Origin of the sequence: Agromyces bauzanensis (genome assembly GCF_014645655.1) — a bacterium.
In the GTDB taxonomy this organism is placed as follows: Bacteria; Actinomycetota; Actinomycetes; order Actinomycetales; family Microbacteriaceae; genus Agromyces; species Agromyces bauzanensis.
The window spans coordinates 229,242-284,919 of sequence record NZ_BMMD01000002.1; the positions used below are offsets into that span (position 1 = coordinate 229,242).

Genomic DNA, 55,678 nt, shown 5'->3' on the forward strand with positions numbered 1-55,678 from the left:
GCCAGTAGTCCGGAGATCGATCGAGGCCGTCGTGCGACGGCGTGAGGAAGCAGAGTGACGACCACCCTCCGCGTCATCCTCGACCAGATCGTCGCCCCCGTGCCGGGCGCGCTCGGCCGTTACGCGCGTGACCTCGGGCGCGCGATCGTGGCTGCGGCACCCCGCGGCTGCGAGGTCGAGGCCATCGTGTCGTCGTCGCTCCCCGAGGACTACGACCGGGTCATGGCCGAGGTGCCGGGGCTCTCGGGCCTGTACAAGACCACGCTCGCGAGGCGCGAGCTCGCCGCGGCGTGGCAGTTCGGCATCACGACGTCCCCGGGCGGCGGCATGATCCACGGCATGAGCCTGTTCGCTCCGCTGCGCAAGCACAAGCGCGACGGCCGCAACCAGGTCGTCGTCACCGTGCACGACGTGCTCGCGTGGACGCACCCCGAAGCCCTCAGCGCGGCATCCGTCGCCTGGCAGAAGGGCATGCTGAAGCGCGCGGTGAAGCATGCCGACGCGGTCGTCGTGCCGACCCATGCCCTGGCCGAACGGCTCGGCCAGATCGCGGACTTCGGCGAGCGCCTGCGCGTGATCGGCACCGCGCCACGGTCGGGGCTCGTCGTCGGACCAGACGCCGACCTCCGCATGGCGCGTCTCGGGATCCCGCGCGAGTACATCGTGGTGCCCGGCACCCTCGAGCCGCGCACGGGACTCATCGACGTGTTCGCGGCACTCGCCCGGCGCGGCGTGCCGGAGGTTCCCGTAGTGGTCCTCGGGCCCGAGACGTGGGGCGACCAGCACGTCGCCGCGGTGGCCGACGAGATCGGCGTGGCCGCCCCGCGCATCAGCCATCTCGACGACCTCGACGCGGCCGACCTCGCCGTCGTCGTCTCGCGCGCACTCGCGTTCGTCGCGCCGAGCCATGACGAGAGCTCGGGCACGGCCCTCATCGAGGCGTTCAGCCTCGGCGTTCCGGTCATCCACTCGGATGTCCCGGCCCACCTCGAGGTGTCTGCTGGTGCCGGCCTCGCGGTGCCGGTGGGGATGGCCGACCACGGCTACGCCGACCGTCTCGCCGCCGCGATCACGTCGGTCGTGAGCGATCGCCCGCTCGCCGACCGCCTCTCGGTCGCGGGCAGCGATCGCAGCCGGGCATTCGACTGGCGCGACGCGGGCGAACGGGTCTGGCAGCTGCACGCCGACCTCTGACCGAGTCGCGCCGGCACCCCGGGCTCCGAAGCGCACTGGATGCCGCGCCCGCGCGCCTACCCCTCGGCCGGCTCCTCCGGCTCGGGCGGGAACACCGCCTGCTGCACGAGTTGGCGGATGTACTCGTAGTCGGGGTCCTCAGGGTCCACGCCGTTGTCGGGCACGAGCGGCACGTCGACGATCGGCAGCTCCTTCGTCTTCGACGCGAGGTCGACGAAGTAGCCGAGCATGCCCTGTGGCACATCGGTCTTCACGACCTGCGAACCGGCCGCGGCGATCTCCTGGAACTTCGACAGCACGTTCGCGGGATTGAACTGCGCCAGCACGGCCTCCTGGATCTGCAGCTGCCTGGCCATGCGGTCGTAGTCGCTCGTGCCATGGCGGGACCTGGCGTACCAGAGCGCGTGATACCCGTCGAGGTGTTGCTCGCCCGCGGGAATCCACTCGGCCACCGTCGTGAACGTCTCGTCGGCGTGGATCGGGATGTCCTCGGGGACGTTCACGGTCACGCCGCCGAGCGCGTCGATGAGCTGCTGGAAGCCCGCCATGTCGATGAGCACGTAGTACTGGATCGGGAGGCCGGTGATGCCCTCCGCGGCATCCCGCATGGCCTCGATGCCGGGCTCGGAGCCCTCGGCGACCGCATTCGGGTACATCTCGGGACTCTTCAGCTCGACCTCGGTGTAGATCGAGTTGAGCTGGCAGACGTCGACCTCGCACCCGTCGATCGACCCGTAGCCCTCGGGGTACACCGCGGCGAGCGGCGAGTCGGCGTCGAAGGGCACGTCGACCATGTTGCGCGGCAGGCCGATCGTGACCGCCCGGCCGGTCTCCGCGTCGACGCTCACGACGCGGATGCTGTCGGGTCGCAGCCCTTCGCGGTCGGGCCCCGCGTCGCCGCCCAGCAGCAGGATGTTGTACTTGCCGTCGATCGGCGGTTCGCTCGGGCCCGCGACGAACACCGACGAGAGGAACCCGCTCGCGGCGGTCGCGAGGTAGGCGCCGTAGGCCGCGGTGCCCGATACCGTCGCCATCACGACGACCGCGAACGCGGCGACCCAGGCCCGCGCCGTCGGCGTGGTCTTCACGAGGCGCACCAGGCGCAACGTGTCGAGGGTCAGCACGAGCCAGAGCACGGCGTAGAACGCGAGCACGGCCGCGGCGATCCACAGCGTGACGGTCGTCGAGATCACCGTGTAGATCACCGCGGGCCAGAGCATCCACACGACGAGCCCGACGACCGCGAGGGTCCAGAGCGTGAGGGTCGCGCCCAGGCCGAAGCGACCGAGCTTGCGGTCGCCCGCGAGCACCTGCGCGGAGCCCGGGATGAGGAGGTTGAGCACGACGAGCCACCAGGCGCGACGCGTCATGAGCGCGCGCGAGGCGACGTCGGGGTAGCGGATCGGGCTGGCGGCGAGGCTCATCGGTTCGACTTGAGGTGTTCGTTCTTCTGCTCGACCAGGTCGGCGAGCGCGGTGGCGTAGTCGACGAGCGCGGAGCTCAGCGCGGCATCCGACGTCGCGAGGATCCTGACGGCGATGAGCCCGGCGTTCTTCGCGCCGCCGATCGAGACGGTGGCGACCGGCACGCCCGCGGGCATCTGCACGATCGAGAGCAGCGAGTCGAGTCCGTCGAGGCGCGACAGCGGCACGGGCACCCCGACGACCGGCAGCGTCGTGACCGAGGCGAGCATGCCCGGCAGGTGCGCCGCTCCGCCTGCGCCGGCGATGATCACCTTGAGGCCGCGAGCCGACGCCTCCTTGCCGTACGCGATCATCTTCTCGGGCGTCCGGTGCGCCGAGACGACCTCGACCTCGTGCGCGACGCCGAACTCATCGAGGAGTTCGGATGCCTCGCGCATGATGTTCCAGTCGGAATCGGAGCCCATGACGACGCCGACGAGCGGGGTGGTTGCAGCGATCACCCGACGATCTTAGAGCCGGGCGCTGTGAGAACCCGGACGGCGCGCAGCGCGTGCCGCGAGAGCGTCAGTCCTGGAACACCGCCGCGGCCGCGCGCGCCTCGTACACCACGTCGTCGAGGTTGTCGCCGATCGCGGTGACGTGGCCGACCTTCCGCCCGGGGCGCGGCTCCTTGCCGTAGTTGTGCAGCTTCACGGTCGGATGTCCCTCGAGGGCCTCGTCGTAGCGCTCGACGAGCGTGCCCTCCTCGGGCCCGCCGAGGATGTTCACCATCACGGCCCAGTCGGCGTGGCATCCGGTGCCGCCGAGCGGCAGGTCGAGCACGGCGCGCAGGTGCTGCTCGAACTGGCTGGTCGTCGACCCGTCCATCGACCAGTGGCCGCTGTTGTGCGGCCGCATGGCGAGCTCGTTCACGAGGATGCGGTCGTCGGTCGTCTCGAACAGCTCGACGGCGAGCACGCCCGTGACGCCGAGCCCCTCGGCGATCGAGATGGCGACGTCGGCCGCGACATCCGCGAGCCGACCGGCCGACCTCGGAGCCGGCGCGATGACCTCGCTGCACACGCCGCCCACCTGCACGGTCTCGACGACGGGCCACGCGGCCACCTCGCCCGACGGGCGGCGCGCCACGACCTGGGCGAGCTCGCGGCGGAAGTCGACGAGCTCCTCGACGAGCAGCGCCCCGCCGCGGCCGTCCTCTGCGATGGTCGTGAACCACTCGCCGACCTCGGCGGCGGAGCGCACCATGCGCACGCCCTTGCCGTCGTACCCGCCGCGCGGGGTCTTCACGACCGCGGCGCCACCGTGCACGGCGATGAAGTCGTCGAGCTCGGCGGCCGACTCGATGCGCGCCCAGTCGGGCACGGGCAGGCCGAGCTCCGAAAGGCGGCGGCGCATGAGCAGCTTGTCCTGCGCGACCTTGAGGGCGTCGGGACCCGGATGCACCGCCACGCCCGCATCGACCATGGCGTGCAGCACGTCCTGCGGCACGTGCTCGTGGTCGAACGTCACGACGTCGACCTGGCGTGCGAACGCGAGCACGGTCTCGGTGTCGGTGTAATCGCCGACCTGCCGAGCGGCGAGCGCCGCCGCCATGCCGTCGGCCTCCGCGAGCACCCGGAGGTCGACTCCGAGCTCGATCGCCGCGGGGATCATCATCCGTGCGAGCTGCCCGCCGCCGATCACTCCGACCCGCACCCGTGCCCTCCGTTCGCCTCAGCCGTGACGCCCCGACGGACGCCTCGTTCAGTCTAGGCGTGACCCCGCGGCATAGGATGTGCCGGTGACCACCGCCGCCGGCAGCGTGCTCGCCCGACTCTGGCACGGGCTCCTCGCCTACGCCGTGAAGTTCGGCATCGTGGGTCTCATCGGCCTCGTCATCGACGTGACGCTGTTCAACCTGCTGCGGCTGGGGGTCTTCGGCGACGACCACTGGGCCCAGTCGGCGATCGGCGCGAAGACGATCTCCACGAGCGTCGCGATCGTCTTCAACTGGCTCGGCAACCGCTTCTGGACCTTCCGGCGGCATCGTCGCCGCAACTACGTGCGCGAGTTCGCGGAGTACGTCGTGGTGTCGCTCGGCGGCATGGCGATCGCCCTGCTCTGCCTCTGGGTGAGCCACCACCTCCTGGGCTACACGAGCCTCCTCGCCGACAACATCGCCACGAACGTCGTGGGGCTCGCGCTCGGCACGGCGTTCCGGTTCCTGCTGTACCGCTACTGGGTCTACGGCCACCACCGCGCCGACGGGCTCTCGAACCTCGACCGCGTCGAGGAGGCGCAGCGCTCCCTCTTCGAGGAGCCGGAGTCTGTCGATGAACCGGGGCCGGGCGAGAATGCGGAGCGCCCGGCGGATGCCTCGGCCGCTACTCCGCGGCCGGATCCTGGGTCGGCTGGAACCATGGCGGGTACACCGCCACACGGGTCCTGAGGCCCACCGCGTCGAGCGCCGCGCGCACGCGGTCGCGCACCCGGTCGTTGCCCACGGCGATGAGCAGCACCCGCTCGAGCGGCAGCGACTCCCGGACGAGCACCTCGGCGGAGAGCAGTCGCGACCCCTCGTCTTCGCGGTGCAGGCGCTGCAGCATGCGGAGCACCTCGGGCCACGCGGATGCGGCCCGAACGCTGCCGGCCGCGGCATCCGCGTCGGTGACGACGACTGTGCCCTCGACCTCGGTGCGCGCACCGACGGCGCCGGCCACCGAGCTCACGAGGATGACGTGGTCGGCGGGCTGGCGTTCGACCGCGTCGGCGGCGAGCCTCGGGTCGGGCGTGCCGGTGCGGACGGCGTTCCACACGTGCGCGTCGGTCGAGAGCAGGAACGGCACGTAGTCGGCCACCACCGCATCACCGCCCGGCGCGGGAGCCGAGCGGCGGAACTCACGCGCCGAGGGCGCCGAGACGTCCACGGCCGGCGCCGCGCCCGCGCGATCCGCGAGCAGCGCGCCCTCGCCGAGGATCGACGCCAGGTTGTCCACGTGCGTGACGTGGTAGATGCGCACGGTCTTGGGGTCGATCGGCGCCTCGTGGAGCGTTCGCGCGCTCGCCGCTCCCGCGACGCGTGCCGTCTGGCGCGCTGGGCGTGACGACCGCGGCCCGGTGGAGCGGCTCGTGCGCGGCGGGGCGATCACCCGCTTCGGCTCGGGCTCCGGGGGTGGGAAGCAGATGGCGCAGAGGCCGTCATCGAAACCGTGGATGCATTCGTCGGCCACGTGGAACCCTTCATCGCTCGGCTCACGCTGGGGGCGCACGAGACCGAACTTCAAGGTTACGCGCTCCGAGCGGATGCCGCGGCACCCCCGGGACGGTCAGCGCCCGCCCCACACCACGGTGTCCCCGTCGGTGACGGACGGCTCGGCCGCAAGCCGGCCGCTGATCCGGGTGTGCTCGTGCTCCATGAGCTCGTGCAGGGCCGCCTGCACGAGGTTCGGGTTCGGCACGTCGTGCAGCACGACCGTGTGCTCGTGGCCCGTGTCGATGCGCACGTCACCCGACCCGAACGCGCGCTGCGCCCACGTGCGCCGAACCATCACGTCGTAGCCGCGGCCGTGCAGCAGCTCCTGGCGGACGCGCGTGAACACGCCGCGGCGCAGGATGATGCGACGCGTCGTGATGGTGGTGCGATGCGTGAGCCACGCGAGGAACGGCACGAGGCACCCGGCGACCACCACGAGCAGGGCGATGCCGACCACGGCGAGCCGCTGCCACCACTCGGTGACCACGGCGAGCGAGTAGGCGGTGGCGCCGGCCACGGCGACGAGCAGCACGGCCGGCAGGATGAGCACGCGGGCATGTCGCCGCAGGCGGGCGACGACCCGCTCCACGGGTGCCGTGGCCCGCGCGCCACCCTGGCTCACAGCTGGGCTCATACGCCCATTAATACCGCAGGTGCGTGACGTCTCCGGCGGCGACAGACTGAGTCACGCCGTTACGCTCGCGCACGACGAGGCGTCCGTCGCGGTCGATGCGCTCGGCCACGCCGAGGAGCTCTCGGCCGCCCGGCAACTCGACGCGCACCTCGTCGCCCAGCGTGCCGCACAGCGATGCCACGCGACCCGCGACTCCGCTCGCCTCGGCGTCGCCGCGGTGCTCCGTGAACGCGCGCACGAGTCCGAGGAAGCCCGCAAGGTAATCCGCGAGCACCGCGTCGGCGTCGGGCCGCACCCCCGTGGCGAGCAGGAGCGAGGTCGACGTCAGGGTCGGCAGGTCGTGCTCGTCGAGTGTCAGGTTGAGGCCGGCGCCCACGACGACGGCGGCCGCGGTCCCTGAGCCCGTCGAAGGAGGCAGCAGCTCCGAGAGGATGCCGCAGATCTTGAACCCCGAGACGAGCACGTCGTTCGGCCACTTCAGCACGACCTCGACGCCGCCGGTGTCGTCGCCCTCATCGAGATCGGCACTCCCGGATGCCGCGGCGTCGACCGCGCGACGCACGGCCTCGGTCATGGCGGCCCCGGCCATCAGCGGGATCCATCCGTACGCCTCGGGCGGGAGCGCTCGTGCGCCCGGCAGCTCCGGTCGCACGAGCACCGAGATCGCGAGGGTCTTGCCCGTCGGGGCGAGCCAGGTGCGCCCCATGCGCCCGCGACCGCGGGTCTGGTCGTCGGTGACGACGACGGATCCGTGCGGCCAGGCCGACGCCTCGGGCCCGGTGGCCGCCTCGCGCAGGTCGTCGTTGGTCGAACCCGTGGTCGCGACGAACTCGAGTCGCGGCACCACGGCACGGCTCAGCGGAAGGTCCATGCCGACAGTCTCCCAGTTCCGCGCGTCACGGGAAGGCACCACGTCCGCGACCGGATTTGTAGGAACCGTCAACGAAGTGGGCACAACGCTCGCCGGTAGAGTGAACGGCGTGACCGAAGCCACTGACGGCCCCGACCTCTCCACGACCGCCGGCAAGCTCGCCGACCTCAAGCAGCGTTATCACGAAGCCGTGACCGCGTCCGGCGAGGCGGCCATCGAGAAGCAGCACGCCAAGGGCAAGATGACCGCACGCGAGCGCATCGCCGAGCTCCTCGACCCGGGCTCGTTCGTCGAGCTCGACGAGTTCGTGCGCCACCGCACGCATGCCTTCGGCATGGACGCCAAGCGTCCGTACGGCGACGCCGTGGTCACCGGCACCGGCACCATCCACGGGCGGCAGGTCGCGGTGTACTCGCAGGATTTCACGATCTTCGGCGGCTCGCTCGGCGAGGTCGCGGGCGAGAAGATCATCAAGGTCATGGAGCTCGCCCTGAAGACGGGCGTGCCCATCATCGGCATCCTCGACTCCGGCGGTGCGCGCATCCAGGAGGGCGTCGTCGCGCTCGGCAAGTACGGAGAGATCTTCCGCCGCAACACTCAGGCCTCGGGGGTCATCCCGCAGATCTCGATCGTGTGCGGCCCGGCCGCCGGCGGTGCGGTCTACTCCCCCGCCCTCACCGACTTCGTGATCATGGTCGACAAGACGAGCCAGATGTTCGTCACCGGCCCCGACGTCATCAAGACCGTCACGGGTGAGGACGTCGGCATGGAGGAGCTGGGCGGCGCACTCACGCACAACACGGTGTCGGGCGTCGCGCACTACCTCGCGAGCGACGAGTCCGACGCCCTCGACTACGCTCGCACGCTCGTGGCCTTCCTTCCCGACAACAACATGTCGGATGCCCCGGTCTACGGCGCCGAGGTCGAGCTCGAGATCACCGACGACGACCGCCGGCTCAACGCGATCATCCCCGACTCGCCGAACCAGCCGTACGACATGCACACCGTGATCGAGGGCATCGTCGACCACGGTGACTTCCTCGAGGTGCAGCCGCTGTTCGCGCCGAACATCGTGATCGGCTTCGCGCGCGTCGAGGGCCGCTCCGTCGGGATCATCGCGAACCAGCCCAGCCAGATGGCGGGCACCCTGAACATCGCGGCGGGCGAGAAGGCATCGCGGTTCGTGCGGTTCTGCGACGCGTTCTCGATCCCGATCCTCACGCTCGTCGACGTGCCGGGCTACCTTCCCGGCACCGACCAGGAGTGGACGGGCGTCATCCGCCGTGGCGCGAAGCTCCTCTACGCGTATGCCGAGGCGACCGTGCCGCTCGTCACCGTGATCACGCGGAAGGCCTACGGGGGTGCCTACATCGTGATGGGCTCGAAGCAGCTCGGCGCCGACATCAACCTCGCCTGGCCGACCGCCGAGATCGCGGTGATGGGTGGCCAGGGCGCGGTGAACATCCTCTACCGCGCCGAGATCAAGCGCGCCGAGGAGGCCGGCGAGGATGTCGCGGCCGTGCGCACCAAGCTCGCCAACGAGTACACCTACAACGTCGCGTCGCCGTTCCTCGCCGCAGAGCGGGGCGAGCTCGACGGCGTCATCGAGCCGGCAGCCACCCGCGTCGCCGTGACCAAGGCACTGCGCGCACTCCGCACCAAGCGCGCGAGCCTGCCGCCGAAGAAGCACGGGAACATCCCCCTGTAGGGCGACCATGGACACGCACGCATCAGAGAACCACGGGGCCCGGCCCGAGCCCGGGGCCGACGCCCGCGCCGCCGATCTCCGGTTCGTCACCCGCGACGTCACGCACGAGGAGGCCGCCGCAGTGACCGCGGTGATCCTCGCGGCGATCGACGAGCAGTCCGTCGAGGCATCCGTCGCCGAACCCGCCCGGGACGCGTGGGTGCAGAGCGCCCACGCGCTGCGCTCGCCCATCGCCGTTGGTCCGGGAAGCTGGGCCCGCTCCGTGCGCTGAGCGAGGGGACCTGTCCCCCGATTCGCGCCATGTGCCTCCCGGAGCCCGAGACGGTCGCTCGACGTCCCGGGAGGGCCGGCGCGAGGGGGACCGGAGGTGTCCCCCGAAATGACGACTGCGCACCGGTCGACGTGTGCGTCAGGATGGGTATGCAGACTCCTCAGGAGTCGCCACCGTCACCGGTCGGGTAACCGGTGACCGTTGGGGGCGAGTCAGGGCGATATTCGGGTTGTCGCCGTGGCTCGGGCTTGTTGGGGGGCCGATCATCGATCGGCCCCCCACCTTCATGTCCGGGGGATCTCCAGCCAGAACTCGAACTCGAGGTTGTCGGTGTCGTTGGACGGCGTGCCGCCGGCCTCGGGCTCCCGAAGGCCCACGACCGTCACCGCGACGGGCGAGCCCTCGGCGGCCGTGCGGGCGATGATGCGATCCGCCCCTGAGCCGGCGATCGCCTCGGCCAGGCGTGACAGCACACGGTCCCGCGCGGGCTCGTCGAGGTCGTCGATGCCGCCCTCGTCGAGGAGCATGACGATGGTCCCGCGCTCGCGGGCGCGCTGCACCTCGGCGCGCACGGCGTCGGTGAGCAGCATCCGTCCCCTGATCTCGTCGCGGATGGCCGCCTCGAGCATGCGGCACTCATGGCGCTGCGCCTCGGTGAGCGCGCCGCCCCGGTCGGCGATGCGACGGAGCATCGGCGCCGCGATGCGATTGGTCTGGGCCAGGCGCATGCGCCCCTCGAACAGGTGCGCGTCCTGCGCGGCCTGCCACGCCGCCGCCTCACGCTCTGCCTGCGCGTATCGGCGCGTCTCACGCGCCGCGGCGGTGAGAGCCGACGTCAGCATGTGCGCGATGGCGACCCACACGATGCTGCCGATGACGCCGAGCGCTCCGAGCGAGAGCGGCCCCGCCCACGCCACGCTCTGCACGGCGAGCGCCACGACGCCGAGCCAGGCGACGACGAGTTGACGCCGGGCCGCGGCGATCGTCATCAGCGTGCCGACGGCCGCGACGTACCAGGTCGCGTACCCGTTGTCGGCGTCGGCGTCGAGCTGGCTCGTCACGAGCAGGGGCAGCACGATGCAGACGGCCAGGTCGAAGGCGGCGAGCCAGTCGGGCATGCGCAGTCGCTCGACCGGCCACAGGCTCGCGACGGTCGCGATGGAGTAGAGCGCGAGCGCCACCACCGTCGGCCATGGCGATCGTGGCACGTCGAGCGAGTAGATGCCCAGCACCACGTGGTAGGTCGAGAAGAGCGCGCCCAGCACGAGCAGGAGCCACCGGGGCACGCCGATCATGCGTCGCCGCCCATCGCGCCCACGGGCCAGGCGATCGTCACGGTCGTGCCGTGCCCGGGGGTCGACTCGATCTCGGCACCACCGCCCGCGTTGGCCATGCGCTCCTCGATCGAGACCCGCAGGCCGAGCCGCTCGACCGGCACGTCGTGGCGCGCGAAGCCGACCCCGTTGTCGGCGATCTCGATGACGCACCCGCCCGCGCGCACGCCGCGGATACGCAGCTCCCGACGCGTGCCGCGCCCGGGCTCGTCGGCGTGCTGCATGCTGTTCACCATCGCCTGCACCGCCGCCGAGTAGAGGGCGTCGACCGCCTCCACCGGGAGTTCCACGCCGCCTGCGTTCACGACCCGCACGGTGAAGGGCGCCGCGAAGGTCGTGAGGGCCGCCCGCAGGCGCCGCACGAGCACGGGCAGCCCGACCCGTTCCAGCGCGCGCGGACCCGAGGCGCCGGCCTCGTCGAGCCGCTTGACGGCGTCGCGCGCCATCCTCGCCGCGAGCGCCCGCTCGTCGGGCGATTCCGCGGCCGCCGCCGAGAGGAGGGTGGTGAGCACGCTGTCGTGCACGAGCGCGTCCACCTTCACGCGCTCGCTCTCGGTGGCATGCTGGCGTGCGGCGACGTCGTAGCGCTGCAGCGCGGCATCCTGGGCACCGTCGACGGCCTCAGCGGCCTGACGCAGCATCGTGACGATGATGAGCACCGCGACGCCCAGGATGACGGCGTACATGGCGTCGAGCACCGCGAGGAGCGGCACCGCGCCGCCGCCGGCGGGCAGCAGCCGGATGACGCCGTACATCGCCGGCACGACGACCGTGTACCCCGTCGCCACCGAGGCGGGCACGGCCACCACGGCGGCGGCCGTCGCGACGGTGCAGATGTAGTACAGCCACGGCGTCCCGCCGTCGAGTGCCGCCGGATCCTCGATGAGGAACGGCCATGCGGCGAGCGCGACCGCGTAGAGCGCGGCGAACGTGAGCGCCGCGCGGCGCACGGCGACCTTCGCGACGCTCGCGACCGCGAGCACGACGAGCGCGCCGTACAGGATCGCCATCATCGCGACGCCGGCGCCGTCGACGAGCGCGGACGACTGCTCCAACGCGACCGGCAGCGTCTGCGCGCCGAACACGAGGCCGAACAACCCGAGTGCGCGACCCGAGACCGTCTCGACCTGCGCGCGGGTGACGGCGGCTCGCCTCGTGCTGAGCCGCGGAACCCGCCACTCAGCGGCGGGCATCCCCGCCTTCACCGTCGAGCCCCGGCAGGATGCCGTCCTCGACCGCCCTGCGCAGCAGGTCGACCTTCGTGGGCGCCGGGCGCCCGACCTCGATGTACTTCGCCCTGACGCGGTCGAGGTACTCGCGTGCGGTGGAGTGCGCGATTCCCAGCTGCATGGCCACCAGCTTGAGCGGGAGTCCTGACGCGTAGAGGTGCAGCACGTCGCGTTCGCGACGGCCGAGCTGGGCCTTTGCGAACTCGCGGTCGGCCTCGATCGCGCTCGCCCACTCGACGTTGTTCAGCACCTCGCCCTTCGCGACGGTCGCGATCGCGGCGATCACGGTCGACATGGGCGAGGCCTTGGGGACGACCCCCGCGGCACCGGCCGCGAGCGCCTCGCGCACGGCGGCGACGCGGTCGGCGATGCTGTGCACGAGCACGGCACTGCCGGTGTCGAGCACCGCCCGTACGTTCTCGGTGACGCTCGACCCGTCACCGAGCGACAGGTCGAGCACGACGACGTCGCATGACGATCCGCCGAGCGCCCCGAGCAGCTCGGGGACGTTGGCCGTCTCGGCCACCACCTCGTAGCCGGCGTCACGGCAGGCGGCGCGCAATCCGAGTCGCACGGCCTCGTGATCGTCGACGATCGCCACGGTCGCGGCGGCATCCGTCCCGTCAGCTTCCGACACGTGTCCCCCTTCCCGTCAGTCACACGATAGCGGTGAGTCTCGCCACGGCCTCGACGTGGTGCGTGTTCGGGAAGAGATCGAACGCCCGCACCTCCACGAGCTCGTAGCCGCGTTCCCGCAGGAGCCCGACGTCGCGCGCGAGCGCCACCGGGTCGCACGCCACGTAGACCAGCTGCCGCGGCGCCAGCTCGGCGAGCCGCTCGATGACGTGGCGGCCCGCTCCCGACCGCGGCGGGTCGAGCACGACCGTCGCGTCGCGGAACCGCGCCCGGTCCGCGGCCAGCGCCCCGTTCCCCGCTTCCGCGGCGAGGTCGTCGAGGAAGCGGTCGACCCTGACGGTGACCGCCCGCGCGCCGACCCAGTCCGCGAGGTTCGCCCCCGCGTGCTCGGTCGCGCGCGCGTCGGACTCGACCGAGGTGATGCGCACCGTCTCGCCGAAGCGGTCGCCGATCGCGGCCGCGAGCAGGCCGACGCCTCCGTACAGGTCGAGGTTGGCGGCGCGCGGGTCGAACAGGTCGGCGTCCACGAGTTCCTGCACGGCCCGCGTCAGCGTCGCAGCCGCGCCGCGATGCACCTGCCAGAACCCGTCGCGGTCGAGGCGGAACCGGCGGTCGCCGACCCGCTCCTCGATCGTCGGACGGGCGGCTCGCGGCATCCGCTCGCCCGTGACGACCACGACCTCGGGATCCCCGACGCTCGGCGCCACCAGGTCAACGGCGCGCGCGCCCGGGAAACGCTCGGCGATCGGAGCGATGCGCGCGAGCTCGGGCACGGCGAGCGGCACGGATGCCACGGGCACGACCGTGTGGCTGCGGGCCGCGTAGGGTCCGACCGTGCCGTCACCGGCCACGTGCAGCCGCATCCGCGTGCGGTAGCCCGTGCCGAGGTCGAGCGACGCGCCGAGGGCGAGTGCCGGATCGACGGGGCGCACGGGCGTGTCGAGCTCGACCCCGCCCATGCGCGCGAGCGCGTCGCGGAGCACCTCGGCCTTGAGGTCGCGCTGGCGATCCACCCGGATGTGCCCGAACTCGGCGCCGCCCGCCCTCTGCTCAGGCGCCCGCTCGACGGATGCCTCGGGCCACACGTGCGGCCGCCGGTCGGCCGACGCGCGCAGCACCTCGAGCGTCTCGGCGCGCCAGTACCGGTCGTGCTGCACGTCGGTGACGCGGGCGACGACCCGCTCGCCGGGGATCGCGTCGGCGACGAACACGACGCGTCCCTCGTGGTGGGCGACGAAGACGCCGCCGTGGGCGACCCGCTCGACCTCGAGCTCGATGACGGGTCCGTCGACGGCGGGTTGCGGGTGGTGAGCCTGCGCCGGCCGCGCTGGGCCGCGCGGCGCGCTGCGCCTCCTGGCGGCGGGGCGGCGGGGTCGACGGGGCTCTGCCATGCTTCGAGCATTCCACAGCCCGCGCGGCAGGCGGCAGGATGGGAGGGTGCGCCTCTACCTCGCCTCGACCTCCCCCGCCCGCCTGCAGACGCTCCGGGCGTCCGGGATCGAGCCGGTCGCGGTCGCGCCGGGCGTCGACGAGGAGGCGGTCGTCGCGGCGCGGGAGGCGGCATCCGGTCCGCTCGAACCCGCCGACCTGGTGCAGGTGCTCGCACGGGCGAAGGCCGAGGCGATCGTCGGCACCGCCGTCGACGGGGAGCCCATCGACGGGCTCATCCTCGGCGGCGACTCGGCGTTCCTCACCGGCGGCGCGCTGCACGGCAAGCCGTACCGTCCCGACGTCGCGAAGGCGCGCTGGCTCGCGCAGAACGGCGGGCACGGCGACCTCTGGTCGGGTCACTGGCTCATCGACCACCGCGACGGCTCGGCGCGCGCCGCCGTCGGGCGTCCGGATGTCGCGACCGTGCGCTTCGCGGCGCTCGACGAGTCCGAGATCGACGCCTACATCGCGACCGAGGAACCGCTGCTCGTCGCGGGCGCGTTCACCATCGACAGCCTGGGCGGCCCGTTCATCCGCCGTGTCGAGGGCGACCCGTCGACCGTCGTGGGCCTCTCGCTGTCCACGCTCCGCGACCTCGTCCGGGAGCTCGGCGTCGAGTGGCCGTCGCTCTGGAACCGGCGCTGACGCCACGGCCACCCAGGCGAGCCGGTTTCGAGACGGCGCAGACGCGCCTCTTCAAAGGCGACGCCATTGTCGACGACCGCAAGGGTCGCAGGTCTTTTTTGTGGAAGCATCCCAAAGGGCCGTCGCGGCCGCCCAATAGGCTTGAGCATCATGCCGCGCATCACCAAGGTCCTCATCGCCAACCGTGGAGAGATCGCCGTACGCGTCATCCGCGCCGCCCGCGACGCCGGGATCGGGTCGGTCGCAGTGTACGCCGACCAGGATCGGGATGCCCGGCACGCGAAGCTCGCCGACGAGGCCTACGCGCTCGACGGCTCCACGAGCGGCGAGACCTACCTCGTCGTCGACAAGCTGCTCTCGGTCGCCCGCCGCTCCGGTGCCGATGCCGTGCACCCCGGTTACGGCTTCCTCGCCGAGAACCCCGACTTCGCCCGCGCCGTCATCGACGCCGGCCTCATCTGGATCGGCCCGTCGCCCGAGGCCATCGAGCGGCTCGGCGACAAGGTCTCCGCGCGTCACGTCGCCGAGAAGGTCGGCGCACCGCTGGCGCCGGGAACCCTCAACCCGGTGGCGGATGCCTCGGAGGTGCTCGACTTCGTCGACGTGCACGGGCTTCCCGTGGCGATCAAGGCCGCCTTCGGCGGCGGCGGCCGCGGCCTCAAGGTCGCCCGCACTCGCGAGGAGGTGCCCGAGCTCTTCGACTCGGCCACCCGCGAGGCCGTCGCGGCATTCGGACGCGGCGAGTGCTTCGTCGAGAAGTACCTCGACAGGCCGCGCCACGTCGAGACCCAGTGCCTCGCCGACGAGCACGGCAACGTCGTCGTCGTGTCCACTCGCGACTGCTCGCTGCAGCGCCGGCACCAGAAGCTCGTCGAGGAGGCGCCCGCGCCGTTCCTCACCGAGGAGCAGAACCGCCTCCTCTACGACGCGTCGAAGGCGATCCTCCGCGAGGCGGGCTACGTCGGCGCCGGCACGTGCGAGTTCCTCATCGGCCAGGACGGCACCGTCTCGTTCCTCGAGGTGAACACTCGCCTGCAGGTCGAGCACCCGGTCTCCGAGGAGGTCACCGGCCTCGACCTCGTGCGCGAGCAGTTCCGCCTCGCCGAGGGCGGCGCGCTCGACTACCCCGACCCCGTCACCACGGGGCACTCGATCGAGTTCCGCATCAACGGCGAGGACCCGGGCCATGGCTTCCTGCCCGCGCCCGGTCCGGTGCACCAGCTCCGGTTCCCGGGCGGCCCCGGCATCCGCATCGACTCCGGCGTGACCACCGGCGACGAGATCTCGGGCGCGTTCGACTCGCTGCTCGCGAAACTCATCGTCACCGGGGCGACCCGTACGCACGCGCTCGAGCGCGCCCGCCGCGCCCTCGACGAGTTCGAGATCGCCGGGCTGCCGACCGTGCTGCCGTTCCACCGCGACATCGTGCGGAACCCCGCGTTCGCGCCCCAGGGCGACGAGCCCTTCTCGGTGTACACGCGCTGGATCGAGACCGAGTACGACAACGGGCTCGAGCCGTGGTCGGGTGAGATCGCCGAGACCTCCGATCCGGCCGCCCGCACGGGCGTCGTCGTCGAGGTCGGCGGTCGCCGCATCGAGGTGAGCCTGCCGAAGCGGCTCGTGGGTGGGGCATCCGGCACCGGGACGGCCACGGCAGGTCCCGCCCCACGCCGCCGCACCGCCTCGCACGTGGTCGACACCGCCACCGGCGACGCCGTGAAGGCGCCGATGCAAGCGACCGTCGTGAAGGTCGCGGTCGCCGAGGGCGACAAGGTCGTCAAGGGCGACCTCGTGCTCGTGCTCGAGGCGATGAAGATGGAACAGCCCATCGTCGCCCACAAGGACGGCGTCATCGGCCTCGTCAACGCAGAGGCGGGTTCGACCGTGTCGAGCGGCCACCTGCTCCTCGCGATCAACGACGCCTGAGCCGAGTTCCCACGTGGGCGGTGCCCGGCGTCTCGGAGACGTTGGACCTCCGGGCTCGCGTCGACTTGCCGCCCGCCCGCGGACCAATTAGTGTCGCCACATGGCGGGCAAGCGCGAACAGCAATCGGCGTACTCGGAGATTCAAGCCGCGATGCTCGACGAACAGTCGCGGCGTCGGAAGGCTGCGAAGATCCTGGCGGTGATCGGGCACGCCCTCGGACGGGATGACCTGTCGGGTCTGAGGGCGCTCGACGTCGGGTGCTCCACTGGGTTCATCGCCGACGAGCTGGCGTTGACCGGGGCCGACACCGTCGGCGTCGACATCGACGAGCCCGGGCTTGCGAAGGCGCGCGAGCGGTTCGGCGATCGCGTGGAGTTCCGTCTCGCGGACGGCCAGGACCTGCCGATCGAAACCGAGAGCATGGATGTGATCGTGCTGAACCACGTCTACGAGCACGTGGTCGATCCCGTGTCGCTCGTCGCCGAGATGCGCCGCGTGCTGAAGCCCGGCGGCGTGCTCTACCTCGGACTCGGCAACCGGCTCGGGATCATGGAGCCGCATTATCGCCTGCCGTTCCTCTCGTGGCTGCCGCAGAGCGCCGCGGATCGCTACATGCGTGCAACCGGCAAGGGCACCGAGTACTACGAGACCTTCCGGACCAGACCCGGTCTTCGAAGGTTGTTCGCCGACTTCGACCTCTGGGACTACACTCTGCCCGTCCTCGCAGACGCGAAGTCGTTCGCCGGCGAAGACGTCGTGCCCGACTGGGTGCGTCGAGTCCCCGAACCGGTGCTCGCTGCCGGCCTCCCCCTCGTCCCGACCTATATCTGGGTTGCCTACAAGCGGCCGGCCCGCCCCCTCGGCTCGACACTCCGCGTCCCGCCGCGGCACCTCGGACGCAACGGCGCGACCGACCCGAACAGTGCGTCGTAGTCTCTCGAGCCGTTCACGTCGATACCGGCGAGGACACAGTCGGCGATCGCGACAGCGAGTGCGACGGCCTCAGCGCACGATGTGCATGGCGCGCGCGGCATCCGTCAGCGAACCCGTCAGCGACGGGTACACAGGGAACGCCTCGGCGAACTGGTCGACGGTGAGACGGTGCTCCACTGCGAGCGCGAGCGGGAAGATGAGCTCCGACGCCTTCGGCGCCACGATGACGCCACCGATGATCGCGCCCGAGCCGTTCGACGCGAAGAGCTTCACGAAGCCGTCGCGGATCTCCATCATCTTCGCGCGCGGGTTCGAGGCGAGCGGCAGCTTGTAGATCACGCCGGGCACCACGCCCTCCTCGATGTCCTTCTGCGTCCAGCCGACGGTCGCGATCTCGGGCTGCGTGAAGATGTTCGAGGTGATGTTGCGCTCCTCGGGCGGGCTCACGAGGTCGCCCATCGCGTGGAACACCGCGGTGCGTCCCTGCATCGACGCGACCGATGCGAGGGGCACGTACGTCGTGCAGTCGCCGGCCGCGTAGATGTTCGGCATCGACGTTCGCGCAACGCGATTCACGCGAATGTGCCCGCTCTCCGAGAGCTGCACGCCGGCGTCCTCGAGACCGATGTCGCGCGTGTTCGGCACCGACCCGACCGCCATCAGGCAGTGGCTGCCGCGAACCTCCCGACCGTCCGAGAGCGTCGCCACGACCGAGTCGCCGTCGCGCACGACCGATGCGGCGCGCGACTTGTTCAGCACCGTCATGCCGTTGCGCTTGAAGACCTTCTCGATGACGGATGCCGCGTCCGCATCCTCACCGGGCAGCACCTGGTCGCGGCTCGAGATGAGCGTGACCTTCGCGCCGAGGGCCCGATACGCCGACGCGAACTCCGCGCCCGTGACGCCGGACCCCACGACGATGAGGTGCTCGGGGATCTCGGGCAGGTCGTAGACCTGCGTCCACGTGAGGATCCGCTCGCCGTCGGGCACCGCGGTGGGCAGCACGCGCGGCGTCGCGCCCACCGAGAGCACGAGCGTGTCCGCCTCGATGCGATCGAAGTCGGTGCCGCCCCTCGCGGTCGCCACGATGATGGCGTTCGAGCCGTCGAGTCGGCCCTCGCCCTGCACGAGGCGCACGCCCGCGTCGAGCAGGTTCGAGCGCATGTCCTCCGACTGCTGGGCGGCGAGGCCGAGGAGCCGCTTGTTCACGGCGGCGAGGTTGATCGCGACGTCGGGCTTCACGGCCTTGTCGTGGGCGCCCCTCGCATAGAACTGCACGCCGAGGTCGGCGGCCTCCTTGACCGCGTTCGACGCCTCGGCGGTGGCGATGAGCGACTTCGAGGGCACCACGTCGGTGAGCACGGCCGAGCCGCCGACGCCCGCCCGCTCGACGAGGGTGACCTCGGCGCCGAGCTGCGCGCCCGCGAGGGCCGCCTCGTAGCCGCCGGGCCCCCCGCCGAGGACCGCGATCCGTTGCGTGCGCTCGAACTCGTAGGCCATGCTCACATTCTGTCGCATCACCGCGTCAGGCCCGCGCTCGCGCATCGCGCTGCAGCGGCATCCGACCGCTCATTAGAGTGGTGGGATGCACGCTGCCAACCCCCTCGACGACCCCAACGCCGATCCCTTCGCCGTCGCCGCCGAAGCCGCCGCGAAGATCGCCGAGATCACCGGCGTCGCCCGTCACGACGTCGCGCTCACCCTCGGCAGCGGCTGGGGCAGCGCCGCCGAGCTGATCGGCGAGACCACCCAAACGTTCCCGGCCACCGAGGTGCCGGGCTTCTCGGCCCCGGCGCTCGAGGGCCACGGCGGCACGCTCAGGTCGGTGGCCCTGCCGAGCGGCAGGCGCGCGCTCGTGATCGGCGCACGCACGCACTTCTATGAGGGACACGGCGTGCGGCGCGTGGTGCACTCGGTGCGCACCGCGGCGGCTGCCGGGGCGACGACGATGATCCTCACCAACGGCGCCGGCGGCATCAAGGAGCACTGGACGCCCGGCACGCCCGTGCTCATCAGCGACCACATCAACCTGACCGCCGCTTCGCCGCTCGAGGGCGCCACGTTCGTCGACCTCACCGACCTGTACTCGCGGCGCCTGCGCGACCTCGCCCACTCGATCGACCCGAGCTTCGACGAGGGTGTGTACGTGCAGTTCCGCGGCCCGCAGTACGAGACGCCGGCCGAGGTGCAGATGGCGAAGACCATCGGCGGCCACCTCGTGGGCATGTCGACCGCGCTCGAGGCCATCGCGGCGCGCCAGGCCGGCATGGAGGTGCTCGGCATGTCGCTCGTGACCAACCTCGCCGCGGGTATCCAGCAGATGCCGCTCAGCCACGAGGAGGTGCTCGAGGCCGGCCGCGCCGCCGAGCCGGTGATCTCGGCCCTGCTCGCGAAGATCGTCGGCGAACTCTAGGAGGCACCGGATGCCGCAGCCGAACCCCGCCGACGCCGAGCGTGTCGCCCTCGCCGAGGCGTGGATCGCGCAGGATCCCGACCCCGAGACCCGCGCGGAGCTCGCGGCGCTCGTGGAGGCCGCCCGCACGGGCGACCCCGAGGCATCCGCCGACCTCGCCGACCGCTTCGACACGCGCCTCGCGTTCGGCACCGCGGGCCTTCGCGGCGAGATCGCCGCGGGCCCGAACCGGATGAACCGGGTGCTCGTTTCGCAGGCCGCCGCCGGCCTGGCCGGCTACCTGCTCGAGCACGCCGAGCCCGGCGCGACGCCGTCGGTCGTGGTCGGCTACGACGGCCGCAAGAACTCGGCCGTGTTCGCCCGCGACTCGGCGGCGATCATGGCGGGCGCCGGCGTGCGCGCCGTGCTCCTGCCCCAGATGCTGCCGACGCCCGTGCTCGCGTTCGCGGTGCGGCACCTCGGCACCTCGGCGGGCGTCATGGTCACCGCGTCGCACAACCCGCCGAACGACAACGGGTACAAGGTCTATCTCGGCGGCGGCGACCAGGGCTCGCAGATCGTGGCGCCCGCCGACGCCGAGATCGCCGCGCACATCCTGCGCGTCGCCGAGTCGACGACGGTGCCGCAGCTGCCCCGCGGCGACTTCGAGACCGCACCCGAGGCGGTCATCGACGAGTACGTGCGGCAGACGGCGCTCGTCGCCGACACCCCGTCGGCGCAGCCCCGCGTGGTGTACACGGCCATGCACGGCGTCGGGTGGGAGACGACCGCACGCGTGCTCGCGGTCGCCGGGTTCGACGCGCCCGCCGTCGTCGACGACCAGATCTCACCCGATCCCGCCTTCCCGACCGTCGCGTTCCCGAACCCCGAGGAGCCCGGGGCGATGGACCTCAGCTTCGCCCGCGCCCGTCAGTCGGGCGCGGAGCTGGTCATCGCGAACGATCCCGACGCCGACCGGCTCGCCGTCGCGATCCCCGACGCGGATTCGACCGAGGGGTACCGCCGCCTCACCGGCAACGAGGTCGGTCTCCTCCTCGGCTGGCGGGCGGCCCGCCGTACCGCTGCCGGCGCAGCACGGGGATTCCACGGCGCGCTCGCCTGCTCGATCGTCTCGTCGCCCGGACTGGAAGCCGTCGCGCGCGCGTACGACCTGGACTTCCAGGCCACCCTCACGGGCTTCAAGTGGATCTCACGCGCGCCCGACCTCGTGTTCGGATTCGAGGAGGCGCTCGGCTATCTCGTGAACCCCGAGACCGTGCGCGACAAGGACGGCATCTCGGCGGCGGTCGCGTTCCTCTCGCTCGCCGCCGAGCTGAAGGCGGCCGGGAAGACCGTCGCCGATCATCTCGATGAGTTCATCGAGCGGTTCGGATGCCACGCCTCCGCGCAGATCTCACTGCGCGTCACCGACCTCTCCCGCATCGGCGAGATCATGGCGCGCCTGCGCGCCGAGCCGCCCGCCGTCGTCGACGGCATCCGCGTGCAGCGGATCGAGGATCTCGCCGACGGCTTCGGCACGCTCCCGCCGTCGGACGTGCTGCGCATCGTGCTCGATGGAGGCGGCCGGGTGATGGTTCGCCCGAGCGGCACGGAGCCGAAGCTCAAGGTCTACATCGACGCGGTCGGCACCGATGGCTCGGTCGCGGAGCGTCGCGCGGCGGCATCCGACGCGGTGGCCCGCATCGAGGCCGGCATGCGGGAGCTCATCGGGGATTGAGGAGGCCGCCGCACGCGCTCCCGCAGCCCGCGGCGCGGACGGCGTCAGCCCAGCGAGGCCTCGAGCCTGCCTGCGATCTCCTCGACGTCGAAGTAGTTGACGACCTCGATGATCTCGGCATGGCTTCGTCCGATCGCCGCGCGCACCGCGTCGGCGAGCTCGGTCGACGTGAGGATCACCTGGGCGTCGGCTGCGGCATCCGCCACCCTCGCGAGGTCGCTCGCGCTCACGTCGGCCGAGAGGCCGAGCCGCGACAGGGCGCGCTCGGCGTTGACCTGCAGGATCGCGGAGGTGCCGGTGCCGGCACCGCAGACGGCGACGATCCTCATGCGCCCACCGCTCCGTCGACGGCGGTGGCCTCGAGGCCCAGCAGTTCGCGCACCTCGGCGGGCGATGCCGCGCGGGCGATGCGGCCGACGATGCGCTGGTCGTTGAACGCGTTCGCGAGCCGAGCGACGGATGCCACGTGCTCCTCCGCGCTGGAGACGGCGAGACCGACGACGACCCGCACGGGGTCGTTGTGCGGATGGCCGAACGCCACCGGGTCGGCGAGGGTGACGACCGCGAGTCCCTCATGCCGGACGTCGGGACCGGGTCGTGCGTGCGCGAGGGCGAGTCCCGGGGCGATCACCACGTAGGCCCCGAACTCCTCGATCACGGCGACCATGCGGTCGGCGTACTCGGCCCGGGTGGCACCCGAGCGGGCGAGCGCCCGGCCCGCCGCGCGCACCGCGGCGCGCCAGTCGGCGACCTGGACGCCGAGCACCACGGCGTTGTCGGGAAGCGGCGGCAGCGGGGACATGCGGATCCGATCAGGCGGCGGAGAGGGGAGGCCCGGTGAGCGGGTTCAGGCTCGGTCGAAGCCGTCCTGGATGAGCTCGACGAGCTCCTCGCGGTCATCGAGGGGCAGGAAGGACGCGGCGGCGGCGTTGAGCTGGAAGGTCTCGAAGTCCTCGAGGTCGTAGCCGAAGGCGTCGCTCAGGAGCGCGAGCTCGCGCGTGAGGCTGGTGCCGCTCTGCAGGCGGTTGTCGGCGTTCACCGTCACTCGGAAGCCGAGTTGGTAGAGGAGGTCGAACGGGTGGTCGACGAGCTCATCGCCCCACGCCGCGATGGCGCCGGTCTGCAGATTCGACGAGGGGCTGGTCTCGAGGGCGATCTCACGGTCGCGGACCCACTGCGCGACCGGACCGAGTGACACGTAGGTGTTCTCGTCGTCCTGCCGCTCGATCATGAGGTCCTCGGCGATGCGCACGCCGTGGCCGAGCCGAAGCGCCCGGCCGTCGAAGAGTGCGCTGCGGATGGAGTCGAGTCCGTCGGCCTCCCCCGCGTGCACGGTGACCGGGACGAACTGGGCGGCGAGGAAGTCGAACGCGGTGCGATGCCGGCTGGGCAGGAAGCCCGCCTCGGGACCGGCGATGTCGAAGCCGACGACCCCGCGGTCGCGGTGACGCACCGCGAGTTCGGCGATCTCGAGACTGCGGTCGTTGTGACGCATGGCCGTGACGAGCTGACCGGCCCGGATGCCGCGGCCCTGGTGCCGTGCGTCGTCGATGCCCTGCTCGATGCCCGCCTGCACGGCCTCGACGACCTCGTCGAGGAGGAGGCCGCGTGCGAGGTGCTGCTCGGGCGCCCACCGGATCTCACCGTAGATCACGCCGTCGACGGCGAGGTCCTGCACGAACTCGCGCGCCACGCGAGTGAGGCCCGCGCGCGTCTGCATGACGGCCGTCGTGAGGTCGAACGTCTTCAGGTACTCCACGAGCGAACCGGAGTTGGACTGCTCCGCGAACCACGTCTCGAGGCCCTCGGCGTCGGACGCGGGCACCTCGAGCCCGAGCTCATCGGCGAGCTCGAGCAGGGTCTGCGGGCGCAGCCCGCCGTCGAGGTGGTCGTGCAGCGAGATCTTCGGCAGGTCCTGGATGTTCGTGCCGTCGCCCTCGAGGCGATACTCCGTCGGAATCGTGTTCACGACTCAACGATAGCGGCGCGTCCGTCGCGAAGTCTCGGCATTCTCGAAGCTCGCCGCACCCCCCTTCGCGGGCGGTGACGCCGGATCTCGGGAATGGCGGACCGCAGCCCGGCGACGATCACCGGCCGATGCGGTCGGCGATCAACGGACCGCCGTCGTGGATCGGGTCGCCGTCGTCGCCGATGCGGTACGCACCCTCGACGGCCTCCAGCGCACGGGCGAAACGCTCGGGCTCGTCGGCGTGCAGGGTGAAGAGCGGCTCGCCCGTTCGCACCGCCTCGCCGGGCTTGGCGTGCAGGTCGATGCCCGCGGCGTGCTGCACGGGGTCCTGCTTGCGAGCGCGACCGGCGCCCAGACGCCATGCCGCGATGCCGAACGGCAGCGCCTCCTGGGCCACGAGCACTCCGTCGCGGTCGGCGGTCACGACGTGCTGCTCCCGGGCGACCGGCAGGGCGGCGTCGGGGTCTCCGCCCTGGGCGCGGATGGCCCGGCGCCACGTGTCCATGGCGCGGCCGTCGTCGAGCGCGGACTCCACGTCGGCGTCGCGCACTCCGGCGAGGGCGAGCATCTCCCGGGCGAGCGCCAGCGTGAGCTCGCGGACATCGGCGGGCCCGCCGCCGGCGAGCACCTCCACCGACTCGCGCACCTCGTTCGCGTTGCCGATCGTGCGGCCGAGCGGCACGTTCATGTTCGTGATGAGCGCGCTGGTCGCGACTCCGGCGTCCTCGCCGAGCTCGACCATGGTTCGGGCGAGCTCGCGCGAGCGCTCGATGTCCTGCAGGAATGCTCCCGAGCCGAACTTCACGTCGAGCACGAGCGCGCCGGTGCCCTCGGCGATCTTCTTCGACATGATCGACGACGCGATCAGCGGGATCGCCTCGACGGTGCCGGTGATGTCGCGGAGCGCGTACAGCTTCTTGTCGGCCGGCGCGAGCCCCGAGCCGGCGGCGCAGATGACGCCGCCGACGTCGCGCAGCTGCGCGAACATCTCGTCGTTGGTGAGGTCGGCACGCCATCCCGGGATCGACTCCAGCTTGTCGAGCGTGCCGCCGGTGTGGCCGAGACCACGGCCCGAGAGCTGGGGCACTGCGACCCCGAAGCTCGCGACGAGCGGCATGAGCGGGAGCGTGATCTTGTCGCCGACACCGCCCGTGGAGTGCTTGTCGCTCGTCGGCTTGCCGAGCTTCGAGAAGTCCATGCGCTCGCCCGATGCGATCATCGCCATGGTGAGGTCGCGGATCTCGCGGCGCGACATGCCGTTCAGGAAGATCGCCATCGTCATGGCCGACATCTGCTCGTCGGCGACGTACCCGCGCGTGTAGGCGTCGATGAGCCAGTCGATCTCGAGGGTCTCGAGTTCGTGGCCGTCGCGCTTGGCGCGGATCAGGTCGACGGCGTCGTACGACTCGACCGCGGTCACGAGCGTGCCCCGTGGAACTCGGCGAGCTGGCGCGGGCCGAACGCGTCGGGAAGGACCTCGTCGATGGTCCTCACGCCCGAGACCGTCTCGAGGAGCATGTCCTCGGCTGAGTGCTCGTAGAGCAGCTGCCGGCAGCGGCCGCAGGGCATCAGCGTGGCCCCGTGGCCGTCGACGCACGTGAAGGCGACGAGCTTGCCGCCGCCCGACATGATGAGCGCCGAGACGAGCGAGCACTCGGCGCAGAGCGTCACCCCGTATGACGCGTTCTCCACGTTGCAGCCGCTGACGACGCGGCCGTCGTCGACGATCGCGGCGGCGCCGACGGGGAACTCGGAGTACGGCACGTATGCCTTCGCCATCGCCTCGCGCGCACGTTCGCGCAGTGACTCCCAGTCGATCGCATCCGTTTCGGTCATGGTGCTCCCCCGTTCAGGATGAGTCGGTTCGTGGTCGATCGGAACGTCTCGTCGCCGATCAGGACTTGATGTACGGTTTGCCGTCGGCCGCCGGTGCGCGCGACTTCCCGACGAAGCCGGCGACGGCGAAGATCGTCACGACGTACGGCAGCATGAGCATGAACTCGCTCGGCACTGGCGAGCCGATGACCGAGAGCGTGTTCTGCAGGTTCGAGGCGAAGCCGAACAGCAGCGCGGCGAGCGTCGCCTTGATCGGATCCCACTGGCCGAAGATCACCGCGGCCAGCGCGATGAAGCCCGCGCCCGCGGTCATCTCACGGTTGAACGCGATGCCCGATCCGATGGTGAAGAAGGTGCCGCCGAGACCGGCGATCGAGCCTGCGAGCGCGACGTTCCAGAACCGGGTGCGGTTGACGTTGATGCCGACGGTGTCGGCGGCCTGCGGATGCTCGCCGACCGCGCGGACGCGCAGGCCCCACCTGGTCTTGAAGAGACCGAACCAGACGAGCGCGACCGCGATGTACATGAGGTACACGACGAGCGTCTGGCGGAACAGGACCGGTCCGATGATCGGGATCTCGCTGAGGACGGGGATCGGCAGGCGATCGAATCGCGGCGGGGTGTTCAGGGTGGCCGCGTTCGGGGCGAGCACCTGCGAGTAGAAGAAGCTCGTGAGGCCCACGACGAGCACGTTCAGCACCACACCGACGATGACCTGGTCGACGAAGTACTTGATCGAGAACGCGGCGAGCACCATGCCCACGAGCATGCCCGCGACCATCGCGGCCACGAGTCCGAGCAACGGCTGGTCGGTGACGGATGCCACGACCGCCGCGGTGAAGGCGCCGGCGAGCAGCTGGCCCTCGATCGCGATGTTCACGACGCCCGCCCGCTCGCCGATCACGCCGGCGAGGGAGCCGAAGATGAGCGGCACGGCCAGGCTCAGCGACCCGAACAGGAGGCCGATCATCGGCAGCGACGCTCCGGCGCCGGCCCAGGTGAGGAAGCCGAACATGAACAGGATCGCGTAGACCACGACGAGCCACAGCGGCACACGTCGCTTCGAGCGCACGAGGAACGCCGAGTACGCGGTCGCGCCGGCGAGCAGCACCACGACCGTCCACAGTGCGGGCATCGCGGGGACCGTGAGCTCGGGCAGCTGGATGACGTCGTTCGGCAACGAGAGCCGGTACGTGGTGTCACCGGGCTGTGGCGCGAACGCCGCGAGGGCGAGGAGGAGGAGCGTGAAGATGCCGAACGCGATCGGCGCCTTCCAGCTCGTCACGACCGTCGTGTCCAGCGCGACGGGCTGCGGCGCGATGGGCCGCTGGTCGGCGGTGGTGCTCACTGGGCCTTCGCCTCCTTCGTGACGTTCTTGCGAGTTCGCTTCTTCCGGCCTTCGGGGTCGGGCAGGCCGAAGATCGTGCGCACGAGCGGCGGGGCCGCGATGAACAGCACGATGAGCGACTGCACGACGAGCACGATCTCGATCGGGACGCCCTCGGCCGCCTGCATCGAGAATCCGCCGGCCTTGAAGGCGCCGAACAGGATGCCGGCTGCGAAGGTCCCCCATGGCGTCGAGCGCCCGAGCAGCGCCACCGTGATCGCGTCGAACCCGATGCCGGCGTCGATGCCCGCCGTGAACCCGCTGGTGACGGTGCCGAGCACCTGGCTCACGCCGGCGAGGCCCAGGAGCGCGCCGCTGATGAGGAACGCGTAGACGTACATCCCCTTCACATTGATGCCGGCCACGCGCGCGGCGTTCGGGTTGATGCCGACCGCGCGGAACTTGAAGCCGAGGCTCGATCGGCTGAGGATCCACCAGACCAGGACGGTCGCGAGCACGGCGAGGACGAATCCGAAGTGCAGGTTGTACTGGGGGCCGAGGAGGTACGGGAAGACCGCCGTCTCCTTCATGGCCGGGGTCTTCGGGTTCGACGACCCGGGCGCCTGGAGCAGGCCCGGCGTGCGCAGCATCCACGACACCAGGTAGAACGCGACGTAGTTCAGCATGATCGTGAGGATCACCTCGTGCGCACCGGTGCGCGCCTTCAGCACGCCCGCGATGCCGGCCCAGAGCGCTCCGCCGACGATGCCGCCGAGGAGCGCGACGAGCATGTGCACGCCCCACGGCAGGTCGAAGCCGAAGGCGATCCAGCCCGCCACGGATGCCGCGATGAGCATCTGGCCGCGGCCGCCGATGTTGAACATGCCGACGCGGAACGTGAGCGCGACGCCGAGGCCGCCCGCGATGAGCGGCGTCGCGAAGGTGAGCGTCTCGGTCAGCGGCCGGATGCCGGCGAGGAACGTGTCGCGCCGGAAGTTGTAGATCGAACCCTGGAACAACGCCGAGTACGCCCCAGCCACCGAATCCCAGATGGCCGCGAAGGTGTCGCCCGGGCGCGCGAAGAAGTACCCGATCGTCTCCTGCACGCCCTCGTCGGTGAACGCGATCATGATCGCGCCGACGATGAGTGCCAGCAGCACCGCGAGCACCGAGATGATCGCGTTGCCGGTCGCGATCTGGTTGAGCATCGTGAGCCACTTCGACGGCGGCGGCACCTCGCCGCCTCCGCCGGGACCGGATGCCGTCGCGACCGCATCCTCGGCGGCGGCGCCCTGTTCGGGCGACGCCGCGGCGGGCTCCTCGATCGCGACGTCGGCGTCGGGCTGGTTCGCGCCGGGCGCATCGCCCCGCGACATCGTCGGGTCGCTCATGCGGCGGCTCCTTCTGCGGGGACTTCTCCGGCCATCATGAGGCCGAGCACGTCGCGCGGCGTTCCGCCCGGCACGATGCCCACGATGCGTCCGCGATACATGACCATGATCCGGTCGGCGAGCGCCTCGACCTCGTCGAGCTCGGTCGAGACCACGACGACGGGCACGCCCTGGTCGCGAGCCGAGACGATGCGCTTGTGGATGAACTCGATCGAGCCGACGTCGACGCCGCGCGTCGGCTGGGCCGCGACGAGGAGCCGCAGCTCCCGGCTGAGCTCCCGGGCGAGCACGACCTTCTGCTGGTTGCCACCCGACAGCTGCTCCACGAGTTCCTCGGGCTCCTGCGCGCGGATGTCGAACTCCTCGATCGTGCGCCGGGCGAACTCGGCCAGGACGCCGCGCTGGAGGTTGCCGGCCCGCACGAACGGCGGGCTCTCACTGCGGTCGAGCATGAGGTTCTCGGCGATCGTGAACCCACCGACGAGGCCGTCCTCGTTGCGGTCCTCGGGCACGAACCCGACGCCGGACTCGAGGATCTTGCGGACCCCCGCCCCCGTGAGCTCGACGCCGTCGAGCTTGATCGAGCCGTGCACGCGCGGCTGCAACCCGAGGAGGGCCTCGGTGAGCTCGGTCTGGCCGTTGCCCTGCACGCCCGCGACGGCGAGGATCTCGCCCCGCCGCACCGTGAAGCTCACGTCGTTGACGACGAGCTGGCCGATGTGGTCGACGGCGGTGAGGCCCTCGACGACGAGCGCCGGCTCGCCGAGCTTCGGCTCCTCCTTGTGCACGGTGAGCTCGACCGCGCGGCCGACCATCATCGACGCGAGTTCGGCGTTCGTCGCGGTGGGAGCGGCCTCGCCGACCACCTTGCCGAGCCGGATGACCGTGATGCGGTCGGCGACCTCGCGTACCTCGCGGAGCTTGTGGGTGATGAAGACGATGGACGTGCCGGCCTCCTTGAGCCGGCGCATCATGCCCATGAGCTCGTCGGTCTCCTGCGGGGTGAGCACCGCGGTCGGCTCGTCGAAGACGAGGACGTGCGCGTCGCGGGACAGGGCCTTGATGATCTCGACGCGCTGCTGGATGCCGACAGGGAGGTTCTCGATGAGCGCGTCGGGGTCGACGTGGAACCCGAACCTCGCGGAGATCTCGTTGACCTTCGCACGTGCGGCGTCGAGGTCGAGCACCCCGACCGCCTTGGTGGACTCGTTGCCGAGCATGACGTTCTCGGCGACCGTGAAGACGGGGATGAGCATGAAGTGCTGGTGCACCATGCCGATGCCTGCGGCCATGGCGTCGCCCGGGCCCTCGAAGTGCTGCACCACGCCGTCGAGGAGCACCTCGCCGCCGTCGGCCTGGTAGAGGCCGTAGAGCACGTTCATGAGCGTCGACTTGCCCGCGCCGTTCTCGCCGAGGAGGGCATGGATCTCGCCCGGCTCCACAGTGAGGTCGATGCGGTCGTTGGCGACCAAGCTGCCGAATCGCTTCGTGATCCCGCGAAGTTCGAGCTTCATGTCACCGATCCTAGTGAGGGTGCCGCATCCGTCGGCGATGCTGCGCGAATGTCGAAGTGGTCGGATGCCGCGTGCTCAGATGTTGGCTGTGGCGCGCCGTTGTGCATCCGAACGCCGATCGGGGAGGCCGGCTGCAGCCGGCCTCCCCGATGGGTGTGCCGTCGTCCTTACTCGGCGAGGTAGGACTTGACCTCGATGTCGCCCGCGATGATCGCGGCCCCGAGGTCGTCGAGCTCGCCCTGCAGCGTGTCGGAGACCAGCGACTCGTAGTCGTGGAACGGTGCGACGCCGACGCCCTCGTTCTCGAGCGTGCCGATGAACGGCGTCGGGTCGAAGTTGCCCTCGCCCGCGGCGACGACCGCCTCGTAGGTACCTACGTCGATGCCCTTGAGGATCGAGGTCAGCATCAGGTCGGCGACCGACGGGTCGGTCACGGTGAAGTCGGCGTCCACGCCGATCATGGCGATGTCACGGCCGGCCTCGCGGATGGCGGCTGCGGCCGACTGGTAGATCGGGCCGCCGACGGGCAGGAGCACGTCGACGTTCTGGTCGATCAGGCTCTGCGCGACCTGACGGGCGGTGTCGTTCGCCTCGAACCCGCCGGTGAAGAGGCCGTCGGTGCCGTCCCAGCCGAGGACCGTGACGCCCTTGCCCTTCTGCTCGTTGTAGTAGTCGACGCCCTGCTTGAAGCCGTCCATGAAGATCGACACCGTCGGGAAGTTCATGCCGCCGAACGTGCCCACGGTCTTGGTGGTCGTGAAGTCGGCCGCCGCGTAGCCGGCGAGGAACGCCGCCTGCGCCGTATCGAAGAGGATCGGCTTGATGTTCTCGGAGTCGACCGTGCCGTCGAAGTCGTTGTCGGCCGCGTCGTCGATGATGACGTACTCGATGTCGGGGTTCGCGAGCGCCGACTCGACGGTCGCCGCCGAGAGCGCGAAGCCGACGGTGACGATCAGGTCGCAGCCCTGGTCGACGAGGCTCGTGAGGTTCGGCGCGTAGTCGGTCTCGGACTGGGACTCGACGGTGATCGCCTCGACGCCGAGTTCGTCGGCGGCCTTGGTGATGCCCTCGAAGCCCAGCTGGTTGAAGGACTTGTCGTCGAAGCCGCCCGCGTCGGACACCATGCAGGGCAGGAAGTCGAGGGCCTCGCCCCCGTCGCCGTCCGATTCCTCGGGAGCGGATGCGCAGCCGGCGAGCAGCACGGCTGCGCCGAAGATGGCAAGACCGCTGAGGGCGGCCTTCCGTGTCGTGAACTTCACTGTGTCCTCCAAAGACTTCGCCCCAACCTCCGTGGGACTCGTGCAGTCACGTTACCGAATGTTGCCCCGGGCGCTCAGGCCCCCGGGGCAGCGGACACGCAATGGTTATGAAGACGCGACATTCTGCTCATATGAGCAGGAATGCGGCCGCCCGCTGAGTCCTTCGAAGCGAGTCCCGCCGGAGCGCCTCCTTCGCCGAGCCCACTCGGCAACCCTCAGGGTGCGCTCGGCGAATCCACGACGAGGTCGCCGGAGATGATCCGTTCGCGCAGCTCGTCGATCTCGGCGTCGAGCTCGGCGCTCACGAGCGGCGCAAGGTCGTGGTACGGCGCGATCTCGACGCCGCCGTTCTCGAGCGTGCCGACGTAGGGCTCGCTCGAGAATGCGTCGTCGAGCACGGCGCCGACGATCTCGACCATGGCGTCCTGCGTGTTCTTCAGCACGCTCGTCAGCAGCACGGGCCGGAACTCCTCCGCGAGCGATTCGTAGCCGTCGCTGTCGACCCAGACGACCGAGACGCCGCCGCGTTCGACGGCGGCGGCGGTCGCTCCCTCGCCGACCTGGCCCGCCACGGGCAGGATCACGTCCGCGCCCTGGTCGATGAGGCTCTCGGAGAGCGCCTTGCCCTTGTTGATGTCCTCGAAGTCGCCCGTGAACGCGCCGTCCTGCGCGGCCTTGTCCCACCCGAGCACGCGCACCGCGGTGCCGTGCGCGCGGTTGAACTCCGCGACGCCGTCGACGAAGCCGTCCATGAAGAGGGTCACGGGCGGCTGGTTGCCCCCGCCGAAGGTCGCCACGACCCCGGTCTTCGAGACGCCCGCCGCGAGGTAACCGGCCAGGAACGACGCCTGTGCGGTGTCGAAGACGACGGGCTTGACGTTGTCGGCCTCGACGACCTCGTCGACGATGGCGAACGCGACCTCGGGGTTGGCCTCCGACTGCGTGAGCGTCGCGTCGGCGAGCTCCCAGCCGACCGTCACGATGAGCTCGCAGCCCGAGTCGACCGCCTGCTGCACGTTGGGGGCCAGGTCGGTCTCTCCCGTCGAGACGATCGCCTCGGCGTCGATGCCGTACTCGTCCTCGGCGTCCTGCAGACCCTCCCAGCTCGCCTGGTTGAACGAGCGGTCCTCGAGGCCCCCCGAGTTCGTGACCATCCGCACGCACGACTCGCTCGCGTCGTCGCTCCCGCCGGCTTCGGGCGCGGGCGCGCATCCTGCGAGGGCCACGGATGCCGCGACCAATGCCGCCCCGTACCCGAACCACCGACGCCCGACCATGTGCCGCCCCGTCCTCTCGCGTGCCTAGAGCACGTCGTTCGATCCGCCGAGCCGGAGGGCGTCGACGACCGCCTTGACCCGCTGGGCGTGCTCGCTCGTGGTCACGAGGAGCGCGTCGGGCGTGTCCACCACAACGATATCGTGCACGCCGATCAGGCTGATCACCCGATTCGACCGGCTCACCACGATGCCGCTCGAGGTGTCGGCGAGCACGCGGGCATGCTCGCCGAGGATCGCGAGCTCGCCGGACCTGCCCGCCGTGTTGAGCTTGGCGAGGGACGCGAAGTCGCCCACGTCGTCCCACTGGAAATGCCCGCGGATCACTGCGAGCCGGCCCGCGGCGGCGGCGGGCTCCGCGATCGAGTAGTCGATGGCGATCTTCTCGAGCTTGGGCCAGATCCGATCGACTGCCGGCCCGCGGGTCGCCGGGTCGTCCCATGCCGCAGCGAGTTCGACGAGGCCCGCATGCAGGTCGGGCTTCGTGCGCGCGAGCTCGTCGAGCAGGGTCGAGGCCCTCGCGATGAACATGCCCGCGTTCCAGAGGTGGCGGCCGCCCTCGAGGTAGCCCCTCGCCGCGTCGAGGTCGGGCTTCTCGACGAAGTTCGCCACCTTCTCGACGAGCTTCGCGCCCGGCACCGCGACCGGCCCGCCGCACTCGATGTAACCGAAGCCGACGGCGGGCTCGGTCGGCGTGATGCCGATGGTCACGATGTAGCCCGCGCGCGCCGCGGCGACCGCGTCGAGGACCGCCGAGCGGAACAACGCCTCGCCCGAGATCACGTGGTCGGCGGCGAACGAGCCGATCACGACGCCGGGCTCGCGCCGCTCGAGGATCGCAGCGGCGAGGCCGATGGCGGCGGTGGAGTCGCGCGGCTCGGACTCGAGCACGATGTTCGCGTCGGCGAGCGCGGGCAGCTGCATCTCGACGGCGGCGCGGTGCGCTCGCCCGGTCACCACCAAGATGCGCTGCTCGCCCGCGATGGGCACGAGGCGATCCCAGGTGTCCTTGAGGAGGGTCTGCCCGGACCCGGTGAGGTCGTGCAGGAACTTGGGTGCGTCGGCGCGGGAGAGCGGCCAGAGCCGGGAGCCGACGCCGCCGGCCGGGATGACGGCGTAGAAGCCGTCGAGCGGAAGGGGTACGTCAGACATGCGTTCGAGGATAGCGGCCCCGACCGGGCCCGGCGTCGGCGGGGTGCGCGCGGGTGGGGCATCCGTGTCGGGGATATCTCGACGTCGAGAGAACCGGACGCGCCGACGCAACGCGGTTCCCGGCGCGGGACTAGACTCTGAACCGGGCTTTCGGCCCGTCACGCCCGCCTGTCACGGGCCATCTCACACAGCCAGGGAGGGTTGTTCATGCCAGAGACCTCGGCAGGAACCCTGACCGCACCCGCCAAGCCGGCGAAGCAGAAGCCGGGCGGCACGCTGTATCGCGGCCGCGAGGGGATGTGGTCGTGGGTGCTCCATCGCATCACGGGTGTCGCGATCTTCTTCTTCCTCCTGGTGCACGTGCTGGACACGGCGCTCGTGCGGGTGAGCCCCGAGGCGTACAACGCGGTCATCGGCACCTACCAGACGCCCATCATGGGCCTCGGCGAGGTCGCGCTCGTCGGTGCGATCGTGTTCCATGCCTTCAACGGCCTGCGGATCATCCTCGTCGACTTCTGGGCCTGGGCGACGCGCCACCAGCGCGTGCTGTTCTACATCGTCATCGCCCTCTGGGTCGTCACGATGCTCGCGTTCGTGCCCCGTCACCTGATCAACGTCTTCAGCCACTGAGGAGGCCTGCGACATGACTGCCATCGAAGCGCCTCGCAGCCCGGTGCGCCCCGCTCGCAAGCGCGGCGTGAACTGGGAGAAGTGGGGCTGGATCTACATGCGCGCCTCCGGCGTCGTGCTCATCGTGCTGATCTTCGGCCACCTGTTCGTGAACCTCATGGTCGGCGAGGGCGTGAAGGCCATCGACTTCGGCTTCGTGGGCGGCAAGTGGGCGGACCCGTTCTGGCAGTGGTGGGACGTGCTGATGCTCTGGCTCGCCCTCATCCACGGCGCCAACGGCATGCGAACGCTCGTCAACGACTACACGAGCCCCGGCGCGGTGCAGAAGGTGCTGAAGGGTGCGCTCGCCGCCGCCGCGGTGGTGCTCATCGTGCTCGGCACCCTCGTGGTCTTCACGTTCGACCCGTGCCCCGCGGGCTCCCCCGCCGACCTGCTCCCCTCGTTCTGCCCCGCCGTCTAGGAGACCTGTGAATCCCGAGAGCGCCCACGTCGAGACGAAGATCGTCGACGGCGTCCACTACCACCAGTACGACATCGTCATCGTCGGCGCCGGCGGCGCCGGCATGCGCGCGGCGATCGAGGCCGGACCGGGCGCTCGGACCGCGGTGATCTCGAAGCTCTACCCGACCCGCTCCCACACGGGCGCGGCGCAGGGCGGCATGGCCGCGGCGCTCGCGAACGTCGAGGAGGACAGCTGGGAGTGGCACACCTTCGACACCATCAAGGGCGGCGACTACCTCGTCGACCAGGACGCCGCCGAGATCCTCGCGAAGGAGGCCATCGACGCGGTCATCGACCTCGAGAACATGGGCCTGCCCTTCAACCGCACGCCCGAGGGCAAGATCGACCAGCGCCGCTTCGGCGGCCACACGCGCGACCACGGCAAGGCGCCCGTCCGCCGCGCATGCTACGCAGCCGACCGCACCGGTCACATGATCCTGCAGACGCTCTTCCAGAACTGCGTGAAGCTCGGCATCGAGTTCTACAACGAGTACTACGCCCTCGACCTCGTGATGACCGACGTCGACGGCGTCGAGCAGCCGTCGGGCATCGTCGCCCACGACCTCGCCACGGGCGAGCTGCACGTCTTCCGGGCGAAGGCCATCATCTTCGCCACCGGCGGCTACGGCAAGATCTTCAAGACCACCTCGAACGCGCACACCCTCACGGGCGACGGCGTCGGCATCATCTGGCGCAAGGGCCTGCCGCTCGAGGACATGGAGTTCTTCCAGTTCCACCCGACCGGCCTCGCGGGCCTCGGCATCCTGCTCACCGAGGGCGCCCGCGGCGAGGGCGCGATCCTTCGCAATGCGAGCGGCGAGCGCTTCATGGAGCGATACGCGCCGACCATCAAGGACCTCGCCCCGCGCGACATCGTGAGCCGCTGCATGCAGCAGGAGGTCGCCGAGGGGCGCGGCGCCGGCCCCCACAAGGACTACGTGCTGCTCGACTGCACCCACCTCGGCGCCGAGGTGCTCGAGACGAAGCTGCCCGACATCACGGAGTTCGCGCGCACCTACCTCGGTGTCGATCCGGTGTACGAACCGGTGCCCGTCATGCCGACGGCGCACTACGCCATGGGCGGCATCCCCACGAACGTCGCCGCCGAGGTGCTCCGCGACAACACGGCCGTCGTGCCAGGGCTCTACGCCGCCGGCGAGTGCGCCTGCGTCTCGGTGCACGGCTCCAACCGCCTCGGCACCAACTCGCTGCTCGACATCAACGTGTTCGGCAAGCGCGCGGGCCGCAACGCGGTCGAGTACGCCAAGGGCGTCGAGTTCACGCCCCTGCCCGACGACCCGGCCGGCCCAGTACGGCGCATGCTCGACCAGCTCCGCGACTCGAACGGCACCGAGCGGATCGGCGCGATCCGCAAGGAGCTGCAGGAGGAGATGGACAAGAACGCCCAGGTGTTCCGCACCGACGAGTCCCTCGCCCACGTCACCGAGGTCATCGCGCGCCTTCGCGAGCGATACCGCAACGTCGCCGTCCAAGACAAGGGCAAGCGCTTCAACACCGACCTGCTCGAGGCCGTCGAGCTCGGATTCCTCCTCGACCTCGCCGAGGTCGTCGTGTTCTCGGCCCGCAACCGCAGGGAGAGCCGGGGCGGACACATGCGCGACGACTTCCCGAACCGCGACGACGAGCAGTACATGCAGCACACGATGGCCTACCTCTCGGGCGACCCGCAGTCCTCGCTCGCCGACGACCACATCCGGCTGGACTGGAAACCCGTGACCGTCACCCGCTACCAGCCGATGGAAAGGAAGTACTGACGTGTCCACCGCCATGCTCGAGACCCAGTCGACCGATACCGCGGATGCCGCGATCCAGGCGTTCACCGTCACCTTCCTGATCCGCCGGTTCGACCCCGACGTCGACGCCGAGCCGCGCTGGCAGGACTTCGACGTCGAGATGTACGCGACCGACCGCGTGCTCGACGCCCTGCACAAGATCAAGTGGGAGCAGGACGGCTCGCTGACGTTCCGGCGCTCGTGCGCGCACGGCATCTGCGGCTCCGACGCCATGCGCATCAACGGACGCAACCGCCTGGCCTGCAAGACGCTCATCAAGGACCTCGACATCTCGAAGCCCATCTACGTCGAGGCGATCAAGGGCCTGCCCCTCGAGAAGGACCTCGTCGTCGACATGGAGCCGTTCTTCGCGAGCTATCGCGAGGTGCAGCCGTTCCTCATCGCGAACTCGCAGCCGGAGGCCGGCAAGGAGCGCATCCAGTCGATCGCCAAGCGCGAGATCTTCGACGACACCACGAAGTGCATCCTGTGCGCCGCGTGCACTTCGTCGTGCCCCGTGTTCTGGACCGACGGCCAGTACTTCGGCCCCGCGGCCATCGTGAACGCGCACCGGTTCATCTTCGACTCGCGCGACGACGCGGCATCCGTACGGCTCGACATCCTGAACGACAAGGAGGGCGTGTGGCGCTGCCGCACGACCTTCAACTGCACCGACGCGTGCCCCCGTGGCATCGAGGTGACGAAGGCGATCGCCGAGGTCAAGCAGGCGATCATCCGCGGCAAGCCCTGACCCGTCGACGACTCGGCGCGCGCGAGGCCGCGGGCAGTGCCCGCGGCCTCGCTAGTCTGAAGGCGTGAGCGACCGCCATCGGATCCGTGACCGGCTCGAGGAGCCGATCGGCAGGGTCACCATGCTCACGAACAAGACGCTGGCGCTGTTCCCCGTGCGGGTGTGGCGTCACTTCCTCGCGCGCAACGGGTTCCTCCTCTCCGCGGGCATGAGCTATCAGGCCCTGTTCGCGATCTTCGCGGCCGTCTACGTGGTGTTCGCCGTCGCCGGCATCTGGCTCACCGGCAACGAGAAGACCCTCGAGGCGTTCGTCCTGCTCCTCAACACCTATGCGCCCGGCCTCATCGGCGAGAACGGCGTGATCTCGACCGACGAGCTCATCGCGATCACCTCCACGAGTACGAGCCTGTTCGGCTGGACGGGCGCGGTCGCGCTCGCCGGCTTGATCTGGACCGCGATCGCGTGGATCACGCTCTCCCGGATGGCGGTGCGCAGCATCTTCGGACTCCCGAAGGACACCCGAGCGTACCTTTACCTCAAGGCCCGCGACTTCCTCGCCGGACTCGCGTTCGGCACGATCCTCCTCGTCGCCACCGTGCTGTCCGTCGTGGCGACGTCGTTCTTCGGCTGGCTGCTCAGCCTGTTCGGCCTCGCGGGCGACCGGGGTTGGCAGGCCGGCCTCCTGCAGTCGGGCGCGGTCCTCGTCGTCTTCGTCATCGACACGCTCGCGCTCGCGGTGCTGTTCCGGTTCCTGTCGGGCGCGGCGATGCCCTGGCGCCGCATGTGGGTCGGCTCCCTGCTCGGATCCGCGGCGATCTCCGTGCTGCAGTTCCTCAGTGGATTCCTCGTGTCGGGGACGAGCAGCAATCCCCTGCTCGCCACCTTCGTGGTCTTCATCGCGCTGCTCCTCTGGTTCCGGCTCACGAGCATCGTGATGCTCGTGGCCGCGAGCTGGATCGCGGTGGAGGCGGCCGACAACCACGAGACGCTCCGGTACGTCACCGCCGAACAGCTCGTCGCCGAGCAACTGGCACAGGAGCAACGTGCACTGGTCACCGCCGCACGCGTGCGCGTCCGCGAGGCGCAACGGGAGCTCGCCGGAGCGAACTGGCTCGAGCGTTACCCGGCCCGCCGGCGCCTGGCGCGAGCCGAGGCCGAACTCGGCCGCGCCGAGGCATCCGCGGCCGAACGGACGGAAGGCGACGTCGGAGGCCTCCCGTAGGATCGAGGGCATGCCCCCCGCGAAACCCCTCCGTGTCGCCAGTGTCAACGTGAACGGAGTGCGCGCCGCATTCCGGCGGGGCATGGGCGAGTGGCTCGCCGGGCGCGACATCGACATCCTCGCCATGCAGGAGGTGCGTGCCACCACCGAAGACCTGCAGGCGCTCCTCGGCGAGGAGTGGGACATCCTGCACGACCCGGCCACGGCGAAGGGTCGTGCGGGCGTCGCGATCGCGAGCCGCAACCGCGCGAGCATCCATCGCGTCGAATTCGGCGCTGCCGACTTCGACACCGCGGGCCGGTGGCTCGAGGCCGACTACGAGGTCGGCGACCGCGTGGTGACGGTCGTGAGCGCCTACGTGCATTCGGGCGAGGCCGAGACGCCGAAGCAGGCGGAGAAGTACCGGTTCCTCGACGCGATGGAGGCACGGCTTCCCGAGCTCGCTGCGCACTCCGAGCTCGCCCTGGTGGTGGGCGACCTCAACGTCGGCCACCGCACCCTCGACATCCGCAACTGGAAGGGCAACGTGAAGCGCGCCGGCTTCCTGCCGGACGAGCGCGCCTACTTCGACCGCTTCCTCGGCGCCGAGGGCGATGAGCGCTACAACCGCGGCGGCGGCCTCGGGTGGATCGACGTCGGCCGCCGGTTCGCGGGCGAGGTCGACGGGCCGTACTCGTGGTGGTCGTGGCGGGGCAAGGCGTTCGACAACGACACCGGATGGCGCATCGACTACCAACTCGCGACGCCGGCGCTCGCCGACGCCGCCGACGCGTATGCGATCGACCGTGCCGCCACCTACGACACGCGATGGTCCGACCACGCCCCCGTGATCGTCGACTACGCCATCTGACTCCCCGCTGAAAAGGAATTCCCACCGAATGGACACCCCCAACCGCCCCGTCGTCTTCTCGGGCATGCAGCCCTCGAGCGACTCGCTGCACCTTGGCAACTACCTCGGCGCGCTCGTCAACTGGGTCGCCCTGCAGGACGAGGCCGATCCCATCTACTGCGTCGTCGACCTGCACGCCATCACGGTGCCGCAAGACCCGAAGGCCCTGCACGAGAGCACCAGGCGCACGGCCGCGCAGTACCTCGCCGCCGGGGTCGACGTCGAGCGGGCGACCCTCTTCGTGCAGTCCCACGTGCCCGCGCACACGGAACTCGCCTGGGTGCTCGGCTCGATCACCGGCTTCGGCGAGGCGAGCCGCATGACCCAGTTCAAGGACAAGTCGGCGAAGCAGGGCACCGAGGGCACCACGGTCGGCCTGTTCGCCTATCCCGTGCTCATGGCCGCCGACATCCTGCTCTACGGCACGCAGCTCGTGCCGGTCGGCGACGACCAGCGCCAGCACCTCGAGCTCACACGCGACCTCGCGCACCGCTTCAACACGCGGTTCGGCGACACGTTCATCGTGCCCGAGGCGCTCATCCCGAAGGAGTCGGCCCGCATCCACGACCTGCAGGAGCCCACCGCGAAGATGTCGAAGTCGGCGGCCTCCGAGGCCGGCCTCGTGAAACTCCTCGACGACCCCGCGGTCACCGCGAAGAAGTTCCGCAGCGCGGTCACCGACACGGGGCGCGAGGTGCGCTACGACCCGGCCGGGAAGCCGGGCGTCTCGAACCTCCTCGACATCCTCGCCGCCGTCACCGGGCGCACCATCCCCGAGCTCGAGACCGAGTACCAGGGCCGCGGCTACGGCGACTTCAAGACGGACGTGGCCGACGCCGTCGTCGAGCGGGTCGCGCCCATCCGCGCACGCACGCTCGAGCTCATGGATGACCCGGCCGAGCTCGATCGCCTGCTCGCGATCGGTGCCGCGCGGGCATCGGAGCGAGCCGAGCGGATGCTCCGCACGGTGTACGACCGCGTCGGCTTCGTCAGACGGGGCTGACGTGCGACCCGTCGGCATCCGCACGGCGCGACTCGTGCTCGACCTGCCCGTGCCGGCCGACGCCGACCTGGTGACCCGGTACTGCCAGGACCCGCTCTTCGAGCAGTACCTCACGACCCCGTGGCCGTACAGCCGGGCCGACGCCCATGCGTTCCTCGGCGAGCATGTGCCCGAGTCGTGGGCGAGCGGCAGGGAGCTCACCTGGGCGCTCCGTCGGGTCGAGGGGGGTCCGCTCCTCGGGGTGATCAGCGTGCGCGACCCGAAGCGCGAGCTCGGCTTCTGGATGGGCGCCGAGAACCGCGGTCTCGGCCTCATGAGCGAGGCCGCGACGGCGGTGGTCGAATGGACGCTCGGGGGCGGCATCCGTGGGGCCACGACGGTGTTCTGGCGCGCCGTCGAAGGGAACGTCGCCTCGGCGAGCGTCGCCAGGGCCGCGGGGTTCCGGCGGATCGAGCCTGCGGATGCCACGGTGCCCACGCGCGACGGCACGGGCACGCTGCCGGCCTGGCATGCGGTGCGGGAGGCATCCGTCGATCCGAGAGCCCGCGCGAGCTGGGACGCCGTGCTCGCGACCCGTCGCGCTGTTCGACCTCGATGACACCCTCATGGCACACCGCGAAGCGATCGCCGCGGGCATCGTGCTGCACATGCGCGCCCGCGCCTACCGCGGCGACGAGACCGACGCGACGGCACGACGGCGTCGTCCCGGCGCTCGACGCGCTCTCCGCCCGCCTCCCGGGCGTGCGTTTCGGCATCATCACCAACGGCGAGCTCGAGTACCAGTCGGCGAAGGTCGCCCGGCTGGCGCCCGGCCGGCCACGGGAACGGGCCGGAACGCACCCCCATGCGCCCGGCCCGTCGTTCCGCCGCGGGACCCGCCTCCGCGACGAGATCGTGATCCACCGGGTGGGCGCCGGCCGGTAGCGTGATTCCGCGGTCGCCCGAACGGCCGCTGGAGAGGATCCCATGCGCCCGTCCGACGCCTCCGTACCGCCCGCGGCCCGACGCCGCACGGGCAACATCCTCGCGGCCACGGCGCTCGCCGGAATGCTCGCGTTCGGCCTGGGCGCCCACCAGTTCGTCGCCACCACAGCCCATGCGGCCGCCTGGCCCGCGTGGACGGCCGCGGACGGGCGGTTCGACGAGGCGCGCGCCGCATACGAGGAGACGACCGACCGTGGCGACTCGGCCATCGCACGCGCCGAGTACCTGCTGGGCATCGCCACCGGCGACCTGGTCCGCCCGGAGGACCGGGAGGCCCTCGCGGAGCGCATCGAATCGGCCCGGGGCATCCTCGCCGAATCGCCGACCGGTCCGACGGGCATCGTGGAACTCGGCGACCCGGCAACACCTGCGCCCGCGTGGGAGCGGTACGCCGACCTGTGGCGCCTCGTCGACCTCGTCCCGTCACGCGACGCGGCCGCCGAGCGATTCGAGGCGGCGGCCGATCGGGTCGAAGTCGGCACCAGGACGATCGCCGAGGCATCCGATGCGCTGCTCTCGGGCACCGAGGAACTCGCGACCGCGGCCCTCGACGCCAGCCCCTCGGCGGCCTACCGCTACCGGCACGCGGCAGAGGAGGCCCTCGACGGGCTCCGCCATTCTCCGGGCATCTCCTCGGGCGACGCCGACCGGTTCACCGCGCTCGCCACCGCGCTCGCGGACGTCCGCGCGTCGCACGCCGCGGAGGAGGAGCGGCGGAGCGCATACCCCGTGCGAGCCGAGATCGAGGCGTTCGCGCGATCGATCGCGGCCGGCGTCGAACTCGAGTTCGCGTGGGCGTACGAGGTCGCCGGGCTTCCCAGCGACGGCTGGTATTCGGGCACCGCCGAGTTCAAGCCCGACGGCGTCGGCTGGGGACTCATCTCGCTGACCGAGAGCATCGAGTGGGAGTGGTACGCCGACGAGAACGCGAGGGCCGTCGTGGTGCACGAGGTCGGCCACACGCAGGTGCTCCGAGACGCGTGCTACGCCATCTTCGCGGCCGAGCCCTTCCACGGCGACCACGAGACGTGGGCGACGGCGTGGGCGATCGGCATGGGCCACGACCTGCCGGGAGCGGGCATCGAGGCATACGGGCGGCCGTCCGACGCGCAGATCGCCGCCGCGTCGGGGTGCCGCTGACCCGTTCGCGTCGCACCGCGGGCCCGGAAGTGCCCGAATGACGGGGCGCGATCCGGGGAATACCTCCGCGGTCGTCGCGTTGACATAGAATCGACACGACAAACGTGCTCCGGGGTCGGTGTGAGTCCGAACCGGCGGTAACAGTCCGCGAGCCGCGAGCGCGAGGCCGACAGGTCTCGGGCGAACGGTTGAACCGGTGGAACTCCGGTACCGACGGTGAAAGTCCGGATGGGAGGCGGCACGTGTCGACGGCGCAATGCGTCGACGACGTCATCGGTCTTTGCCGAGCATCCCCGGAGCCAGAGAGAACGGCACCAGGATGATCACGGGCGAGCACACCATGGCGGATGGCGCTGCCATGCGCCGCGCCCTCGAGCTCGCCACCCGCGGTCCGGCAAGCGGCGTCAACCCGCGCGTCGGCTGCGTCATCCTCTCTCCGCACGGCGACGTCCTCGCCGAGGGCTGGCATCGCGGCGCCGGCACCGCGCACGCCGAGGTCGACGCGCTGTCGAAGCTCGCCCCGGGCGCCGCGCAGGGCGCCACCGCCGTCGTGACGCTCGAGCCCTGCAACCACACCGGCCGCACGGGCCCGTGCGCGGTCGCCCTCATCGACGCCGGCATCGCGCGGGTCGTCTACGCCGTCGCCGACCCCGGCGACCACTCGGCCGGCGGAGCCGATCGGCTCCGATCGGCCGGGATCGAGGTCACCGCGGGCGTGCTCGCGGACGAGGCGGAGGCGTTCCTCGACGACTGGCTTTTCGCCGCCCGCCATCGCCGTCCCCGCGTGACGATGAAGTGGGCGGCGAGCCTCGACGGCCGCGCCGCGGCATCCGACGGGTCGAGCCGGTGGATCACCGGACAGCAAGCACGCGCCGACGCGCACCGCCGTCGCGCCGCAGCCGACGCGATCGCGGTCGGCACCGGCACCGTGCTCGCCGACGACCCGTCGCTCACGGCCCGTACGTCGGCCGGCGAACTCCTCGACGCGCAGCCCGTTCCCGTCGTCTTCGGCCGGCGCCCGATCCCGGCCGACGCCGCGGTCACCCGCCACCCGCACGCGCCGATCACCCTCCGGGGCGCCGACCTCACGGGCGACCTGCGGGAACTGCAGCGCCGGGGCATCCGCTCGCTCTTCGTCGAGGGCGGCCCCACGCTCGCGAGCGCGTTCCTCGCGGCGGGGCTCGTCGACGAGCTCCTCGTGTACGTGGCGCCGATGCTGCTCGGCGGTCCGCGCGTGGCCGTGGGCGACCTCGGCGTCGCCAGCATCGCCGAGGCCCGGCACTTCGACTTCGCCGCCTTCGAGCGGCTCGGCGACGACCTCCTCGTCGTCGCCCGCCCGATCGCGATCCGGCCTCCGGCCCGCTCGACCACCGACACCGACGACGCCGCGAGCTCGTCGACCAGCGTCAAGGAAGGGAACTGACACATGTTCACCGGAATCATCGAGGAGCTCGGCACGATCACGCGCGTCGAGCGGAGCGCCGATGCGGCGCGCCTCACCGTTCGCGGACCGAGGGCGGTGGAGGGCGTACGGCACGGCGACTCCATCTCCGTGTCGGGCGTGTGCCTCACCGTCGTGGACTCCGATGACGAGTCGTTCACGGCCGACGTGATGGCCCAGACGCTCGCGATGTCGACCCTCGACGACGCCCGCGAGGAACTCCCCGTGAACCTCGAGCGGGCCGCGCTCGTGGGCGACCGCCTCGGGGGGCACATCGTGCAGGGCCACATCGACGGCACCGCCGTCGTGCTCGAGGTCCGCCGCGGCGAGGCGTGGCGCGTCATCCGCTTCTCCCTCGACGAGGCGCACGCGCCGCTCGTCGTCGACAAGGGCTCGGTCGCGGTCGACGGCGTCTCGCTCACCGTGAGCGCGCTCGGCGACGAATCGCACGGCTCGTGGTTCGAGGTGTCGCTCATCCCCGAGACCCTCACCGCCACCACGCTCGGGAAGCTCGAGGTCGGCGACCGTGTGAACCTCGAGACCGACATCGTCGCCCGTCACGTCGAGCGGATGCTCCGACTCGACGTGCATCGCTCGCTGTCGTCGTCGCTCGCCGGACCGACCGCCGCCCCGACCGGGAGCCTCGCATGACCCTCGCCAGCATCCGCGACGTGCTCGACGCGCTGCGTGCGGGCAAGCCCGTGATCGTCGCCGACGACGAAGCACGCGAGAACGAGGGCGACGCCATCATGGCCGCGGAGTTCGCCACCCAGGAGTGGCTCGCCTGGATGATCCGCCACACCAGCGGGTACCTGTGCGCGCCGATGCCGAACGCGGTCGCCGACCGCCTCGAGCTGCCGCTCATGACCGAGCGCAACGAGGACATCCGGGGCACGGCGTACACGATCTCGGTCGACGCCGCCGAACGCGTGTCCACCGGCATCAGCGCCGCCGACCGCGCGCACACGCTGCGCGTGCTGGCCGACCCCGCCGCGACCCCCGAGATGCTCATCCGGCCGGGACACGTGCTGCCCCTCCGCGCCGTCGACGGCGGCGTGCGCCAGCGCGCGGGACACACCGAGGCGGCCGTCGACCTCATGCGACTCGCCGGGCTCGAACCCGTTGCCGTGATCGGCGAGATCGTGCAGGACGACGGCGAGATGATGCGCCTGCCCGGCCTCATCGAGCTCGGTGCGCGCGACGGCCTGCCGGTGACCACGGTCGCGGCGCTCATCGCCTGGATGAACGAGTGGCACGTCGGCCTCGACCTCGAGACCGGTGAGCGCCTCCAGGTGCCGGAGTCGTCGCGCGTCGCGTTCGAGGTCGAGACCTCCCTGCCCACCGAGCACGGCGTGTTCCGCGTGCGCGCCTACCGCGACCGCGGCACCGGGGCCGACCACGTCGCGATCGTCTCGGGCGACCCGTCACACGACCCCGAGGGCGCGATCGTGCGCGTGCACTCCGAGTGCCTGACGGGTGAGGCGTTCGGCTCGCTGAAGTGCGAGTGCGGCCCGCAGCTCGATGCCGCCCTCGAGGCGATAGAGGAGCGCGGCGGCGTCGTGGTGTACCTGCGCGGCCACGAGGGCCGGGGCATCGGCCTCATCAACAAGCTCCGCGCCTACCGCCTGCAGGAGGACGGCCTCGACACGCTCGACGCGAACCTCGCGCTCGGCCTTCCGATCGACGCCCGCGACTACGGCGCGGCGACGGCGATCCTCGCCGACCTCGGCATCGACCGGGTGCGCCTGCTCACGAACAACCCCGAGAAGGTCCGCCAGCTCGAGGCGCGGGGCATCCGCGTGACCGAGCGCCTGCCGCTCGTCGTCGGCGTGGGGGCGGGCAACGCGGCCTACCTCGACACGAAGCGACACCGCATGGGACACACGATCGACGACCAGCAGCTGACGGATGCCGCAACTGAGGCCCTTCTGGAAGGACACGCATCATGAGTGGGCAGGGATCCCCCGAACTCGACGTCGACGGCCGAGGCCTCAGGGTCGTGCTCGTGGCCGGCAGCTGGCACGAGGAGATCACGAACGGGCTCATCGCCGGTGCGACGCGCACGCTCGCGGCATCCGGCGCCGACTTCGACCTCGTGCGCGTGCCCGGCAGCTTCGAACTGCCCGTGGTCGCCAAGGCCGCGCTCGACCTCGGCGCCGACGCGGTGGTGGCCCTCGGGGTCATCATCCGCGGCGGTACCCCGCACTTCGAGTACATCTCGTCCGCCGCGACCGACGGCCTCACGCGCGTGGCGCTCGACACGGGCAAGCCCGTGGGCTTCGGCGTGCTCACCCTCGAGAACGAGCAGCAGGGCCTCGACCGGGCCGGGCTCCCCGGCTCGAAGGAGGACAAGGGCCGCGAGGCGGCGGAAGCCGTGATCACGACGGTGCGCGCCATCCGGGCCCTCGCGCGCTGAACTGCGGCATCCGACTTTCGGCTGGTTTCCGCCCGAACGGGCGTGCTCCGGTGGCGGCGGGCGTCGCCGGACTCCTAGGCTCGAGTCATGGACATCCTGCGCATCATCCTCGTCATCCTGCACTTCGTCGGCCTCTCCATGCTGCTCGGCGGGTTCCTCGTCCAGGTGAGGGCGATCGGGCAGGGCAAGGGCACCGTGGTGCGGGTCATGATCGACGGTGCGCTCACCCAGCTGATCACCGGCCTGCTGCTCGTGGCGACCATCGAGATGGGCGACCTCTACGACCTCGACAACTGGAAGATCGCGGTGAAGCTCCTGATCGCGGTCCTCATCACCGTGCTCGTCTTCGTCTACCGCAAGAAGGACCCCGCACCGAGCTGGGCGCTCTGGGCGATCGGCGGACTCACGCTCGCGAACGTCATCGTGGCGGTCGCCTGGCGCTGATCCCGCCGCTCACCGCATGACCCACGCCACTCGTCGTATCCGGTTCGACCGGTGGGGGCGCCGCAAGACGCTGATCTGGGTCACGCTCGGCATCATCGTGTTCGGCCTCATCTGGGTTCCGCTGCTCGGCGCGGGGGTCTGGGGCGTGATGCTCTGGGGCGTGATGCTCTGGGGCGTGATGCTCTGGCTCGTGGTGGGCCTCTCGCTCATGGGCCTCGACATCGACGCCTGAGGCGCGCAGGCGAACGGCGGGGCGGACGCCGCGGCTTCCACCCCCGCTTCGCACCCGCACCGGCCGTCGTGCAACCCCTGTCGGCGACCTGATGCCGCGCGTAGCATGGCTGCGATCAAGGGCCGCCGAGTCATCCGCCGGCACCGTCGGCGCTCGGTATCCCGGAACGCGAGCCGCAGATGAACATGACGATGGACATGATGAAGGACGCCATGTCGTCGTCGGAGATGCCGATGCAGGGCATGGATCCGGCGATGATGCAGGAGACCCTCGAGGCGTTGTCGGCGTGTATGCAGGCGTGCGCCATGTGCGCGGACGCCGACGCCGCCGAGGGCATGGGCCGCTGCGCCGGGATGTGCGCAGACTGCGCCGACGTGTGCAACACGATGATGCGCATGATGCTCCGCATGCACGGCTGGGACATGCAGGTGATGTCGTCGATGATGCAGACGACCATCATGATGGCCCGCGCCTGCTCGGCCGAGTGCAAGACGCACGCCGAGATGGCCGAGCACTGCCGCATGTGCGCGATGGCGTGCGATCAGGCGGTCATGGCGATGGAGAGGATGATGGGCTCGATGAGCGGGGCGATGCCCAGGGCGTGAGCCCGCCGCTCAGGCGTCGGCGACGCTGAAGCGCTGCCGGCCCCGGGCCAGCACACCGTAGAGGGCGTGGATGGCGACCGGCTCCCCCGGCGCCAACCCGCCCTCGAACGCGTCGTGATGCCAGACGCGACGCACGCCGAGCGCGGCGGCGGCGGCACCGCCGACGTCGCCGAGCTCGGCGAGCGTCGCAAACCCGTGCTCATCGACTTCGACCACGATCGCGTCGACCCACTTCGTCGCCGTGGCCACGGCGAGTCGCTCCTGCATCGCGTGCAGCCCGTGGCCCGGGCGGTCGCTGCGGCACGTGGCCGCCGACTCGCAGCTGCGCATGCCCATGACCGCGCCCGTGCGGGGCTCGGGGGCGGCGTGCGGCTCGCGATGCGACATGACGGCTCCTCGGGGTTCGATCCCGTCACGATACGCCGAGCGATCGGGGATGTCGCGCGGGGTCGTCACACGCGGAAACACTCGCTAGCGTGAACCGCATGTTCATCGAGATGTCGATCCACGTGCCGAATCCGGGCTTCGAGCGGGAGCTGCTCGACTCGATGAACCGCGTGCGCCTCGCGGCGCTCGGCACGCCGGGGCTGGTGCAGATCGGCCCATGGCGGGAAGACGGCGGCGGCCGCATCGTGGGGATCGCCATGTGGGAGTCCCGTGCGCACTGGGAGAAGGCCCACGCGAGCCTGGCCGCGGCCGCGGAGGCCGACGACCCCGACGGCCGTCGGCACGCGCGACCGCCCGAGCGGATCCTGCTCGAGGACGCGTGGGTGCTGCCGCCCGACGACATGGTCGACTGACGCAGCGTGACGCGAGGTCGTCAGTCCAGGAAGAGCACCCGCAGGCGTCTCGTGGTGAACACCAGCCCGATGGCGATCATCACCGCGTAGTAGAGCACGTGCCAGAGCATGCCCCAGCCCACGTCGCCGGTCGTGAGCCCGCGCACGAGCTCGACGCCGTGCCAGAGCGGGAGCGCCTGGATCACCTGCTGCAACCACACCGGATAGACCGTGAGCGGGTAGAACGTGGCCGAGAACAGGAACATCGGCAGCATCACGAAGTTGATCCAGTCCATCTGCTGGAACGTCTTCATGTAGCTCGTGATCGCCATGCCGAGGCTCGCGAAGCCGAACGCGATGAGGAGCACGGCCGGGAGCGCGAGGAGCGCCCACCACGAGAGGTTGAGGCCGAGCACCTGCATGACGAGCTGGAACCCGACGGCGTACAGCGCACCGCGCAGAAGGGCGAGGAGGATCTCGCCGAGTGCCACGTCGAGCGGTCCGAGCGAAGTCGACAGCATGCCCTCGTAGAGCTTCGCGAACTGCATCTTGAAGAACACGTTCCACGTGGAGTCGTAGATCGCGCCGTTCATCGCGGCGACGGCGAGCAGTGCGGGAGCGATGAACGCCGCGTACTCCACCTCGCGCCCGCTCGCGGTGATGACCGTGCCGACGAGCGTGCCGAGTCCGATGCCCATGGCGAGCAGGTAGAAGATCGGCTCGAAGAACCCGCTCAGCATCACGAGCCAGTTGGTGCTGCGGGTCGCCCGCCAGCCGCGTGACATCACGGCTCGCGCGTTGCCGGCATAGAGCGAGCGAACCGGGCGGGGCCGGGCGCCCGGCCGCACGCGGTCGCCTTCCGTCACGCTCATCGGCCGAGCCTCCGCACCGCGATGCGCCGGGCCCACACCCAGCCGGCCGCGGCGAGCACGAGGAGGTAGGCAACGTGCATGACCGTGAGCCAGATGGGCTCGGCGTAGCCGTAGGAGAACACCCGCGCGAGCTCCGTGCTGTGCCAGAGCGGCGAGACCCAGCCGATCCACTGCAGCCACACCGGGAACACCGACAGCGGGAAGAACGTGCCCGAGAACAGGGTCATCGGCAGCACGACGAAGCGCATCACCATGGCGAGCTGGCCGGTGTCCTCCTCGAGCGTCGAGGAGTACGCCATGAGCGCGGTGCCGAAGGCGAGGCCGCCGAGGAGCCCGGCGACCACCATGAGCACCGCGACGGCCGACGGCGCCGCGCCGAAGAGCACGATGAGCGCGAAGAAGAGCACGAGGTTCACGAGCATCCGGATCGTGACCGAGATGACGATGCCGTCGACGATCTGGGTCGGGCGCAGCGGCGACGCGCTCATGCCCGTGAAGGTCGGGTTCCACTTGTAGCCGAGCATGATCGGGTACGTGAACTCCTCGCTGGCGACCGTGATCGCCGCGCTCGCGAGCAGCGCGGGCGCCACGAAGACGAGGTAGCTCACGCCGCCCAACGCCTGGTCGCCGGCGTTCGCGTCGACGATCGTCGCGAGCCCGAGGCCGAGGGCGTAGAGGTAGACGAGCGGGTTGCCGATGCCGGCGACGACGACGGTGCCGGTGTAGCTCTTCATCACCCGGAAGCGGTGCAGCGCGACGTACCAGGCACCCCAACGACGAGGCCGGCGCCCGGCGGCGATCGCCCGCGCGGTGTCGCTGCGCATTTCGGTGGACAGTGCCTCGGTCATTCGATGAGGCTCCGTCCGGTGAGGCGGAGGAACACGTCTTCGAGGCTCGAGCGCCGCACGAGGCTCGTGATCGGATGGAGCCCCGCCTCGGTGATCCGCACGAGCTCGGCCTCGCCGTCGCGGCTGTACACGAGGATGCGGTCGGGCAGCACCTCCATGCGGTCGCCGATGCCCTCGAGGCGCTTGGCGACCTCGCTGTTGCGGTCGCTGCCGAACCGCACCTCGAGCACCTCGCGCGAGGAGTAACGCCGAATGAGCTCGGCCGGCGTGCCCTCGGCCATGATCGTGCCCGTGTCGACCACGACGAGCCGGTCGCACAGCTGTTCCGCCTCGTCCATGTAGTGGGTGGTCAGCAGGAGCGTGGTGCCCTGCTCCTTGAGCCGGAAGAGACGGTCCCAGAGGATGTGCCGCGCCTGCGGGTCGAGGCCCGTGGTCGGCTCGTCGAGCAGCAGCACGCGGGGGTCGTTGATGAGCGCGCGCGCGATCGTGAGCCGTCGCTTCATGCCGCCCGACAGTGAGTCGACCTTCGCCTTGCCCTTGTCTTCGAGCTGGGCGAACGCGAGCAGTTCGTCGGCGCGCTTCGCGACGAGCCGACCCGGGAGGCCGAAGTACCGTCCGTAGACGAGGAGGTTCTCGCGCACCCGGAGCTCGGTGTCGAGGTTGTCGGACTGCGGCACGACGCCGAGCTGGGAGCGGATCTCGGGTCCGTACGCATCGGGGTCGAGGCCGAGGATCGACAGCTCGCCGGCCGTGCGCGTGGAGACCGCGCCGACCATGCGCATGGTCGTGGACTTGCCGGCACCGTTCGGCCCGAGCAGGCCGAACGACTCTCCGGGCGCGACCTCGAACGAGATGCCGTCGACCGCCGCGAACCCCCCGTAGCGCTTCACGAGGTTCCTGGCGACGATGACTGGCTCCGACACAAGGCTCCACGATAGACCCGGCCGCCGACATCCGCTCCGCCGAGCATCGTCGCCCTCGTACGATGGCGGGATGCAGTCACCGTCCGCCGCCGCCGTCCGCCTGGGCGATGAGGTCGCCGCCGCCATCGCGGACGGCCGGCCCGTACTCGCCCTCGAGTCGACCATCCTGACCCACGGCCTGCCCCGCCCGCGGAACCTCGAGGTCGGCCTCGAGTCCGAGGAGCTCGTGCGTCAGGCAGGCGTCGTGCCCGCCACCATCGGCGTCATCGACGGCGTCGCCACGGTTGGGCTCGGCACCGCCGAGATCGAGCGGCTGTGCACGACCGACGCCGTGGTCAAGGTGAGCGTGCGCGACCTGCCGATCGCCCGGGCCAAGTGCCTCGACGGCGGCACGACCGTCGCGGCCACGGCGTGGCTCGCGCATCGCGCCGGCATCAGGGTCATGTCGACGGGCGGCCTCGGCGGCGTGCACCGCGGGGCGAGCGAGACGTTCGACGAGTCGGCCGACCTCACGACGCTCGCGACGACCCCGATCACGCTCGTGAGCGCGGGCGTGAAGTCGATCCTCGACATCGGGGCCACACTCGAACGACTCGAGACCCTGAACATCCCGGTCGTCGGCTACCGCACGAACCGCTACCCCGGTTTCTACGTGGCCGATTCCGGCTTCGCGCTCGACTACCGCATCGAGAGCCCGGCGGATGCCGCGGCGCTGGCGCGTGCCCGCGACGAGCTCGGGTCGGCGGCCGCCGTGCTCGTGGCGAACCCCGTGGACGAGGCGAAGCAGCTCGACCCCGCCTTCCACGACTCCGTGCTCGCGGAGGCCCTGGCCGCGGCATCCGACGCCGGAATCTCTGGGCACGAGACGACGCCGTTCCTGCTGGACCAGGTCCAGCGGGCGACGGGTGGCCGGAGCCTCGAGGTGAACCTCGAGGTGTACCGCGGCAATGTCGCACTCGGCGCGGAGATCGCGCGTGCCGTCGCCGGCTGAGCCGGGCCGGGGCGCCGGCGCGGCGCCCTCGGGCGTCCTCGCCGTCGTCGGCGACCTCGTCGAGGACATCGTCGTCTGGGCGGGCGAGCCCGTGCGCACCGCGACCGACACGGCCGCGCAGGTCTTCCGGACGCGCGGCGGCAGCGCCGCGAACGTGGCGGCGCTCGCGGCTGCCCACCTGCCCACCCGCTTCATCGGACGGATCGGGGCGGACGCCGCGGGCGAGGCGCTCGTCGCCGACCTCGCGTCGCGCGGCGTCGACGTACGGGTGCAGCGCGCCGGAAGCACTGGCGCCGTGGTGCTCCTCGTGGCCACCGACGGCGAGGGCACGATGTTCCCCGACCGCGGCGCGTCCGCAGAGCTCAGCGAGGTGGATGCCGCGTGGCTCGACGGCCTGGCCTGGCTGCACGCGCCCGCCTACGGGTTCGAGCGGGAGCCGATGCGCGGCGAACTCCTCCGGCTCGCGGCGCTCGCCCGCGGCGCGGGAGCGCAGACCTCGCTCGACGCCTCGTCGACGGGCCTCATCGCGGGCCTCGGCGTCGAGGCCGCGCACGAGCTCCTCCGCGCGTTCGCTCCCGACGTGCTCTTCGCGAACGAGGACGAGGCCGCGCTCCTCGGTCTGGCGGGCGGCGGCGCGCTCGCGGCATCCGTTGCCCGAACGGTCGTCGTGAAGCACGGCCCGCTGCCGACCGACGTGATCACGGGCGGCGAGCTCGTCGCCCGCGTCGACGTGCCGCCGGTCTCGGGGATCCGCGACCTCACGGGTGCGGGGGACGCGTTCGCCGCCGGGTTCCTCGCGGCCACGCTCGGTGGGGCGGATGTCGCGGCAGCATGTGCCACCGGGCACGCGAGCGCGGCATCCGTGCTCATGAGCCCGGGAGCCCCGCCCCGATAGCGCGCGACCGCCGCCCAACGACCCTTTCCTTACGTATCGTTTATCGGTAATCTGAATTCGAGGATGAAAGGATTCGAATGCCCGTCGCGACGATGACCAGCAAAGGCCAGATCACCGTGCCCAAGGAAGTGCGGGACGACCTCCACCTCACCGCAGGCTCGAAGGTCATGTTCGTCAAGCTCCGGAACGGGCAGTACCGCATCGTCCCACGAACGGGAACCGTCGAGGACTTCATCGGTCTCCTGCATGATCCCCGGCGCGAGCCGATGACGATCAACGAGATCAACGACGCCATCGCGGAGGGCGGCGCCGAGAGCGGGCTGCGAGGCATGGCGTGATCGGGATCGGCACACCACTGGTCGGGATCGACACGAACGTGATCCTGCGTGCCGTCCTCGACGACGACCCCGTCCAGTCGCCGGAAGCCAAGCGCTTGTTCCGAGACCTGACCAGCGAGACGCCCGGCTTCATCACCCAGGTCTCACTCGTCGAGACCTACTGGGTGCTCGCGCGATCGATCCGGATGCCGCGTGCAGCATGCCTCACGGTCATCCGCGCGCTCGTCGAGACCGAGGTGCTCGAGTTCGACGACGGCGAGAGCGTGGTGCGCGCGCTCACCCTCGCCGAGGACGGCGCCGACTTCGCGAACGCGCTCATCGAGGGCACGATGGAACTCTTCGGCGTCACCGAGACGGTGACGTTCGACCGCTCGGCCGCCGATCGCCTCGGCTGGCGGATGCTCGGCGGCCGGATGCCCGCTCAGACCTCGGGCGAGCCCCAGTCGTCAACTTGAGTTGACACATGATCGGTGGTCAACTACGGTTGACGCAATGGACGACCGCACTCTCCGCACCGCGATCGCTGCGGCCGACGGCGATGATCCGTATCGGGCGCTGCGCGACCTGCACCACGCGCGCCTCGAGCTCACCCGCGACCTCGACCGGGCCGAGGCGATCGCAGTCCGGCGCGCGCGGGCGGCCGGCGCCAGCTGGCAACTCATCGCGCTCGCGCTCGAGGTGTCGAAGCAGGCGGTGCACAAGAAGTACGGACGCGGCTGAGCCACACCTCCGACGCAGCCGAGGCACGTATGCTGCAAGGCGGCGACGGCGCGGCATCGAGCGGATGCGGCATCCCTTCGACGGGCTCAGGACGGCGCCGCTCACCGCGCGGACAGGAAGAGACCATGAGCGAGAGCACCACCCGTGGGCGACGCAGCCCGTTCGCCCGACGCGACAGGACCCCGGGCCCCCGCGCGACGTTCGCGCAGTTGCTGCCCTTCATCTTCGAGCACCGACCGGTGCTCATCTGGGTCGCCGTGCTCTCGGTCGTCGGGGCGCTCGCGAGCCTCGCCCAGCCGCTGCTCGTGAGCCAGGTCATCTCGATCGTCGAGGCCGGCGAGCCGCTCGGCTGGATCGTGTGGGGGCTCATCGCCCTCGTCGTCGTGAGCGGCGTCATCTCGGGCTACCAGCACTACCTGCTGCAGCGCACGGGCGAGGGCGTCGTGCTGTCGAGCCGCAGGCGTCTCGTGGCGAAGCTCCTGCGCCTGCCGATCGCCGAGTTCGACACGCGCCGCACGGGCGACCTCGTCTCGCGTGTCGGCAGCGACACGACCATGCTGCGCGCCGTGCTCACGCAGGGGCTCGTCGAGGCGATCGGCGGCACGGTCACGTTCGTCGGCGCCCTCATCGCGATGCTCATCATCGATCCGGTGCTGCTCGGCCTCACGGTGCTCGTCGTGGCGATCGCCATCACGACCGTGACCCTCCTCTCCCGCCGGGTGCGCGAGGCGTCGCACCGGGCGCAGGAGAAGATCGGCGACGTCGCGGCGGCCGTCGAGCGCGCGATCAGCTCGGTGCGCACGATCCGGGCCGCGGGCGCCACCGAGCGCGAGATCCGCGCGGTCGAGCGCGATGCCGAGGGCGCCTGGGAGATGGGTGTCAGGGTCGCGAAGATCTCGGCCCTCATCGTGCCCATCGCGGGCATCGCGATGCAGGTGTCGTTCCTGGTCGTGCTCGGCGTCGGCGGGTTCCGCGTCGCGAGCGGCGCCATCACGGTGGCGAACCTCGTCGCGTTCATCCTGTTCCTGTTCATGATGATCCTGCCGCTCGGCCAGGCGTTCGGCGCGATCACGTCGGTGAACCAGGCGCTCGGCGCGCTCGGCCGCATCCAGGAGATCCTCGACCTGCCCGACGAGGACGCGCACGACCGCGAGCTCGCCCCGCTCGCCCTCGTGGTCGGCGAGGCCAACGCGGGCGTGCCTCCGGATGCCCCTGCCATCGAGTTCGACGACGTGCACTTCGCCTACGCGGCGACCCGACAGGACCCCGCCGACCCCGCGAACGACTCCCCCGACGAGCACCTTCCCGAGCCGAACGTCACCGAGCGCCAGCCCGTGCTGCGCGGCATCTCGTTCCAGGTGCCCTGGGGGCAGCGCATCGCGTTGGTCGGCCCGTCGGGCGCCGGCAAGTCCACGATCCTCGCCCTCATCGAGCGGTTCTACGACCCTTCGGTCGGCGCGGTGCGCATGGGCGGCCTCGACCTGCGCTCGCTCGACCGCGCCGAGCTCAGGGCCCAGATCGGCTACGTCGAGCAGGACGCCCCCGTGCTCGCCGGATCGTTGCGCGACAACCTCAAGCTCGGCAGCCCCGACGCCACCGACGCCCAGTGCGAGCACGTGCTGCGCGCCGTGAACCTCGGCAGCGTGCTCGACCGCGACCCGGCGGGCCTCGACGCGGCCGTCGGACAGGACGGCATCATGCTCTCGGGCGGCGAGCGTCAGCGCCTCGCCATCGCCCGCGCGCTCCTCGCCGCACCGCCGATCCTCCTCCTCGACGAGTCGACGTCGTCGCTCGACGGCATGAACGAGCGCATGATGCGCGAGGCCATCGACGCCGTGTCCGAGGGGCGCACGCTCATCGTCATCGCGCACCGCCTCTCCACGGTCGTCGACTCCGACCGGATCTTCGTCGTCGACGACGGCCGGGTCATCGGCGACGGC

The 55,678-nt window shown here is 71.0% G+C and carries 60 protein-coding genes and 1 riboswitch (2 of these 61 only partly in view); of the genes, 34 read left to right on the forward strand and 26 right to left on the reverse strand.

What is annotated here, in order from left to right; translation table 11 throughout:
- Nucleotides 1–8, forward strand: the end of a protein-coding gene (gene rfbB / locus IEX31_RS03310) for a dTDP-glucose 4,6-dehydratase (protein ID WP_188742012.1). 991 nt of this gene lie to the left of the window's left edge; the window shows 8 of its 999 coding nt (coding positions 992–999); the start codon falls outside the window, past its left edge; its stop codon occupies nt 6–8.
- Nucleotides 9–54: 46 nt separating this feature from the next.
- A complete protein-coding gene (locus tag IEX31_RS03315) occupies nt 55–1,194 on the forward strand; it encodes a glycosyltransferase (protein WP_188742013.1) in 1,140 nt (379 codons plus the stop codon).
- Nucleotides 1,195–1,250: 56 nt separating this feature from the next.
- Here the strand turns inward: IEX31_RS03315 and IEX31_RS03320 are convergent, their stop codons facing one another.
- The 3 genes from IEX31_RS03320 to IEX31_RS03330 all read right to left on the reverse strand — a co-directional run bounded on the left by IEX31_RS03320 (nt 1,251) and on the right by IEX31_RS03330 (nt 4,313).
- A complete protein-coding gene (locus tag IEX31_RS03320; protein WP_188742014.1) occupies nt 1,251–2,618 on the reverse strand; it encodes an LCP family protein in 1,368 nt (455 codons plus the stop codon).
- Nucleotides 2,615–3,082 carry a 5-(carboxyamino)imidazole ribonucleotide mutase gene (gene purE / locus IEX31_RS03325; RefSeq protein ID WP_188742120.1) on the reverse strand — a complete coding sequence of 156 codons (468 nt, stop codon included), beginning with the start codon at nt 3,080–3,082 and terminating at the stop codon, nt 2,615–2,617. The genes IEX31_RS03320 and purE overlap by 4 nt, the downstream gene beginning before the upstream one ends.
- 100 nt (nt 3,083–3,182) lie before the next feature.
- On the reverse strand, nt 3,183–4,313 hold the full coding sequence (locus IEX31_RS03330; RefSeq protein WP_268236943.1) for a 5-(carboxyamino)imidazole ribonucleotide synthase: 1,131 nt from the start codon (nt 4,311–4,313) through the stop codon (nt 3,183–3,185).
- Between the two features lie 85 nt (nt 4,314–4,398).
- Between IEX31_RS03330 and IEX31_RS03335 the strand changes: the two genes are divergently transcribed.
- Complete coding sequence (locus tag IEX31_RS03335; RefSeq protein ID WP_229662074.1) at nt 4,399–5,046, forward strand: GtrA family protein; 648 nt, start codon at nt 4,399–4,401, stop codon at nt 5,044–5,046.
- Here IEX31_RS03335 and IEX31_RS03340 read toward each other — a convergent pair.
- The 3 genes from IEX31_RS03340 to IEX31_RS03350 form a co-directional block, all read right to left on the reverse strand.
- The gene (locus IEX31_RS03340; protein WP_188742015.1) at nt 4,982–5,827 is read right to left on the reverse strand and encodes a DarT ssDNA thymidine ADP-ribosyltransferase family protein; all 846 of its coding nucleotides are present in this window, start codon (nt 5,825–5,827) and stop codon (nt 4,982–4,984) included. The two genes, IEX31_RS03335 and IEX31_RS03340, sit on opposite strands and share 65 nt — an antisense overlap.
- A gap of 96 nt (nt 5,828–5,923) precedes the next feature.
- The gene (locus tag IEX31_RS03345) at nt 5,924–6,472 is read right to left on the reverse strand and encodes a PH domain-containing protein (protein WP_229662075.1); all 549 of its coding nucleotides are present in this window, start codon (nt 6,470–6,472) and stop codon (nt 5,924–5,926) included.
- A gap of 19 nt (nt 6,473–6,491) precedes the next feature.
- On the reverse strand, nt 6,492–7,355 hold the full coding sequence (locus IEX31_RS03350; RefSeq protein WP_188742017.1) for a biotin--[acetyl-CoA-carboxylase] ligase: 864 nt from the start codon (nt 7,353–7,355) through the stop codon (nt 6,492–6,494).
- A 109-nt stretch (nt 7,356–7,464) separates the two neighbouring features.
- Here IEX31_RS03350 and IEX31_RS03355 point away from each other — a divergent pair, with 109 nt between their 5' ends.
- A complete protein-coding gene (locus tag IEX31_RS03355; RefSeq protein WP_188742018.1) occupies nt 7,465–9,063 on the forward strand; it encodes an acyl-CoA carboxylase subunit beta in 1,599 nt (532 codons plus the stop codon).
- A 7-nt stretch (nt 9,064–9,070) separates the two neighbouring features.
- A complete protein-coding gene (locus tag IEX31_RS03360) occupies nt 9,071–9,334 on the forward strand; it encodes an acyl-CoA carboxylase epsilon subunit (RefSeq protein WP_188742019.1) in 264 nt (87 codons plus the stop codon).
- A gap of 284 nt (nt 9,335–9,618) precedes the next feature.
- Here the strand turns inward: IEX31_RS03360 and IEX31_RS03365 are convergent, their stop codons facing one another.
- The 4 genes from IEX31_RS03365 to IEX31_RS03380 are packed head-to-tail and all read right to left on the reverse strand — an operon-like array spanning nt 9,619 to nt 13,924.
- Complete coding sequence (locus tag IEX31_RS03365; RefSeq protein WP_188742020.1) at nt 9,619–10,629, reverse strand: DUF8320 family protein; 1,011 nt, start codon at nt 10,627–10,629, stop codon at nt 9,619–9,621.
- Complete coding sequence (locus tag IEX31_RS03370) at nt 10,626–11,861, reverse strand: sensor histidine kinase (RefSeq protein WP_188742021.1); 1,236 nt, start codon at nt 11,859–11,861, stop codon at nt 10,626–10,628. The genes IEX31_RS03365 and IEX31_RS03370 overlap by 4 nt, the downstream gene beginning before the upstream one ends.
- Complete coding sequence (locus IEX31_RS03375) at nt 11,848–12,534, reverse strand: response regulator transcription factor (protein WP_188742022.1); 687 nt, start codon at nt 12,532–12,534, stop codon at nt 11,848–11,850. Before IEX31_RS03375 ends, IEX31_RS03370 begins: the two co-directional genes overlap by 14 nt.
- A 19-nt stretch (nt 12,535–12,553) precedes the next feature.
- Nucleotides 12,554–13,924, reverse strand: a complete 1,371-nt coding sequence (locus IEX31_RS03380) for a class I SAM-dependent RNA methyltransferase (RefSeq protein ID WP_188742023.1) — start codon at nt 13,922–13,924, stop codon at nt 12,554–12,556.
- Nucleotides 13,925–13,970: 46 nt separating this feature from the next.
- On the opposite strand from IEX31_RS03380, the gene IEX31_RS03385 reads away from it, so the two are divergent.
- From IEX31_RS03385 to IEX31_RS03395, 3 genes are all read left to right on the forward strand, one after another.
- Nucleotides 13,971–14,609, forward strand: a complete 639-nt coding sequence (locus IEX31_RS03385) for a Maf family protein (protein ID WP_229662076.1) — start codon at nt 13,971–13,973, stop codon at nt 14,607–14,609.
- 150 nt (nt 14,610–14,759) lie between these two features.
- The gene (locus tag IEX31_RS03390) at nt 14,760–16,535 is read left to right on the forward strand and encodes an acetyl/propionyl/methylcrotonyl-CoA carboxylase subunit alpha (protein ID WP_188742025.1); all 1,776 of its coding nucleotides are present in this window, start codon (nt 14,760–14,762) and stop codon (nt 16,533–16,535) included.
- Nucleotides 16,536–16,635: 100 nt separating this feature from the next.
- On the forward strand, nt 16,636–17,469 hold the full coding sequence (locus IEX31_RS03395; RefSeq protein ID WP_188742026.1) for a class I SAM-dependent methyltransferase: 834 nt from the start codon (nt 16,636–16,638) through the stop codon (nt 17,467–17,469).
- Between the two features lie 69 nt (nt 17,470–17,538).
- On the opposite strand, the gene IEX31_RS03400 is transcribed toward IEX31_RS03395, so the two are convergent.
- Entirely contained in the window at nt 17,539–18,969 is a 1,431-nt protein-coding gene (locus IEX31_RS03400; RefSeq protein WP_188742027.1) for an NAD(P)H-quinone dehydrogenase, read from the reverse strand.
- 85 nt (nt 18,970–19,054) lie between these two features.
- Here IEX31_RS03400 and IEX31_RS03405 point away from each other — a divergent pair, with 85 nt between their 5' ends.
- The gene (locus tag IEX31_RS03405; protein ID WP_188742028.1) at nt 19,055–19,882 is read left to right on the forward strand and encodes a purine-nucleoside phosphorylase; all 828 of its coding nucleotides are present in this window, start codon (nt 19,055–19,057) and stop codon (nt 19,880–19,882) included.
- 10 nt (nt 19,883–19,892) lie between these two features.
- Entirely contained in the window at nt 19,893–21,599 is a 1,707-nt protein-coding gene (locus IEX31_RS03410) for a phospho-sugar mutase (RefSeq protein ID WP_188742029.1), read from the forward strand.
- A 44-nt stretch (nt 21,600–21,643) separates the two neighbouring features.
- Here IEX31_RS03410 and IEX31_RS03415 read toward each other — a convergent pair whose 3' ends face one another.
- The 11 genes from IEX31_RS03415 to IEX31_RS03465 form a co-directional block, all read right to left on the reverse strand.
- The gene (locus IEX31_RS03415) at nt 21,644–21,928 is read right to left on the reverse strand and encodes a PTS sugar transporter subunit IIB (protein ID WP_188742030.1); all 285 of its coding nucleotides are present in this window, start codon (nt 21,926–21,928) and stop codon (nt 21,644–21,646) included.
- The gene (locus IEX31_RS03420; protein WP_188742031.1) at nt 21,925–22,401 is read right to left on the reverse strand and encodes a PTS sugar transporter subunit IIA; all 477 of its coding nucleotides are present in this window, start codon (nt 22,399–22,401) and stop codon (nt 21,925–21,927) included. Before IEX31_RS03420 ends, IEX31_RS03415 begins: the two co-directional genes overlap by 4 nt.
- A 45-nt stretch (nt 22,402–22,446) precedes the next feature.
- The gene (locus IEX31_RS03425; RefSeq protein ID WP_229662077.1) at nt 22,447–23,568 is read right to left on the reverse strand and encodes an adenosine deaminase; all 1,122 of its coding nucleotides are present in this window, start codon (nt 23,566–23,568) and stop codon (nt 22,447–22,449) included.
- A gap of 118 nt (nt 23,569–23,686) precedes the next feature.
- On the reverse strand, nt 23,687–24,988 hold the full coding sequence (locus tag IEX31_RS03430; RefSeq protein WP_188742032.1) for a thymidine phosphorylase: 1,302 nt from the start codon (nt 24,986–24,988) through the stop codon (nt 23,687–23,689).
- On the reverse strand, nt 24,985–25,404 hold the full coding sequence (locus IEX31_RS03435) for a cytidine deaminase (RefSeq protein WP_188742033.1): 420 nt from the start codon (nt 25,402–25,404) through the stop codon (nt 24,985–24,987). Before IEX31_RS03435 ends, IEX31_RS03430 begins: the two co-directional genes overlap by 4 nt.
- A 58-nt stretch (nt 25,405–25,462) precedes the next feature.
- Nucleotides 25,463–26,752, reverse strand: a complete 1,290-nt coding sequence (locus IEX31_RS03440; protein WP_188742034.1) for an ABC transporter permease — start codon at nt 26,750–26,752, stop codon at nt 25,463–25,465.
- Nucleotides 26,749–28,122, reverse strand: coding sequence for an ABC transporter permease (locus tag IEX31_RS03445; protein WP_188742035.1), 1,374 nt, complete (start codon nt 28,120–28,122; stop codon nt 26,749–26,751). Before IEX31_RS03445 ends, IEX31_RS03440 begins: the two co-directional genes overlap by 4 nt.
- The gene (locus IEX31_RS03450) at nt 28,119–29,636 is read right to left on the reverse strand and encodes an ABC transporter ATP-binding protein (protein ID WP_188742036.1); all 1,518 of its coding nucleotides are present in this window, start codon (nt 29,634–29,636) and stop codon (nt 28,119–28,121) included. Before IEX31_RS03450 ends, IEX31_RS03445 begins: the two co-directional genes overlap by 4 nt.
- A 167-nt stretch (nt 29,637–29,803) precedes the next feature.
- Nucleotides 29,804–30,895, reverse strand: a complete 1,092-nt coding sequence (locus IEX31_RS03455) for a BMP family lipoprotein (RefSeq protein WP_188742037.1) — start codon at nt 30,893–30,895, stop codon at nt 29,804–29,806.
- A gap of 215 nt (nt 30,896–31,110) precedes the next feature.
- Complete coding sequence (locus IEX31_RS03460; RefSeq protein WP_188742038.1) at nt 31,111–32,172, reverse strand: BMP family lipoprotein; 1,062 nt, start codon at nt 32,170–32,172, stop codon at nt 31,111–31,113.
- Between the two features lie 24 nt (nt 32,173–32,196).
- The gene (locus IEX31_RS03465; protein WP_188742039.1) at nt 32,197–33,321 is read right to left on the reverse strand and encodes a mannose-1-phosphate guanylyltransferase; all 1,125 of its coding nucleotides are present in this window, start codon (nt 33,319–33,321) and stop codon (nt 32,197–32,199) included.
- Between the two features lie 207 nt (nt 33,322–33,528).
- Between IEX31_RS03465 and sdhC the strand changes: the two genes are divergently transcribed.
- The 17 genes from sdhC (at nt 33,529) to IEX31_RS03550 (ending at nt 47,372) form a co-directional block, all read left to right on the forward strand.
- Nucleotides 33,529–33,951, forward strand: coding sequence for a succinate dehydrogenase, cytochrome b556 subunit (gene sdhC / locus IEX31_RS03470; RefSeq protein WP_188742040.1), 423 nt, complete (start codon nt 33,529–33,531; stop codon nt 33,949–33,951).
- Between the two features lie 13 nt (nt 33,952–33,964).
- Nucleotides 33,965–34,411: a succinate dehydrogenase hydrophobic membrane anchor subunit gene (locus IEX31_RS03475; protein WP_188742041.1), complete on the forward strand. Its 447-nt coding sequence runs from the start codon at nt 33,965–33,967 to the stop codon at nt 34,409–34,411.
- A 7-nt stretch (nt 34,412–34,418) separates the two neighbouring features.
- Nucleotides 34,419–36,227 carry a succinate dehydrogenase flavoprotein subunit gene (gene sdhA / locus IEX31_RS03480; protein ID WP_188742042.1) on the forward strand — a complete coding sequence of 603 codons (1,809 nt, stop codon included), beginning with the start codon at nt 34,419–34,421 and terminating at the stop codon, nt 36,225–36,227.
- A gap of 1 nt (nt 36,228) precedes the next feature.
- Entirely contained in the window at nt 36,229–36,996 is a 768-nt protein-coding gene (locus IEX31_RS03485) for a succinate dehydrogenase iron-sulfur subunit (RefSeq protein WP_505579043.1), read from the forward strand.
- A 64-nt stretch (nt 36,997–37,060) separates the two neighbouring features.
- On the forward strand, nt 37,061–38,218 hold the full coding sequence (locus IEX31_RS03490) for a YihY/virulence factor BrkB family protein (protein WP_229662078.1): 1,158 nt from the start codon (nt 37,061–37,063) through the stop codon (nt 38,216–38,218).
- Nucleotides 38,219–38,228: 10 nt separating this feature from the next.
- Nucleotides 38,229–39,068, forward strand: a complete 840-nt coding sequence (locus tag IEX31_RS03495) for an exodeoxyribonuclease III (RefSeq protein WP_188742043.1) — start codon at nt 38,229–38,231, stop codon at nt 39,066–39,068.
- Between the two features lie 28 nt (nt 39,069–39,096).
- The gene (gene trpS / locus IEX31_RS03500; protein WP_188742044.1) at nt 39,097–40,110 is read left to right on the forward strand and encodes a tryptophan--tRNA ligase; all 1,014 of its coding nucleotides are present in this window, start codon (nt 39,097–39,099) and stop codon (nt 40,108–40,110) included.
- 1 nt (nt 40,111) lies between these two features.
- Complete coding sequence (locus IEX31_RS03505; RefSeq protein ID WP_188742045.1) at nt 40,112–40,708, forward strand: GNAT family N-acetyltransferase; 597 nt, start codon at nt 40,112–40,114, stop codon at nt 40,706–40,708.
- Between the two features lie 143 nt (nt 40,709–40,851).
- Nucleotides 40,852–41,034 (forward strand): hypothetical protein, encoded by a 183-nt coding sequence (locus tag IEX31_RS03510; protein WP_188742046.1) that lies wholly within the window; start codon nt 40,852–40,854, stop codon nt 41,032–41,034.
- A 42-nt stretch (nt 41,035–41,076) separates the two neighbouring features.
- Nucleotides 41,077–42,234 (forward strand): hypothetical protein, encoded by a 1,158-nt coding sequence (locus IEX31_RS03515; RefSeq protein WP_188742047.1) that lies wholly within the window; start codon nt 41,077–41,079, stop codon nt 42,232–42,234.
- 100 nt (nt 42,235–42,334) lie between these two features.
- A riboswitch (FMN riboswitch) is annotated at nt 42,335–42,480 on the forward strand.
- A gap of 73 nt (nt 42,481–42,553) precedes the next feature.
- Nucleotides 42,554–43,657, forward strand: coding sequence for a bifunctional diaminohydroxyphosphoribosylaminopyrimidine deaminase/5-amino-6-(5-phosphoribosylamino)uracil reductase RibD (gene ribD, locus IEX31_RS03520; protein WP_229662079.1), 1,104 nt, complete (start codon nt 42,554–42,556; stop codon nt 43,655–43,657).
- A 3-nt stretch (nt 43,658–43,660) separates the two neighbouring features.
- A complete protein-coding gene (locus IEX31_RS03525; RefSeq protein WP_188742048.1) occupies nt 43,661–44,326 on the forward strand; it encodes a riboflavin synthase in 666 nt (221 codons plus the stop codon).
- A complete protein-coding gene (gene ribA / locus IEX31_RS03530) occupies nt 44,323–45,624 on the forward strand; it encodes a GTP cyclohydrolase II (protein ID WP_188742049.1) in 1,302 nt (433 codons plus the stop codon). The genes IEX31_RS03525 and ribA overlap by 4 nt, the downstream gene beginning before the upstream one ends.
- Entirely contained in the window at nt 45,621–46,091 is a 471-nt protein-coding gene (gene ribH / locus IEX31_RS03535; RefSeq protein ID WP_188742050.1) for a 6,7-dimethyl-8-ribityllumazine synthase, read from the forward strand. The genes ribA and ribH overlap by 4 nt, the downstream gene beginning before the upstream one ends.
- 87 nt (nt 46,092–46,178) lie before the next feature.
- Entirely contained in the window at nt 46,179–46,535 is a 357-nt protein-coding gene (locus IEX31_RS03540) for a hypothetical protein (protein ID WP_188742051.1), read from the forward strand.
- 16 nt (nt 46,536–46,551) lie between these two features.
- On the forward strand, nt 46,552–46,767 hold the full coding sequence (locus IEX31_RS03545; RefSeq protein WP_188742130.1) for a hypothetical protein: 216 nt from the start codon (nt 46,552–46,554) through the stop codon (nt 46,765–46,767).
- Between the two features lie 233 nt (nt 46,768–47,000).
- The gene (locus IEX31_RS03550; protein ID WP_188742052.1) at nt 47,001–47,372 is read left to right on the forward strand and encodes a four-helix bundle copper-binding protein; all 372 of its coding nucleotides are present in this window, start codon (nt 47,001–47,003) and stop codon (nt 47,370–47,372) included.
- Between the two features lie 9 nt (nt 47,373–47,381).
- On the opposite strand, the gene IEX31_RS03555 is transcribed toward IEX31_RS03550, so the two are convergent.
- Complete coding sequence (locus tag IEX31_RS03555) at nt 47,382–47,759, reverse strand: hypothetical protein (RefSeq protein WP_188742053.1); 378 nt, start codon at nt 47,757–47,759, stop codon at nt 47,382–47,384.
- 89 nt (nt 47,760–47,848) lie between these two features.
- Between IEX31_RS03555 and IEX31_RS03560 the strand changes: the two genes are divergently transcribed.
- Nucleotides 47,849–48,172, forward strand: coding sequence for an antibiotic biosynthesis monooxygenase (locus tag IEX31_RS03560; protein ID WP_188742054.1), 324 nt, complete (start codon nt 47,849–47,851; stop codon nt 48,170–48,172).
- Between the two features lie 20 nt (nt 48,173–48,192).
- Here IEX31_RS03560 and IEX31_RS03565 read toward each other — a convergent pair whose 3' ends face one another.
- From IEX31_RS03565 to IEX31_RS03575, 3 genes are read right to left on the reverse strand one after another with little or no spacing between them, the layout of a single operon-like run.
- Complete coding sequence (locus IEX31_RS03565) at nt 48,193–49,023, reverse strand: ABC transporter permease (RefSeq protein WP_188742055.1); 831 nt, start codon at nt 49,021–49,023, stop codon at nt 48,193–48,195.
- A complete protein-coding gene (locus IEX31_RS03570; protein ID WP_188742056.1) occupies nt 49,020–49,871 on the reverse strand; it encodes an ABC transporter permease in 852 nt (283 codons plus the stop codon). Before IEX31_RS03570 ends, IEX31_RS03565 begins: the two co-directional genes overlap by 4 nt.
- A complete protein-coding gene (locus tag IEX31_RS03575; RefSeq protein WP_188742057.1) occupies nt 49,868–50,794 on the reverse strand; it encodes an ABC transporter ATP-binding protein in 927 nt (308 codons plus the stop codon). The genes IEX31_RS03570 and IEX31_RS03575 overlap by 4 nt, the downstream gene beginning before the upstream one ends.
- Nucleotides 50,795–50,864: 70 nt before the next feature.
- Between IEX31_RS03575 and IEX31_RS03580 the strand changes: the two genes are divergently transcribed.
- The 6 genes from IEX31_RS03580 to IEX31_RS03605 all read left to right on the forward strand — a co-directional run.
- The gene (locus IEX31_RS03580; protein ID WP_188742058.1) at nt 50,865–51,785 is read left to right on the forward strand and encodes a pseudouridine-5'-phosphate glycosidase; all 921 of its coding nucleotides are present in this window, start codon (nt 50,865–50,867) and stop codon (nt 51,783–51,785) included.
- Nucleotides 51,769–52,680, forward strand: a complete 912-nt coding sequence (locus tag IEX31_RS03585) for a carbohydrate kinase family protein (protein ID WP_229662080.1) — start codon at nt 51,769–51,771, stop codon at nt 52,678–52,680. Before IEX31_RS03580 ends, IEX31_RS03585 begins: the two co-directional genes overlap by 17 nt.
- 77 nt (nt 52,681–52,757) lie before the next feature.
- Complete coding sequence (locus IEX31_RS03590; RefSeq protein WP_229662081.1) at nt 52,758–53,018, forward strand: AbrB/MazE/SpoVT family DNA-binding domain-containing protein; 261 nt, start codon at nt 52,758–52,760, stop codon at nt 53,016–53,018.
- A complete protein-coding gene (locus IEX31_RS03595) occupies nt 53,015–53,473 on the forward strand; it encodes a type II toxin-antitoxin system VapC family toxin (protein WP_188742060.1) in 459 nt (152 codons plus the stop codon). The genes IEX31_RS03590 and IEX31_RS03595 overlap by 4 nt, the downstream gene beginning before the upstream one ends.
- 37 nt (nt 53,474–53,510) lie before the next feature.
- Nucleotides 53,511–53,738 carry a hypothetical protein gene (locus tag IEX31_RS03600; protein ID WP_188742061.1) on the forward strand — a complete coding sequence of 76 codons (228 nt, stop codon included), beginning with the start codon at nt 53,511–53,513 and terminating at the stop codon, nt 53,736–53,738.
- Between the two features lie 125 nt (nt 53,739–53,863).
- On the forward strand, nt 53,864–55,678 hold the 5' portion of the coding sequence (locus IEX31_RS03605) for an ABC transporter ATP-binding protein (protein ID WP_188742062.1). The gene runs 69 nt beyond the window's last position; the window shows 1,815 of its 1,884 coding nt (coding positions 1–1,815); the start codon lies at nt 53,864–53,866; its stop codon lies off the right edge, out of view.

Bases quoted from the DNA above. Each gene is read 5' to 3' on its own strand.
- ribA (WP_188742049.1), top strand. From the start codon at position 44,323: ATGACCCTCGCCAGCATCCGCGACGTGCTCGACGCGCTGCGTGCGGGC.
- IEX31_RS03570 (WP_188742056.1), bottom strand. From the start codon at position 49,871: ATGACCGAGGCACTGTCCACCGAAATGCGCAGCGACACCGCGCGGGCG.
- IEX31_RS03445 (WP_188742035.1), bottom strand. From the start codon at position 28,122: ATGAGCGACCCGACGATGTCGCGGGGCGATGCGCCCGGCGCGAACCAG.
- IEX31_RS03545 (WP_188742130.1), top strand. From the start codon at position 46,552: ATGACCCACGCCACTCGTCGTATCCGGTTCGACCGGTGGGGGCGCCGC.
- IEX31_RS03420 (WP_188742031.1), bottom strand. From the start codon at position 22,401: ATGTCCCCGCTGCCGCCGCTTCCCGACAACGCCGTGGTGCTCGGCGTC.
- IEX31_RS03365 (WP_188742020.1), bottom strand. From the start codon at position 10,629: ATGATCGGCGTGCCCCGGTGGCTCCTGCTCGTGCTGGGCGCGCTCTTC.
- IEX31_RS03565 (WP_188742055.1), bottom strand. From the start codon at position 49,023: ATGAGCGTGACGGAAGGCGACCGCGTGCGGCCGGGCGCCCGGCCCCGC.
- ribD (WP_229662079.1), top strand. From the start codon at position 42,554: ATGATCACGGGCGAGCACACCATGGCGGATGGCGCTGCCATGCGCCGC.
- trpS (WP_188742044.1), top strand. From the start codon at position 39,097: ATGGACACCCCCAACCGCCCCGTCGTCTTCTCGGGCATGCAGCCCTCG.
- IEX31_RS03475 (WP_188742041.1), top strand. From the start codon at position 33,965: ATGACTGCCATCGAAGCGCCTCGCAGCCCGGTGCGCCCCGCTCGCAAG.
- IEX31_RS03580 (WP_188742058.1), top strand. From the start codon at position 50,865: ATGCAGTCACCGTCCGCCGCCGCCGTCCGCCTGGGCGATGAGGTCGCC.
- IEX31_RS03460 (WP_188742038.1), bottom strand. From the start codon at position 32,172: ATGGTCGGGCGTCGGTGGTTCGGGTACGGGGCGGCATTGGTCGCGGCA.
- IEX31_RS03320 (WP_188742014.1), bottom strand. From the start codon at position 2,618: ATGAGCCTCGCCGCCAGCCCGATCCGCTACCCCGACGTCGCCTCGCGC.
- sdhC (WP_188742040.1), top strand. From the start codon at position 33,529: ATGCCAGAGACCTCGGCAGGAACCCTGACCGCACCCGCCAAGCCGGCG.
- IEX31_RS03360 (WP_188742019.1), top strand. From the start codon at position 9,071: ATGGACACGCACGCATCAGAGAACCACGGGGCCCGGCCCGAGCCCGGG.
- IEX31_RS03600 (WP_188742061.1), top strand. From the start codon at position 53,511: ATGGACGACCGCACTCTCCGCACCGCGATCGCTGCGGCCGACGGCGAT.
- IEX31_RS03350 (WP_188742017.1), bottom strand. From the start codon at position 7,355: ATGGACCTTCCGCTGAGCCGTGCCGTGGTGCCGCGACTCGAGTTCGTC.
- IEX31_RS03405 (WP_188742028.1), top strand. From the start codon at position 19,055: ATGCACGCTGCCAACCCCCTCGACGACCCCAACGCCGATCCCTTCGCC.
- ribH (WP_188742050.1), top strand. From the start codon at position 45,621: ATGAGTGGGCAGGGATCCCCCGAACTCGACGTCGACGGCCGAGGCCTC.
- IEX31_RS03465 (WP_188742039.1), bottom strand. From the start codon at position 33,321: ATGTCTGACGTACCCCTTCCGCTCGACGGCTTCTACGCCGTCATCCCG.
- IEX31_RS03525 (WP_188742048.1), top strand. From the start codon at position 43,661: ATGTTCACCGGAATCATCGAGGAGCTCGGCACGATCACGCGCGTCGAG.
- IEX31_RS03370 (WP_188742021.1), bottom strand. From the start codon at position 11,861: ATGCCCGCCGCTGAGTGGCGGGTTCCGCGGCTCAGCACGAGGCGAGCC.
- IEX31_RS03590 (WP_229662081.1), top strand. From the start codon at position 52,758: ATGCCCGTCGCGACGATGACCAGCAAAGGCCAGATCACCGTGCCCAAG.
- IEX31_RS03435 (WP_188742033.1), bottom strand. From the start codon at position 25,404: ATGACCGAAACGGATGCGATCGACTGGGAGTCACTGCGCGAACGTGCG.
- IEX31_RS03450 (WP_188742036.1), bottom strand. From the start codon at position 29,636: ATGAAGCTCGAACTTCGCGGGATCACGAAGCGATTCGGCAGCTTGGTC.
- IEX31_RS03395 (WP_188742026.1), top strand. From the start codon at position 16,636: ATGGCGGGCAAGCGCGAACAGCAATCGGCGTACTCGGAGATTCAAGCC.
- IEX31_RS03410 (WP_188742029.1), top strand. From the start codon at position 19,893: ATGCCGCAGCCGAACCCCGCCGACGCCGAGCGTGTCGCCCTCGCCGAG.
- IEX31_RS03495 (WP_188742043.1), top strand. From the start codon at position 38,229: ATGCCCCCCGCGAAACCCCTCCGTGTCGCCAGTGTCAACGTGAACGGA.
- IEX31_RS03380 (WP_188742023.1), bottom strand. From the start codon at position 13,924: ATGGCAGAGCCCCGTCGACCCCGCCGCCCCGCCGCCAGGAGGCGCAGC.
- IEX31_RS03390 (WP_188742025.1), top strand. From the start codon at position 14,760: ATGCCGCGCATCACCAAGGTCCTCATCGCCAACCGTGGAGAGATCGCC.
- IEX31_RS03400 (WP_188742027.1), bottom strand. From the start codon at position 18,969: ATGGCCTACGAGTTCGAGCGCACGCAACGGATCGCGGTCCTCGGCGGG.
- IEX31_RS03555 (WP_188742053.1), bottom strand. From the start codon at position 47,759: ATGTCGCATCGCGAGCCGCACGCCGCCCCCGAGCCCCGCACGGGCGCG.
- IEX31_RS03515 (WP_188742047.1), top strand. From the start codon at position 41,077: ATGCGCCCGTCCGACGCCTCCGTACCGCCCGCGGCCCGACGCCGCACG.
- IEX31_RS03415 (WP_188742030.1), bottom strand. From the start codon at position 21,928: ATGAGGATCGTCGCCGTCTGCGGTGCCGGCACCGGCACCTCCGCGATC.
- purE (WP_188742120.1), bottom strand. From the start codon at position 3,082: ATGGGCTCCGATTCCGACTGGAACATCATGCGCGAGGCATCCGAACTC.
- IEX31_RS03540 (WP_188742051.1), top strand. From the start codon at position 46,179: ATGGACATCCTGCGCATCATCCTCGTCATCCTGCACTTCGTCGGCCTC.
- IEX31_RS03550 (WP_188742052.1), top strand. From the start codon at position 47,001: ATGCAGGGCATGGATCCGGCGATGATGCAGGAGACCCTCGAGGCGTTG.